The following is a 55,339-nucleotide window of genomic DNA, read 5'->3' on the forward strand; positions in this document are numbered from 1 at the left end:
CCAATGTGGACGAGCCGGGCAGTGGCGGCATCCGGCTTTCCGTTCCCCATATCAGGCTCGACCGTGCCATGCAGTTCCTGTTCGGAGACAAGCTCGCATGAAGGCTCCCACACCCACCGATTCGCAGGCCCGCCGTCCGGCGGCTTTCACGTTAGAGACAGAGGAGACGGCACGGCCGTCGTCCGCGCAGAAACGCGCGCCGCGCAGCTTCGATACCGAGATTTCATTGACGACTGACGAAGACGATCCGTTTCTGGCACCGGAGGAGATCGATGCCGCCGCCTTGCCGGTGGCCTCGCCGAAGAAAAACCGCTTCTCTTTCGGCAAGCTCGCGCTCGGCGCGCTTGGCGTCCTGTTCTCGCTCGCCTTCGGCCTCTGGGCGGATCAGCTTATCCGCAACCTGTTTTCCCGCTCCGACTGGCTGGGTTATACGGCGAGCATCGCCCTTGTCGTCGCGCTTTTCGCCGTTCTCGTCCTCGTCGGGCGTGAAGTCTTCGGTATCATGCGGCTCAATGCCGTGCAGTCGCTCAAGGCCGATGCGGAGACGGCGAGCCTCGACAAGAGCCCGAAACCTGCCCGCGCCGTCATCACCCGCCTGAATGCCGTCCTTTCCCATCGCGCCGAAACGGCCAAGGGCCGCGCAGCGCTGAAGGATACGGAAAACGATGTGATTGACGGCCCCCATCTCATCGAGCTTGCCGAGCGTGAATTGCTGGCGCCGCTCGACCGGCAGGCGCGCGCACTGATTCTCAACTCCTCCAAGCGCGTCTCCGTGGTCACCGCCGTCAGCCCCCGTGCGATCGTCGATCTCGCTTACGTGTTGTTCGAGGTGACGCGGCTGGTTCGGGCCATGGCGGAACTTTACGGCGGCCGTCCCGGTACGCTCGGCATGCTCCGGCTGCTGCGCGACGTCGTCGCCCATCTGGCCGTCACGGGTTCGATCGCCGTCGGCGATGGTCTCGCCCAGCAGGTTCTCGGACACGGCCTTGCCTCGAAGCTTTCCGCCCGCCTCGGCGAAGGCGTCATCAACGGCCTGATGACGGCGCGAATCGGTATTGCGGCGATGGACCTTTGCCGCCCGCTGCCGTTTCGTGCCGTGAAGCGGCCGGGGATCGGCGATTTCATGTCCGACCTGACACCCGATTTAAGCGGCGGAAAAAGCGGCGAAAAAGCCTGATTGGCAAGACATGGGCGGTTCAAAAGGTTACGAACAAAGCCGCGAATACGGGTGAAATAAACCAAGCATTAACCATTCCGCCGGTAGATTGCCGCCTATCGAACAGGCTTCTTCGCCGGGGAAAGTATCATGTATTCGCGCTTCTTTTCGCTTGTGGGCGGACTTGCCGCCATATTGTCCGTCAGCGGCGGTTTCGGACTGTCTGACGTCCATGCCGCATCGCGCGATCGCGACGACGTATTCTTCCGCTCCGTGGCCGGCGTCTGGAAAGGTCCGGGCGAAATCGTCGCGGGCAAATACAAGGGCACCAAATTCACCTGCGATCTGACGGGTGAGCCGCTCGATGACAAAAAGACCGGCATCAAGCTTGGCGGCACCTGCCGCGTCGGCGTCTTCAGCCAGCCCATGTCCGCCATCATCAGCCAGAAGGGCAGCAGCTACGAAGGCAAGTTCCTCGATGGCGCCGAAGGCAAGGGATTGGATATTACCTCCGGACAGGTCAGCGGCGACAAGGTCGTCGTCGGCATCAACCGCTCCAAGCTCAATGGCGCCATGGTTGCCCGCGTCTCGAGTGACAATTCGATGAACATCACCATTTCCGTCAAGGTCGCCGACCAGATGATCCCTGTCATCGGCGTGACACTGGCGCGCGACATCGACCAGCTCGCCGTCGGCTCGATCAAGCCCTAAGCACGATAATCCTCTCAGTCATTACCGAGCGGGAGTGTCCACCACTCCCGCTTTTCATTTGTGCGGACAATACCGCTTCTATCCGCCTGCTGAAGCCATTCCCGCACCGGCTTTCCCCTGACGTCGATATCCGGGGCGATCTCGGCGAGCGGCATCAGCACGAAAGCGCGCTCCGTCATACGCGGATGCGGCACTTCGATGCTTTCCGTTACGATAACCTCATTGCCATAGGTCAGCACGTCGATATCGATGGTACGCGGCCCCCAGCGCTCCGTGCGCACCCGCTTCATGCCCCTTTCAATATCGAGGCATAGTTGCAGCAGCGCGGGCGCCGTAAGCGAGGTTTCGACCAGCGCACAGCAATTGAAGAAATCAGCCTGATCCGTCTTGCCCCAGGGAGGCGTGCGATAAAGGCCGGAGACGGCCAACAGGCGGCAATTTTCATGCCTATCCAATTCGTGCAAGGCCTTGGCCATCGCGGCGGCGGGATCGCCGATATTGCCGCCGAGACCCAATGCGGCGACGGTCATCTTTTCAGGCACGGTGTTCAACACTCACCTGCGCATAGTCGAGGATGCCGGGAACGGGAGCGGACGGTTTACGCACCGTGATGCGCAACCAGACGATTTGCGGGTACCGGGCGCGCAGCGCCTTGGCGATGTCGTTCGCCAGAGCCTCGATGAGATAACGGCGCTGCCCCACGACGATTTTTTCAATGACGGCGAAGGCCACGCCGTAATCGACGGTATTTTCGATGTCGTCGGTTTCCAGTGCGTCACCCGCCTCGACCTCCATCTCGGCATCGACGAAAAAGCGCTGGCCCAGCACCTCCTCCTGCTCGAGAAGACCATGACGGGCGAAAAAGGAACAGTTTTTCAGGATGATGGTATAGCGGCTCATCGCATCGCCTCCATGGCAGGAATGTTTCGCCCGAAAGTCGCGCCTTTGTGGGGACACGGCGTTCCGGCACTCGTTGATCTACGCATCGGCCTTTGCCGGCGCTTTGGCAAGAACCGCATCGGCAATTGCCAGTGCATCGCGTGTGGCAGTGACATTGTGCACGCGAAAAATCGAAGCACCCGAAAGGCGCAGGATCGCTGTCGTCGCAGCCGTTCCGATATCGCGTTCGGGAGCCGCATCCCTGCCCGTCAGCGACCCGATGAAACGCTTGCGCGACGTGCCGGCCAGAACCGGCAGGCCGAAAGCGGCAAGCTCACCGAATCGCACCATAAGCTCGACATTTTCATCCTCGTCCTTGGCGAAACCGAAACCCGGATCGAGCACGACGGCGTCGCGGGCAACACCCGCGTCCTCGGCGATCTCCAGCGAACGATTAAGGAATTCGAACTGGTCCTCGATGACATCGGCCCGTTTTTGCCGGTCGCGGCCGGTATGCATGATGCAGACGCCGGCGCGCGCAGCGGCGATCACGCCCGCCATCTCCGCATCCTTCTGCAGGCCGAAGACGTCGTTGACGATATGCGCGCCCGCTTCGATCGCAAGCCGCGCTGTCGACGCACGATAGGTATCGACGGAAATCAGAACCTCGCTCTCGCGGCGCAGCCTCTCGATGACGGGCAATACCCGATCCTGCTCCTGCGCCTCTGTCACCTCCGCCGCACCCGGCCTCGTGGATTCGCCGCCGATATCGATGATATCTGCCCCTTCTTCCACGCAGGTCAGTGCATGGGAAAAAGCCTCATCGACGGCGAGAAAACGGCCGCCATCGGAAAATGAATCGGGCGTGGCATTGACGATGGCCATAATACGGCCACGCCCATCAAGTTTCAGGGAGCGGCCATGGGCCGCTTGCCACACGTTGCTGCCGGCTGTTATCACGTAACACGCGCCTTTCGGGAATAACGGAATGTTATGCCAATTCTTATAGGTTCCGCTCCGCCTATGCAGCAAACGTTTTTCAAGTTCAACCGGAAGGCCGGGTCATGACCAAATCATCACGTGCTCTTTGCGCCGCCCTTGCGGGCGCGCTGGCACTTTCTTCGGCTGGGCCGGCTTTTTCCGAAACCATCGTCCGCAAGACCTATTCCTATTTTTCGATCACCGGCAAAACCGCCGCCGATCTCGACCAGCAGCTCTCAAAGCATGGCCCGCTGACGCGCAATACCGGCGCGCGCCATCCCGGCGCGACCGAGATCAAATTCGGCGGCGAGCTCACCTATGTGGAAAAAAACGGCCAGTGCAGCGTGGGAACGGCCAAGGTTCTTTTGAACACCCGTATCCTTCTGTCGCGATGGAAAAACCGCCGCCGCACCACCGCGGAGCTGGCCTTCATCTGGGATACGCTGCTTGCCGATATCAAACGCCATGAGGAACGACACGCGGAAATCGCCCGCACCCATGCCCGTTCGCTCGAAAGACAGCTGGCAGCCCTTCGTCCGCAGAAAAGTTGCGAAACGCTTCAGGAAATGGTCGGCAAGATCACCCAGTCGGTGATGGATGAGCACGACAGGGACCAGATGCGTTTCGATGTTGTGGAATCGAAAAATTTCGATGCCCGCATGACCCGGCTTTTGAAAAATCGGCTCGAACAGGGGCAAAATCGGCGGTAAACCGCCTTCGCCGCATTTTCCGCTAGAGACGCAACGCAACGGAAACATGACGTTACGTCATGTCCGATCTCACCCGTGACTTCTCGTCATGGTGCCGCCGCCGAGACTCATTGTAGCTTGTTCATACGGTTTTTAACGGTTGTGGCCCGCAGCGGGTCCGGCGCTCAAAACCCTCTCCGGTTCTCCCGGTGCGCACTTGAGGGCTCGCAGGTGTTTCCTCCCTCGCCTGCATGCTGCGTACCCGCCTCGCCCCGCTCTCCTCTACCTGGTGAGCGGGGCTTTTTCTGCGACCGGCAATGTGAAGAGCTTTCAGCCCTGGCGTTCGGGAACGTGAACGACAAGACCGTCAAGCTCGTCATTCATCTTGATCTGACAGGAGAGACGCGAGGTGGGACGCACGTCGAAGGCGAAATCCAGCATGTCCTCTTCCATCGGCTCCGGCCCGCCGACACGCTCCGCCCAGGCGTCATCGACATAGACATGACAGGTTGCACAGGCACAGGCGCCGCCACATTCCGCGTCGATGCCGGGAATGGAGTTGCGCACCGCGTTCTCCATGACGGTGGAACCGTTGCTCACATCGAGTTCATGGGGCGTGCCGTCAAAGGCGACGATGGTCAGTTTTGTCATGCCGGAATCCAAAATGGTGATCTAAGAACTGTTCTAAACACATAGAAAGGCCGGTTCGCCTTGGCAACCCGCTTCAAGGGCGCACAGGCTGAACCGGCCTTGTTAAATGGCAAATTTGATGAACTCCGCCTCAGCGGCAGAGCTTGAGGATGAAGTTTTCCGCCTCGACGATGGTTGCCGCGAGTTTCGCAATCGCGGCGCTGTCCTTGCCTTGGTCCTCTACCGCAGCTGCGGCGGCGGAAACGGCTGGGGCGCCGACGGCCTGCGCAGCACCTTTCAGGCGGTGGGCGGTTGCCCTCACGGCCTTGTCGTCGGCCTCGGCAATTTCATGCAATGCGGCGCGGGCGTTGCGGCTGAACAGTTGCAGCACTTCGATTTCCAGATCCTTGTCACCCATCGTCTGACGGGCAAGATGATCGAAATCGATCGGCTTTTTCGTAACGGCCGGCGCACCGCCGCAATTATCCGGAGCTTCGAAAGCAATACTGACCGCTGCCATGGCTGGAATTCCTTGTCTCGCCGTTTCTTGTTTCGTGTCACATCTGTGTCGTATTTACGCATCCAAACCGGTGCTATCGGCTTAAATTACGGCGTGACGCGGGCGAAAATCTTCTGCTATGGTTAATTTATGTTAAACTTATGCGAAACAAGGCGTTCAGAGCGAAACTCAGGTTTAAAAACTGTTAAAAAGCCGACACTTCGCCGCTGCCGTAAATCCGCATTAATTGTTTCGAACACCTAAATGTGTCACTACGGTACTGCTGCTAAGACGAGGCTTAAGCGCAAGCTTTGTTATTACGGCACAGTGATGTAATTTCGCCCGAAAGCTGGACCACCAGCAATTCGGGATTTGGTAAATGGCGGAATTGCTCCCTTTAACGGGATAATGTTCCGCCGGCATGATGGCGGCAGTCCGCTTGCAGGTTGCAAGTGGTCGAACGGCATGAAGCCGGGCGTATGTGTAACGAGGCGTAACCGCATGGCGAATAACAAGATCAGCGACTCTGTCGACGAGACTGCATTTCAGGCGTTGGAAGACGCCCTGCAGCTCGGTGCTTTCGAGGAAAAGCCGGAATCGCGGAAAACCGCAGCGCCAAAGCCGCCGGAGGCCAGATTGAAGGAAGCAAGCAGACAGACCCCTGCTCCCGAGGCCGCGCGCGCGCCTGCCGAACAGGCGCCGAAATCGCCCAATCTGGAAGCGGCCAATGACGGCTCCAAGCGCAGCCCGGCGATGATCCTGAAATCGCTCGAAGGTGGCTCCATCGGCGGCGCACTCAGAAATGCGACGATCATGTCGGTGATCTGGGCGCTGGGCGGTCTCGGTGTGGCACACCTGCTTTACGGCAATGCGCTCTGGAATATAGCCTCGCTGGCCGACCTCACCGCAATTCCCGGCCTGATGGCGATCGTCGTCGGCATCCTCGTTCCCGTCATGCTGTTTTTCGCCTTCGCGATCATGATGGCGCGTGCCCGCGATCTGCGCAACGCCGCCCGCTCGATGGCCGAAGTCGCTCTTCGCCTTGCCGAGCCCGAAACCGTTGCCTCTGACCGCATCATGTCCGTCGGCCAGGCGGTTCGCCGCGAAGTCTCGGCCATGAATGACGGTATCGAGCGCACCATTGCACGTGCGACGGAACTGGAAACGCTGGTTCATTCGGAAGTCAACGCGCTTGAGCGCAGCTATGCCGACAATGAACTGCGCGTACGCAGCCTTGTGCAGGAACTGACCGCCGAGCGCGACGCCATCGTCAACCATGCCGAGCGCATCCGCTCGTCCATCGTTGGCGCGCAGGAACAGATCAAGGAAGAGCTTTCCATCGTCGGCGAAGAGCTTTCGATGCGGCTTGCCACGACAGGCGAAGCCTTCGCCTCGATGATCGATACACGCTCCGCCGCCCTGCTTGAAAAATCGCGCGCTTCCACCGAAGCCATGGGCAGCCTGATCGCCGCCAAGACCGAAAACCTGCTTCAGGCACTGAATTCGTCAGGCTCGACCCTGTCGAACGAATTTGACATGCGCCTGCACAATCTTGCCTCGACGCTGGATGAGCGCGGCGAAGTGCTGCTCGAAAGGTTCGCAATCCATGCTTCGACGCTGGATAGCGGTGCTGAAAGCCTCAACAGCGCGCTTGAGGAGCGCACCCGCCAGCTCAACGAAACGCTGTCCACGCGCACGCTGGAACTCAACCGCAATATCGATCGCGGTCAGCAGATCATCGGTGGTTCGCTGGATACCGTGCTCGACAAGCTTTCGACGACGCTTGAGGAAAAGGGTCTCTCCTTCCGCCAGAGCCTGCAGAGCACGGCTGATGATGCGATCATGGACCTCGATCTGCGTTCCGGCCTCTACGAGGAGCGGCTGCAGGCAACGGTTGGCCAGGTCAATACCGCCTTCGACGAACATGTGGCGGAATTTGCCAGTGCTTTCGACCAGCGCGCCGGCAGCCTCGACAGCAAGTTGATGGAAAGCCTCGCCCGCATCAACGAAACCGTTGCCGGCGGCTCCGAAGCGCTCGACACCATGCTGAACAGCGGTCTTGAGCGCATCGGCAATACCATGACCGATCAGTCCCTAGCGCTCGCAACCGCGCTGGGCACCGGCCAGGAAATGCTTGAAAGCGCGCTGGAAACCCGTACCCGCGAGTTCAGCGACGCGATTGGCCAGCGCACTGCCGAAATCACCAATGCCTTCGCCAATTCGCACGAGAAGATCGACAACGTGCTGGCGGAACGCAGCAACGCCCTGTTCGGCGCGCTTTCGGCCAGCCAGGACCGTTTCGACGAAGCACTCGCCAGCCGTTCGCTTGCCATTACCGGCTCTGTCTCCGGCACGGCTGAACGCCTTGCCGCGATGCTGGACGAACGTGCAGCCGCGATCAACAGCGTTGTTGCCGATGTCGAGCGCCGTCTGTCGGAAACCCTCGAAACCCGGGCTGCCGCCATCACCGGCGCTGTTTCCGGCATTGAGGACCGCATTTCCGACACGCTGGAAAGCCGCACCGCCGCCCTGCACGATGTCGTCTCCGGTGCGGAAAACCGCATCGCCGAAACGCTGGATGGCCGCACCGCAGCTCTTTCCAGCGCGATTTCCGGCGTTGAGGAACGCATCGCCGACACCATGGACAGCCGTACCTTGTCGCTGGACATGACATTCGCCAATGTCGAGGAGCGACTTTCCGAAACGCTCGACAACCGCACGTCCGCCCTCACCGGCATCGTGGCAAGCGCGGAAGAAAAGATCACAGGTGCGCTCGACAGCCGCACGGTGACTTTCGGCAACGTGGTTGCCGGTGCTGAAACCCGGATCGCGGAAACGCTCGACGGCCGCACCGCAGCCCTCAACGCCGTGGTCTCCGGTGCCGAAGAACGCATCGCGGATGCACTCGACAGCCGTACCATGGCGCTCGACATGGCATTTTCCGGCGCCGAGGAAAAAATCACGGAAGCTCTCGACACGCGCACCGCAGCCCTTGGCGAGCTGGTGGCCGGCGCCGAGACCCGTATTGCCGGCGCACTCGACAGCCGCACGGATTCCCTGAAGACCGTCGTTGCCGGCGCTGAAGAGCGGATCACCGACGTGCTCGACAGCCGCACCATGGCGCTCGACCTGAGCTTCTCCGGCGTTGAGGAAAAGATCGCCGATATTCTCGACGGTCGCACCGCCGCCCTGCACAGCGCCGTTTCGGGTGTCGAGGACCGTATTGCCGGCGCGCTGGACAGCCGTACCGCGGCCCTTTCCGGCATTGTCTCCGGCGCGGAAGAACGCATCGCGGACGCGCTCGACAGCCGTACAATGGCGCTCGACATGACGATTTCAGGCGTCGAGGACCGGATTGCCGAGGCGATGGATGCGAGAGCTTCGTCGCTTTCGCTGGCTGCGGCCGGCGTTGGCCAGCGGCTGGAAGCCACCGCTTTCACGCTTGAGAACGCGCTTGCCAGCGGCCACGAGCGGCTGGAAACCATGCTCGGCTCGCAGGCGGAACGCATTGCCGGCTCGCTGAAGCGCAATAGCGGCCTGATCGAACAGAGCGTCTCGGGCGCTGCCAACCGTATTGAAAGCGTCGTGGAAGACGGCAGCAGCCGCTTTGCGCAGACGGTCGAAGAAGGCGTTTCGCGTCTCGAAAGCAATCTGTCGCAATCTCACGAGGATATCCGCACCGCGCTCGACCAGCGCCACGCGGATATGGCAGCGACGCTCAGCTCCGCCACCACCCAGATGGGGGACATGCTCTCCGAGCAGGCGATGATGATCGGCACCACTGTCGCCTCCAGCGCCAGCATGCTGGAACTGTCGCTCGAAACCCAGCAGGAAACGTTGCAGAAGGCGATTGACGGCAGTGCCGTAACGCTGGAAGAGCGCCTTCGCAACAGCGCCGGCGACATCGCCGTCAAGATCGGTGAAGCCGCCCGTGAAATCGGCGGGGCGACGGATGCCCTGTCATCGCGCATCGAAACCTCGATCGGCAATGTCACCACCCGTCTCGACGAGACCGGCGCCCGTATCGAAACGTCGCTCGACACGTTGCAGGCACGCGTCGGCGGTGATCTGGCCAATGTGAATACGTCAATCGAAGATGCCGGCCGCCGTTTCGCCGAAGCGCTGGAAGACAAGACTGCAATCTTTGCCCGCACCAGCGACGAAGCTGCCGAGCGTATCACCGGCATTCTGGACGAACAGACAACACGCGTCTCCGACACATTTGAAAGCCGTACAAGCCGTCTGGCCGAAACATTCGATACCGGCACGGCGCGTATTGACGAACGTCTCGGCACCATGGACCGGGCACTGACGATCGGCCTCGAAAACGTCAACCGTACCATTGAAGGCAAGGCGAGCGATCTCGCAGTCAGCCTGCGCGGCGCTGTCGTCTCTGCCACCCAGAGCATCGGCGATGAAGCGGCTCGCTCGTCTGCCCTGCTCTCCAAGTCCGGCTCGGAATTTGCCGACCAGGTTCAGGCGCAGAACGAGGCCTTCACCAAGGCCATCGAGGAACGCTCCGGCGAGATCGTCAACCGCATTTCGGATGCGCAGACGCGTCTTTCCGGCCAGGCCGCAGCCGTCGCCCAGACCTTCTCCGAAGCCGGCAACATCATCGTCAACAAGGTGGCCGAAGCTGAAGCCGTCGTTCGCTCTCAGGTGGGCGTCATTTCCGAAACGCTGACGGGTGTCGAATCGGCCCTCGACGCGCGCGGCGAAGCCATCCGCTCGGCGCTGGATAACCGCACCCGCGAACTCAACTCGATGCTGGCCAGCCGTTCTGCCGAACTGTCGCGCCTGATCGAGGAAAAAGCCAAGCCTGTCGTCGATGAATACGCCACCATTGGCCGCGAAGCTGCCGAAAAGATCGTTTCTGCTGCCCAGCAGAGTGCAGAACTTCTGTCGCAGAGCAACAGCGGCATGGTCGGCATGGTGGAACAGGCGATCAGCGATTACGCCAATGCCGGCACGGATGCGGCAAGCAAGCTTGTCGCCGCCACCCGCCAGAGCACCGACATGCTGTCGCAGACCCATACCGCCATGGCGGATGCCGTCGAACAGGGTATCGACAAATATGCCCGCTCCAGCAGCGATGCCGCCAACAAGCTGGTCGCCGCCACCCGCCAGAGCACGGATATGCTGTCGCAGACCCATAACAGCATGGCCGAAATCGTCGAAAAGTCGGCTTCCAACTTCAACTCCGCCGTCGAGCGCGCCGCACAGGAATTCGGCACGGCCGACGAAGCGTTGAACGCCTCTGCGACCCGCTTCTCCGATAGCGCTTCGCAGGCCGCCGACATGGTGTCCAGCTCCAGCCGTCTGCTGGAAGGAAAGATCGACCGCCTGTCGAATATTTCCGGCCAGACACTGGCGCAGGTTGCCGGCATCGTCGGACGTTTCGAGGAACATTCGAAGGTGCTGAGCCAGGCGTCCGAACTGCTCAACGCGGCACAATCGAGCCTCGTCGGCACGCTGGAGGAGCGTCAGGACGCGCTGCGCAGCCTGTCCGTCGGCCTCGTCAAGCGCTCCGAGGAAATCGAAAGCGCCATGCGCAACGTCGTCGGCGTCGTAGAAACCACGCTCAACGAAGCCGAGGAGCGTTCGCAGAATGTTGCCGGCAATCTGCGCGACAATCTGCAGGCGTCCTTTACCGATATCGGCCGCTCGCTGGATGAAACCGAACAGCGCGCCCGCTCGGCGGCACAGACCATGCGGGGCGCCCTGCTCTCCGCCGGTCAGGATGCCAGCCGCTCGATCGAAAGCACGCTGTCCGACGCGCAGAAATATTCCGACGAGCTGGTCAACCGCCTGCGCGGCGGTGTCGAATCCTCGCTTTCGGAAGTCGACAATCTCTTGGGCAGCGCCTCGGAAAAATCCAACGCCGCCGCCGCCAACCTCAAGGAAACGCTGCGTCAGGCCGTCGAGGAGGCCGTCAGCCGCTTTGCCGGCGCGACCGACGAGATCCGCCGCTCCAGCCATGACATCCGCCGCGAGCTGGATGCGACCCGTGCCGAACTGAAGCGTGGCGCATTCGACCTGCCGGAAGAAGCCAAGGAAAGTGCTGCCGCCATGCGCCGCGCCGTTTCCGAGCAGATCAAGGCGCTGCAGGATATTTCCCAGCTCGTCGGCCGTTCGGCCCACCAGATGGAAGTGTCCGAACCCGTCGCCCGCGCCATTGCCGCAACCCAGCCGGCCGCCGAGCGCCGTGTCGAGACACGTCCGCAGCCGGCAGCCACCGCTCCGGTTCAGCAACAGCGCCCGACACAGCCGCAGCCTGCCCCCGCACCAGCTGCGCTGCGCGGCTCCCTGCCGCTTGAGAACCGCCAGGTCGAAAACCGGCAAACCGAAAACCGTCAGGCACCTGCACCCGCTCAACCGGTTGCGACCCACCCTGCCGGGCGTCGTGAAGAAGGCGGTGGCTGGATCAGCGATCTGCTGCGCGGCGCCTCGCGTGACGGTCAGGACGCCTCTGCAGCTTCCGCTCCCCGCGCCAGCGCCGAACAGCAGCCGACCCGTGCGGCCGACACCCGCAACCCGCGGCACATGGTCGAATCGCTGAACTCGCTCTCAGTCGATATCGCCCGTGCCATCGACCACGATGCCTCGGTGGAACTGTGGCGCCGTTACCAGCGCGGCGAACGCGACGTCTTCACCCGTCGCCTCTACACGCTGAAGGGCCAGACGACGTTTGACGAGATCAAGCGCAAATACGAGCGGGAAGCCGAATTCCGCACCGCCGTGGATCGCTACATCACCGATTTCGAAAAGCTGCTGGCCGACGTGGCCCGCACCGACCGCGACCGAAGCGTTACGCAGTCCTACCTCACCTCCGATACCGGCAAGGTCTATACGATGCTTGCCCATGCGGCTGGCCGGTTCAATTGATCTGGCTGACGCAGGCAAAATAAAACCCCGGTCGAGAGACCGGGGTTTTTCTTTGGTTTTCTCGCTGTCCCGTCGTTCTTCAACGACGTGAACTTACCAGCTTACCAGGTCAAATCTCAAACGTACCCGATGCAACACGCACCGCATGGCCGCCGATGCGGGCGCGGGCGATTTCGCCATCCTTGATGTCCATGCGCAGGTGGATGTGGGACGGTCGTTCCATTTCCACGCCCTGCTCAATGAGGAGCGGATAGTGGCCGTCGGTCAGGCCGTCGAAATGGTGGATGGCGCCGGAAAGGGCCGCAGCCGCCGAACCGGTGGCCGGATCTTCCGAAATGCCCATGTCTGGAGAGAACATGCGGGCATGGAACTTCGCCGCGTGGTTGACGCCGCCGCGACAGTAGATATAGGCCGCCGTCAGCAGCCCTTCCACCAGCGGTGCGGTGCGCAGCCATAGATTGGCGTCGAAATCCATGTCGCGCACGGCGGCGATATTGTGCAGGGGCACAGCCAGGAACGGCACGCCCGCCGTCCAGATTGACGGCACATGATTTTCAAAACCGAGATGGCCTTCGCTAACGCCCAGCGCGTCGGCAAGTGCGGTATGATCGAGCGGCAGCTCGACACGGGACGATTTGCGCGGCAGGTCGAATTCGGCGAAGCTGACAGCGCCGGGGCGCATCTTTACCGCACAACGGACAGGGCCCACCTTCTCTTCGAGCACGCAGACCATATCGACATCATCATCACCATCCTTGCGATTGCGCTCGGCGATGGCGACAGCAGCACCAACGGTCGGGTGTCCCGCAAAAGGCAATTCTCCTGAAGGCGTGAAGATACGTAGCGAGGCCGCATGTGCCGGATTACCCGAGCGGTTGACGAAGACGGTCTCGGAAAGGTTCATTTCCCTGGCGATCGCCTGCATCGTGGCCTGATCGAGGTCATCGGCGTCATACATGACCGCCAGCGGGTTTCCCGCCATTCTGGTTTCGGTAAAGACATCATAGATATTGTAGTTCAGCACCAAATCCGTCTCCTGCCATTCATCCTACGGCCTGCTTTGCAGCAAACTGCATCAGGCCGCCCTGCATCGCAACCCTTGTCGGAGAGCGGAAATCAAGAAGCTGTGGAACGGTGTGGCGCAATGGCGCGGCGGGGGAACGCCTCCCTGCCCGAAAGGCCTTGTCGCCAACCGTCGTCTTCATGTACCAAGGATGGGTCTTGTGGCTTGTGATCGACCGTTTTTATCGACGTTTGAGGATTGCGAGCCGCTTCAACAGGTTACAGCATCGTTTGCAAGCCTTCTCAGGTCTGCGCCGTTGTCGAGGGAAGCGGATGTCGCATTCTAACTTTTCACTGTCCTTCGTCGCCTCCGCAACCGAGGAAGCGCAAACGGCGATGGAGGCGCTGAAGGGCGTTTACGGCAACACGCCGTTTGAAGAGGCGGAAGTCATCGTGGCGCTGGGCGGTGACGGCTTCATGCTGCAAATCCTCAACGAAACAATGAATTCCGGCAAGCGCGTCTATGGCATGAACCGGGGATCGGTCGGCTTCCTGATGAATGATTATCGGGTGGAGGGTCTGCTCGAGCGTATTGCAGTGGCAACCGGCAATGATTTTCATCCGCTGCGCATGACAACGACGGATTCGGATGGCGATGAGTTCACCGCCCTTGCCATGAACGAGGTCAGCCTGTTCCGCCAATCCCATCAGGCCGCGAAGCTTCGTGTCGAGGTGGATGGCAAGGTGCGGCTGGAAGAGCTGATCTGTGATGGCATGATGGTGGCGACGCCGGCAGGGTCCACCGCCTACAATTTCTCCGCCCATGGGCCGATTCTGCCGCTGGAATCACCACTGCTGGCGCTCACCCCCGTCAGCGCGTTTCGTCCGCGGCGCTGGCGCGGCGCGCTTTTGCCAAATAAGGTGACGGTCGACATTCACGTTCTGGAACGGGATAAACGCCCGGTGAATGCGGTGGCTGACCATACGGAGGTGAAATCCGTTCGTCATGTTCGGATCGCACAATCGCAGGACAGGACGGCGAGGATTCTCTCGGATCCGGACCGTTCGTGGTCAGACCGGGTTCTTGCCGAACAGTTCAACAATTGACGCTAACTATTCATAACGGCCATGCAACTTAGAAAATCGATCCTCGCTGCCCTCATTCTCGCCAACGCCGTGCTTCCCGCACGGGCGCAGACAGCGGCGATCGATACGCTACCTGTTTCCGCGATCTTCGTTGTCAGCAGCGGCATGTGGGAAGATCGAAACCTGGAGCCGCGGGAAGGCGCTGACGGCCAGTTGCGGCCACCGCCGGCATCGCCCACACGTGGCTATTACAAGGTGATTGCAATCCGCCAGGGCGACGGGACGGCCAAGATTTACCTGCAGCGCATCGCCTTTACGGCGGAGGGACCAAATCTCCTCGAAAATGTCGAGCTGGAGGAGTTCACCCAGATGAAATCATATGTCACGGATGTTCGTCCCGAAAGCTCGAACGGCGCATCGGATTCGCCCGGCCTGTTCGTCACCGTCTATCTGAAAACAGACCCTATGGCCAAGGAAGCCGAAAGCTGGACGATCCTCATCGATGAGCTTGGCGAGATGAAGATAGAAAAAGCCTCAAACTGACAGCTATATATCAAGCGCATGCGGCCCGGCCAGAACCGCGCCGAAATGATGTTTCCAGAGCCTTGCACCAAGTTCACCGCTGCGGTCGAGGCTGGAGCCGACCGTCAGCCACGGCAATAGCGTGGGGTGCAGCCCCGCATCGAACAGGGCAAAACCAGCTGCCAGTACGCAGGTGTCAGCCTGAATGCCGCAGACCAGCACCCTTTCAGGCTTCAAGGAAAAGAGATGGTCCATCGCCGCCTTCGGCGGTGCATAACCGTGCTTGATGAATATTCGATCCGCGGCGACGAGCGATTCATCGTCCCTGCCCGGTTTCCAGCCCAGTTGCCGCTCGAAAGGCGTAACGCTCTCATCATGTCGCTCGACGGTGGCTATGCTGGGCATCGTAGTTGCGAGTGAAGATATCTCCGCCACCAGCGCTGCCGGTGGATTGAAGCTCGGCTGAACGTCGACGATGTAGAGCACCTGTTTCACGCATATCCTCCAACGAAAAACCCCTCGCAATGGACCTGCGAGGGGCAATTTCTCGATTAACGCACCTGGCGCGTCTTAATCGATATCCGACACTTCCACGTCCGCGCCACCGCTGATGCGATGCGCGAGAGCAGCTTCCATGAATTCGTTCAGATCACCGTCCAGCACGTTGCCGGGCGCGGTGCTTTCAACGCCGGTTCGCAGATCCTTGACCAGCTGGTAAGGCTGCAGAACGTAGGAACGGATCTGGTGACCCCAGCCGATATCGGTCTTGGAGGCCGCCTGTGCGTTGGCCGCATCTTCCCGCTTCTGCAATTCCACTTCATAGAGGCGGGCGCGCAGCATGTCCCACGCCTTGGCGCGGTTCTTGTGCTGCGACCGTTCCTGCTGGCAGGCAACCGCAATACCGGTCGGGATGTGCGTGATGCGCACGGCCGAATCCGTCGTGTTGACGTGCTGGCCGCCAGCACCGGACGAGCGATAGGTATCGATACGGCAATCGCTTTCGTTGATGTCGATCTGGATCGAATCGTCGACCACCGGATAGACCCAGACGGAAGAGAACGATGTGTGGCGACGCGCATTGCTGTCATAGGGCGAGATGCGCACAAGGCGGTGCACGCCCGATTCCGTCTTCAGCCAGCCAAAAGCATTGTGGCCCTTGACGAGAATCGTCGCGGATTTGATGCCGGCCTCTTCGCCATCGTGAACTTCCAGCACCTCAACCTTGAAGCCTTCGCGGTCGGCCCAGCGGGTATACATGCGCAGCAGCATGTTCGCCCAATCCTGGCTTTCCGTACCGCCGGCGCCGGAATGCACTTCAAGATAAGTGTCATTGCCATCAGCTTCGCCCGACAGCATGGCTTCCACCTGACGGCGGTTCGCCTCGTTCTTCAGCGCCTTCAGGGAGTCTTCGGCGTCCTTGACGATCTCGTCGTCGCCTTCCATCTCGCCGAGTTCGATCAGCTCGATATTGTCCTTGAGCTGCTGCTCAAGCGCCTTGACGCCGCTGATGCTGTCATCCAGCTGCTGGCGCTCGCGCATCAGCTTCTGGGCCTCGGAGGCGTCGTTCCAGAGGGTCGGGTCCTCTGCCTTGTTGTTCAACCAGTCCAGTCGTCTTATCGCCTGGTCCCAGTCAAAGATGCCTCCTCAGCAGGCTTATGGCCTGCTTGATTTCGTCGACTACGTTCACGATTTCATTGCGCATTTCGCTGGTTCTTCGCCTTCATTGAAACTTGTTGCTCAAATAAATGCGGGGGGCGCGGATGTAAAGACCCGCGCCCCCCGATGATCCCGGAACTGGTGTCAATAAAGACCGCCGCCACCGCCGGTGATGGCCTGCTGCGCCTGCGGCGAGGTCTTCAGAATATCTTCCTGAGACATGTAGTTTTCCGCGCCGATGACCGAGAAGCTGTCGGCCGGGCCGGTGCCCGGCTTGAAGGCTTCCATGATGGTGTCCGGTTGCCCCTCCTCCGCCGCCATGCCTGTCTTGCGGTTGACGGCGACGAAGTTCATGCCGGCAGGCACGATGAACTTGCTCGGCTCCAGATGCTTGGCTGCATCGGCGATGAACTCACCGAAGATCGGTGCCGACAGCGAACCGCCCGTGCCGCCGCGACCGAGCGGTGCGGGTGAATCGAAGCCGATATAGAGGCCGGCAACCATGTCCGGCGTATAACCGACAAACCAGGCGTCCTTTTCATCATTGGTGGTGCCAGTCTTGCCGGCAACCGGCAGATCGACCTTGATCTTGCCTGCCGCCGTACCGCGCTGCACGACACCCTCCAGCATGGAGGTCGTCTGGTAAGCGGTCATCGGGTCGAGAACCTGTTCGCGATTATCGACGATGACGGGCTCGTCCTGGTTCTGCCAGCTGGTGGCATTGCAGCCCTCGCAGGCACGCTCCTCATGACGGAAGATCGTCTTGCCGTAACGGTCCTGAATGCGGTCGATCAGCGTCGGCTTGATCTGCTTGCCGCCATTGGCAATGACCGAATAGGCCGAGACCATACGCATGACTGTCGTTTCACCCGAACCGAGCGACATGGCCAGAAGCGGCGGCATCTTGTCATAGATGCCGAAGCGTTCGGCATATTCCGCCACCAGATTCATGCCCATGTCCTGTGCGAGACGCACGGTCATGAGGTTACGGGATTTTTCAATACCGAGACGCAAGGTCGAAGGACCGGCGGAACCCCCGCCGTAATTCTGCGGCTTCCAGACCTGACCGCCGGAAACCACCTCGATCGGCGCGTCGAGAATGACCGATGCCGGGGTATAACCATTGTCGAGGGCTGCCGCGTAGATGAACGGCTTGAAGGAGGAGCCCGGCTGGCGCATGGCCTGCGTGGAGCGGTTGAATTCCGACTGCGCGTAGGAGAAACCGCCCACCATGGCCAGAACACGGCCGGTATGCGGGTCCATCACCACCATGCCGCCCTGCACTTTCGGTGGCTGGCGCAGGCGATATTCATTGCCGGAATTGGAAAGCGGCTGCGCATAGATCACATCGCCTGCCGCCACGACACCCACCGGCGACTTGGCAGTCGCCTTTTTGCCGGTCGCATCGCGATAGGCCCAGCGCATGTTTTCAGCGGAGATATGGCCGCGCGTGCGCTTGTCGCCATCTTCGGTTTCCGTGTCCGGCTGCACACCGATATCGATGCCATCGGCCGCAACGGCGAGGACCACGGCGACCTTCCATTCGGGAACGTCGCGCAGGCCCTTGACCTTGGCGAGCGCCGCCGTCCAGTCGCCGGCCGTCTCGATCTTTTCGACAGGTCCGCGGAAACCGCGACGCTCGTCATATTGCACCAGACCATCCTGAAGCGCCTTGCGCGCCTCCGCCTGTATCTGCGGATCGAAAGAGGTGCGGACCGAAAGCCCGCCTTCGAGAAGCGCTTCCTCACCGTATTTCTCGACGATCTGGCGGCGAACTTCCTCGGCGAAATAGTCGGATGCGAAGATATGCGCGCCGCCGCGGCGCAGATTGACGCCAAGCGGCTGCTTTTTCGCATCCGTGGCATCCGCAACGGTGATGTAGCCGTTTTCGGCCATACGGTCGATTACCCAGTCGCGGCGCTCCAGAGCCGCCTTTTCGCGACGGATGGGATGGTAATTGGCCGGACCCTTCGGCAGCGAAGCAAGATAGGCGGTCTCAGCAATCGTCAGTTCCGTCACCGATTTATTGAAATAGGTGAGTGCCGCACCGGCAATGCCGTAGGAATTCAGGCCAAAGAAAATCTCGTTGAGATAAAGCTCGAGAATCTTGTCCTTGGAATAGGTCTGCTCGATGCGGAAGGAGAGAATGGCTTCCTTGAGCTTGCGGTCGATGGTCTGGTCGTTGGTCAGCAGGAAGTTCTTCGCCACCTGCTGGGTGATGGTGGAGGCGCCGACAGGACGACGGCCGGAGCCGAAATTCTGGATATTGACGAGAATGGCGCGGCCAAGACCGAAGATATCCACACCCGGGTGATTGTAGAAATTCTTGTCTTCCGCCGAAAGGAAGGCCGCCTTCACCCGGTCGGGGATGGCCTGGATCGGCAGGAACAGGCGTTTTTCATGGGCGTATTCCGCCATCAACGCACCGTTGCCGGCATGCACGCGGGTCGTTACCGGCGGCTCATAGGTGCTCAGAACTGCGTAATCCGGCAGGTCCTTCGTCACGCCGTGCAAATAAATCGCACCGACGACGGCGGCGCACAGGAAGAGCACGCTGGCCAAGCCGAAAAAATATCCAATCAGTCTGATCATACCAAGCTACCGATAATTCGAATCGTAACCATCAACGCCCGACGATATACGGGCGCATCCTTGCATATCGCGTGCCGTTTTGCACACCATACCTTCGATGACAAGCCGGATACGGCAGCATTCGCTGATATGTTACCGGGCCAACTGCCGCATATCGCGCTTCTGCCGCTGTGCGGATCGCCACCGAATCCGCTTCCGAGTAACGCGGGGAATGTGAGTAAAATAGGGCTTGCGGCTGTTAATCCTCCGCAACGCCCAAGAATTGAACAGCTTTTTGGCTGCAATCGGCACGGCGGCAACAGTGTTGTCGCGGCGGCGCCCGGTGTTTCAACCGCCGTTTGCCATGGCCTTGGCGCGGTATCGCCCCACTGCCGTCGCCAGCCTATCGCCAACCTTATTGCGCCATTCGGTATCGAGAAGCAGCTTTTCATCTTCCGGATTGGAGAGGAAACCCAGTTCCAGCAGCACCGATGGCACATCATGGGCGCGCAGCACCATGAAACCGGCGTAACGATGTGGATTATTGATGAGGCCGACCTGCCCCTCGAAGGAGGAGACGATGTTTTCCGCCAGTGTCACCGAAAAGGCCTGGGTTTCACGACGGGTGAAATCAAGCAGAATATCGGCGACTTCCGGCGGCTCGGTGGAGACAGCCACACCGGCGATCTGATCGGACTTGTTTTCACGCTCCGCCAGCTCCTGCGCCTGCCGGTCCGAGGCCCGGTCGGACAATGTATAAACGGTCGCGCCTCGAATGCCCTTCTGCTTCAGGGTGTCGGCGTGGACTGAAATGAACAGGTTGGCATTGTTCTGCCGGGCGATTGTCACCCGTTCGGACAAGGCAAGAAACGTATCGGAATCACGGGTCAGGAACGCCTTGATGCCCGGTTCGCGGTTCAGCCGTTCCACGAGTTCCCTGGCAAAGGTCAATGTGATGACCTTCTCTTCCGTGCCGGTCGCCCCACCTGTCGCACCGGCATCGATGCCGCCATGGCCGGCATCGACCGCGATAACGAATTCCGCCTGCCGCGCCGTCTTGTCGCCGGGTGTGATGGTCGCGGTGGTAACCGGTGCCGGCGTCTGCCATTGCTGGGTCTTCACCAGCTCGGCGAATTTGGCCTTGGTGGTGATTTCCGTATCCAGCACGAAACGGAAAGCTGCGCCATCCTCGCCCTTTTTCGTTTCGGCCACCGCCACCTGCACCGGTTTTTTCGCGGTCAGCACGATACGGGCGCTGTTCTGGCCCATACTGCCAAAGCGGATATCCGAAAAAAGGCCTGTCGGTTTAAGGTCGGATGCCGGAAAGGCGAAATTCACCGCCGGAAAATCGACGACGATGCGGGCCGGCGAATCGAGATAGTGAACATCGAATTCCGGCTCTTCGGCGAAATCGAGAACGATGCGGGTGCGCGCCTCGTCGCCAATGATGCGCGCCTGACTGGCGATAAGCGGTTCAAGCGCAAATGCCTGCGGAACGCCACAGAGGACGGTGACGGCCGAAAGGAAGACCGGGACGACGAGGGCACGCGCAAGCCGCGCGATTCGCACGCCAAGCGGCCCTGCCCCACCTGATATCTCTGCGCTGCGCGTGAAATTCATGGTCTTCAAGAAATTCCGTATTTCAGTCATTTTCGATAAATGGAGCGGAAAAGCACCGGGAACGGCACTGTTTCGACCACGCCGGACGTTTGTTTGCGCGTTTGCGCCCCACAATCGCAGGCCTTGGTGAACCAATTGTTAACCCGGAAATTCCACCAACAATATGGCATATTTAGCCACCCTATTGCTATTATGACAGAGAAAACATACAACAAGGATGAGGGTTAAAAGTGTTGACGGGATAGATGCCCGCCGGCTGCCAATCGAAAAAGACGCTGGCGCTGCAAAACGGGCAATCATCTGCCGTCGTTACATTTATCCTGAAACTGGATCAATTCCGGCCGTGGCCGGAGACCTACCCGGTGGCCCTACCACCGCTGCTCTGAGGAGAGCAAATTCATCGGACCCCAAGGGGTCTATATATTATTGTCGTTCCGCCTGGCCAATGATGTCGCAGCAGTTTTCACATGAACCGGATACCAGGAGCAGGCCAAGCGCCTCGCCGTCGGTCCGGATGCTGCCAGTTTACAGAGGCCCGGCTGGAGACTTCATTTCCGGCACATCCTTGCACTCATATGAAAGGCCCGTCCGTATGGCGGGCCTGTTCTCGTATAAAACAAGGCTGCGCCGAGGAGCACAGCTTACATGGCAGACAAAATGCTTATCGACGCCTCCCACGAAGAGGAGACACGCGTAGTCGTTGTCCGTGGGAACCGGATCGAAGAATTCGATTTCGAATCGGAGCACAAGAAACAGATCCGCGGCAATATCTACCTTGCCAAGGTGACGAGGGTTGAACCCTCGCTTCAGGCGGCCTTCGTCGATTACGGTGGAAATCGCCACGGCTTTCTCGCCTTTGCGGAAATCCATCCGGACTATTACCAGATTCCGCTTGCCGACCGTCAGGCTCTGCTGAGGGCCGAAGCCGAGGATCATCGCCGCAGCGACGACTTCGAATCGGCAGATGCACCCGAGCCCGGTGCACCGGCAATCGACCTTTCGCAGGTTGATCAGCCCGATGTCGGCATCGTCGCCGCAAGCGAAACCACCGAAGTCGTTGTGACGGAAGAGGCTGCGCCAGCGACTGCAGCCGAGGAAGTCTCCGAAGAGACTGCGGTTGCAGCCGTCGAAACCGTTGCGGAAGAAGCGCCGGCCGAGGAAGAAAAGCCGAAGAAGCGCGTTCGCCGCCCCCGCGCCAAGAAGAAGACAGCTGAAGAAATCGCGGCCGAAGCCGCTGATGCCTCTTCCGAGGACGACGGTAGCACCGGCGGCGAGATGGCCGCGATGGTCGATGCCGATACGATTTCCGAAGAAGTCGAAGGCCTTCGTCGCGGCAATGACGATGATGATGACGACGATGATGACGATCATCACGAAAAGGAAGTGATCGAATCCGTCGGCGCCGAAGACGCCATGGAAGAGGTTCCCGATCGCGTTGCCCGCAAGCCGCGCAAGCAGTATCGCATCCAGGAAGTCATCAAGCGCCGCCAGATCCTTCTGGTGCAGGTCGCCAAGGAAGAACGCGGCAACAAGGGTGCCGCACTCACCACCTATCTGTCGCTTGCCGGCCGTTATTCCGTGCTGATGCCGAATACGGCGCGTGGCGGCGGTATTTCCCGCAAGATCACCCAGCCGACCGACCGCAAGCGCCTGAAGGAAATCGCGCGCGATCTGGAGGTTCCGCAGGGCATGGGCGTCATTCTGCGCACCGCAGGCGCCAACCGTACCCGCGTCGAGATCAAGCGCGACTTCGAATATCTGATGCGCCTGTGGGAAAATGTCCGCACGCTGACGCTGAACTCCACGGCCCCCTGCCTCGTTTACGAGGAAGGCTCGCTCATCAAGCGTTCGATCCGCGATCTCTATAACAAGGATATCGGCGAGATCATCGTTTCCGGCGAAGAAGGCTATCGTGAAGCAAAAGACTTCATGAAGATGCTGATGCCGAGCCACGCCAAGGTGGTTCAGCCTTACCGCGACATTCACCCGATCTTCTCGCGCTCCGGCATCGAAGCCCAGCTCGACCGGATGCTGCAGCCGCAGGTTACACTGAAATCCGGCGGTTACCTCATCATCAACCAGACGGAAGCGCTGGTTTCCATCGACGTCAACTCCGGCCGTTCGACCCGCGAGCATTCCATCGAGGAAACCGCGCTGACGACGAACCTGGAGGCGGCCGAAGAAGTTGCGCGCCAGCTTCGCCTGCGCGACCTTGCCGGTCTTGTCGTCATCGACTTCATCGACATGGAAGAAAAGCGCAACAACCGCGCTGTCGAAAAGAAGCTCAAGGATTGCCTGAAGAACGATCGCGCCCGCATCCAGGTCGGCCGCATCTCGCATTTCGGCCTGCTGGAAATGTCGCGCCAGCGCATCCGCGCTTCGGTGCTGGAATCGACCACGCAGGTCTGCCAGCATTGCGGCGGCACGGGCCATGTGCGTTCGGAATCCTCCATCGCGCTGCATGTTCTGCGCGGCGTCGAGGAATATCTGCTGCGCAACACCACGCACAACATCACCGTGCGCTGCACGCCGGAAACGGCACTTTACCTGCTCAACCACAAGCGCGGCACGATCGTCGATTATGAAGGCCGCTTTGGCGTGTCGATCATCATCGACGCCGATTCCAGCGTCGGTGCACAGCATTTCGCCATCGATCGCGGTGAAGCCGTCGAAAATCCGGTGAAGATCGAAAGCCTCATCCAGATGCTTCCGAACTTCGTGGAAGAGGAAGACGATTTCGTCGCCGAGGTGGAAGAGGACGAGGAAGAGGAAGAAATCGTCAAGGCGCAGGCTGGCGAACCGCGTCAGCAGCAGCAGGGCGAAAACGGTGAAGATGGCAAGCGCAAGCGCAAGCGTCGCCGCCGTCGTCGTGGCAAGGGCGGACAGAACGACCAGAACGGCGCTCTTGATGCACAGGCCGGCGACGACGCCGATGATGCTGAAGGTGACGACGACAGCGCCGAAGCCGATGACACCGATGGTGATGCCGACGAAAACGGCGTGAACGAAGCCGCAAACTCCGACGAAGACAGCAAGCGCAAGCGCCGCCGCCGCGGCAAGCGTGGCGGCCGCCGCAACCGTGACGAGGCTCTCGATGCTGCAGGCGCGGAAGCCGGCGACGAAGGCGAGACGGAAGGTGAAGGCGAAGAGGTTTCCGCCGCAGTGCCCGTAACCGAAGAGCCTGCCGCCGCCGACGTGGTGGAAGGCGTGGTTGCCGACGTTGTGGCTGAAGAAGCGCCGAAGAAGCCGCGCCGCACCCGCAAGGCGAAAGCCAAGACCGAAACCGAAGACGCGCCGAAGGCTGAAACCGTCGAAACGGTCGAGCCGGTGATCATCGAGCCGGTAGTCGTTGAAGCGACCGTCGTCGATGTCGCCATCGAAGAAGTCGGCGAAGCTTCGGCCGATCTGGCGCCTGAAGCAGACGCACCGGCGACGGAAGAAAAGACCCGCGCGAACCGGGGCAGCAATGTCTCCAGTTCGGAACCGGTGGTGACCTCTTCGGGTTCGTCCGCAAACAATCCCGACGGCGATGAGCCGAAGCCGCGCAAGGGCGGCTGGTGGCAGCGCAAAGGCTTCTTCTGATAGAAGCGATATTTAGATGAAAACGCCCGCGACGTTGTCGCGGGCGTTTTGTTTTGGAGAAATCGTCTTCCTGCATCGTCATCACCCTTGAGGCAAGGATGTCCGGCTTAACGGTTTTGATGCGCGCGCTGCCCTAAAGATCATTTCGAACGACGCAGATTTTCTCGGCGTCATCCTTGGACCTGTCCCAAGGATCTAAACACGCCAATACAATCAGTCGGTTGCAGATCCTCGGGACAAGCCCGAGGATGACGTCGAATGCCGAGCATATCTTCAATCGACGACAACGCCGGTGGCTTATCGCCCGCACTTTCGTTTCAGGCGAAGATTCACGTGCTTACCTGAACCCTCACACAGACCGCGTCAGTCCACCATCGACGCGGATATTCTGACCGGTTATGTACCCTGCCCCCTCAGATGCGAGGAACGCCACGGTGGCGGCGATCTCCTCGCTTTTCCCATAACGCTGCATCGGCACGCCCTGACGGCGTTCTTCCGTGGCAGGCAGGCTGTCGATCCAGCCGGGCAGGACGTTGTTCATGCGCACATTGTCGGCCGCATAGGTATCGGAAAAAATCTTGGTGTAGGAGGCAAGGCCGGCGCGGAAGACGGCCGATGTCGGGAACATGCTGCTCGGCTCGAAGGCCCAGGCGGTGGAGATGTTGACGATCGCGCCCGCCTTCTGCTTCACCATGACCGGAGCGATAATCCGTGTCGGGCGGATGACGTTCAGCAGATAGACGTCGAGACCCGTATGCCATTGCTCGTCGGTAATATCGAGGATGGAGGCGCGCGGGCCATGCCCGGCGCTGTTGACCAACACATCGATACGGCCGAATTTTTCGAGCGTCAGATCCGTGAGGCGCTGGAGATCGTCATTGGACTGGTTGGAGCCGGTGACGCCGATGCCGCCCAGTTCCTGCGCCAGCGCTTCCCCCTTGCCCGAAGACGACAGGATCGCGAGCTTGTAGCCGTCCGCGGCCAGACGTTTCGCCACGGCGGCACCCATGCCGCTGCCACCCGCCGTTACAACAGCCACTTTTTCTGCCGACATCGTTTTCTCCATTTCCAATCCGGTGAACCGCCGCGTGGCGATCCTTCTCCATGCTTGAACCGCCTCATCTATAGCGGGTTTCGGAAACAAGTTCGAACCAGAAAGCCTTGGGTCCGCGTGAAGAAAAACTGATGCTGGCGGCGTGTCAGCGCGGCACTTCCACATCCGCCGAATGAACGTATCTGCTGTCCGGCGGAGCCTCCTCCCTCTCCCGCAGACCGTAGTCCCGCATCACATAGGCGATACGCAGGCGGTAATTGGAAAAGACGCCGGAGCGTCCCATGGCCTGCGCTGCGCGATGCGGCGCGGTGTTGCGCCATGCCTTCACCGCTTCCTCATCCCGGAAGAACGACAACGAGAGCATCTTGTCAGGATTGCTGATGCTCTGAAACCGCTCAACCGACACGAAGCCATCAATGGTTTCCAGTTCAGAGCGCAGGCTGGCGGCGATATCGAGATAATGCTGTTTCTCGCCCTCGGACGGAAAGACCTCGAAGATGACGGCGATCATCATTCACCTCCGGCATGGGGAGCGGAGGCAAGCCGCAGGAAAAGCCTGTCCTCACGGCGGATGAATTGCTCGCGGCGGGCGAATTCATAATTCTCGCGCCCAGCCGGATCGGCGGCGAGCCGCGCCCTGTAGGCCTCGTATGCGGCGAGGTTTTCAATATTGTAGACACCGTAAGCGATCGTGCTCGATCCCTCCTTCGGCGCGTAATAACCGATGAGATCGGCCCCGCAGCGCGGTATCACCTCTCCCCAGCTGCGGGCATATCGGTCGAAGGCGTCGACCTTGAAAGGGTCGATCTCGTAACGAATGAAACAGGTCAGCATCGTCTTTCTCCTCATGTTTCTACCCCTCCTGTTTAAGCCATTGCCTCACGTCAATGCTTCGGCTATCATCGAACTATGAAAGACGGACCCCTGATCGCCAATGTCGCCGCCCTGATCGGTGACCCTGCCCGCGCCAACATCTTGACGGCGCTGATGGATGGACGCGCGCTGACGGCAAGCGAGCTTGCCGAGGCCGCCGGTGTCACCCTGCAGACCGCCAGCGGGCACCTGTCGAAACTCTCCGATGCCCAACTGCTGAAGGCGGAAAAACAGGGGCGTCATCGTTATTTCCGTCTTTCCGACGAGGATGTGGCGCAGGTTCTGGAAGCATTGATGGGACTTGCCCAGCGCACCGGCGCGGTGCGTGTCCGCACCGGACCGAAGGACAAGGCGCTGCGGGAAGCGCGCATCTGTTACGATCATCTGGCCGGGGAAAGCGGCGTGGCGCTGCTTGCGGCCATCACCGCGAACGGGTTCGTGACGCAGGGTGACGATCCCGTGCTGACGGATAGCGGACGCGACTTTTTCTCCAGCTTCGGCATCGATCTTTCGCCGCTCGAAAAAGCACGCCGCCCGGTCTGCCTGCATTGCCTGGACTGGAGCGAGCGCCGGCATCACCTCGGCGGCGGGCTTGGCGCATCGCTGCTCGACGCCATGCGTGAGCGCGACTGGCTGCGGCGCGGAAATGGCCGCGTGCTGACCTTCACGACAAAGGGTGAAAAGGCGTTCAACAGCACCTTCGGCTGCACGCCCGCCTGATCCCGTGTGAGCTGACTTATTTCAGCCAGCCGGCGATACGCCCCACGGCCTCGGCGATGTCAGACACCGAGCCCGCATAGGAAATGCGCAGTGCGCGGTGGCCCTCCTCCGGGTCGAAATCCATGCCTGGCGTCGCCGCCACGTCGATTTCCGCCAGCATGCGCCTGGCAAAATCCATACTGTCATTGGAAAAGCGGCTGGTATCGACATAGGCGTAAAACGCCCCATCCATGGGCGACGCCAGCGGCAGGCCTATTTCCGGAAGGCGCGCCATCAGGAAATCGCGGTTGGTGCGATAGCTTTCCCTGTAGACATCCAGTTCCTCCGCCGCCGAAAAGGCTGCGGTCGCCGCAAGCTGCGAAAGTTCCGGCGGTGAGATATATAGGCTCTGGGCCAGACATTCGACCGGGCGGACCAGATTTTCGGGCAGCACCATCCAGCCGATGCGCCAGCCGGTCATGCAATAATATTTGGAGAAGGAGTTGATGATCACCGCATTGTCGGTGATTTCGAGCGCGCTCGTCTCTTCGCCGACAAAGGTAAGGCCGTGGTAGATCTCGTCGGAGATGAAAGCCATGTCACGGCTTTCGCAATAGCTGGCGAGCCGTTTCAGCGCGTCGCGGCCGGTGACGGTGCCGGTCGGATTGGCCGGGCTTGCCAGAAGCACGCCTTTCAGCTTGCAGCCGGCTTTGGCTTCCGCCCGCTCCAGACTGGCGGGCGTCAGCGTATAGCCGGTTTCGGCCGTAACCGGCACTTCGACCACATTCAGGCCGAGTGCCTTCAGAATATTGCGATAGGCCGGATAACCGGGCCTTGCGATCGCGACATGATCACCCGCATCGAAGAGGCTGAGGAAGGCGAGATTGAAGGCGGCGGAAGAACCTGTCGTTACGGCGATGCGGGCCGGATCGATAGCCACCTGATGGCGCAGCCGGTAATGGCCGGCAATCGCTTCCCGCAATTCACGCAGGCCCAGCGCGTCGGTATAACCGATGCGCCCGTGCTTCAGCGCGGCCTCAGCCGCTTCAAGCGACGCCTTCGGCGCTGGATGGGAGGGCTGTCCGACAGCCATGGAAATGACGGGGCGCCCCGCCTGCCTGCGCCGGTTCGCTTCCGCCAGGATGTCCATGGCGTGAAAGGGTTCGACTGCGCTCCGCTTCGACATCGTAATCAAGGGCATGCTCTTTCCTGAACCGTATTTCGCAGACTTGCCGCAGAATCACAATCTTCACAATCATGCGACCATAATGCGGACAACTATTTTTGCCGTATGGCATTTGGCTTAAAGTAAGGTAATTGCCATCATGATATTCATGAAGCACTGACCGCACAGTAATGAGGACCGATATGGCGCATCTTCTCCGTTCAACCCTTCTCGCCAGCGTGACGGCCCTTTCGACGGTTTTCGCGTCTCTGCCCGCTCATGCTCTGGATGCCGAGCAGAAAAAGGAAATGGGCGAATTCATCAAGCAATATCTGATCGAGAACCCTGAGATCATGCTTGAGGTTCAGGACGCGCTTGAACGCAAGCAATATGCGGCCCGTAACGCCAAGGCGGCAGAAGCCGTTGCCGACAACAAGAAGACCATCTTCGAATCGAACTACGATCTGGCGCTCGGCAATCCGGATGGCGATGTGACGCTGGTCGAGTTCTTCGACTATAATTGCGGTTACTGCAAACGCGCCATGGGCGATATGGACGCAATTTTGAAGGGCGACAAGAAGGTGCGCGTCGTCCTCAAGGAATTTCCCATCCTCGGGCCGGAATCGGTTGCCGCCCATCGCGTTTCCAACGCCGTGAAATTGCTTGCTCCGGCCAAGTACCCCGAATTCCAGCGCACCCTGCTTGGTGGTCGCGGGCGCGCGAACGAGGACAGCGCCATGGAAGTCGCCACCGCGCTCGGCCTCAAGGAAGCCGACATCCGCAAGTCGATGGCGGAAAACCCCAATGACGCGCAGGTGCAGGAAACGTACAAGCTGGCAACCAGCCTCGGCATTACCGGAACACCGTCCTATATCGTCGGCGACGAGGCGGTTTTCGGTGCTGTTGGTGCGGACCCGCTGAAGGAAAAAATCGCCAATATGCGCAGCTGTGGAAAAGCCACCTGCTCGTGATTTTTAGAGCGGTGGGCGATAAATCGGAATCGGTCCCGCCGCTCCAAGTTTTTGTTCGAACATCGGATTGTCTGAAAACCGCAAGACACTTTTCGGTCGGATGCTTAAAAAAGCCCCTGCATTCCCTGTGAGATGCCGGGCAAGCCGGCGCTTTCCGGCTTGCGGGGGCTTTTCCTTGGCGGCTGCGCAGTCTATAGCTGTCGCTGATTTTCTTATGGAAACTTGAATGAGCAATATCATCATCGTCATCAACGGCCCCAATCTCAACATGCTGGGAAAAAGGGAACCGGGTATCTATGGTGGCAAGACGCTGAAGGACATCGAGAATGATTGCCTTCAAGCCGGTGCCGATCTCGGTTTCGCAGTGGAATTCCGCCAGTCCAACCACGAAGGCGTGCTTGTGGACTGGTTGCACGAGGCGGGTGAGCGGGCGGCAGGCGTCGTCATCAATCCCGGCGCTTACAGCCACACCTCTATCGCGTTGCATGACGCTATTCGTGCGATTTCCACGCCTGTCGTGGAAGTGCATATTTCCAACATCCACGCCCGCGAAGAGTTCCGTCACAAATCGATGGTATCACCTGCAGCGAAGGGCATGGTCTGCGGTTTTGGACCATACGGATATATCATGGCGCTTCACGCGCTGAAAAACATCACGGCATAAAAAGAAACAAAGAATAGGGTTTGTCATGTCTGAAAAGAAACAGGGTATCGACAAGGAACTGATCCGCGAGCTCGCGAATATCCTCAACGACACCGACCTTTCGGAAATCGAAGTGGAGCAGGACGACCTGCGCATCCGCGTTTCCCGCGCTGCGCCGCCCGCCCCGGTTTACGCGGCGCCCGCCCCTTACGCCGTGCCGGCAGCTGCTCCCGCCGCGGCACCGACAATCGCCGCGCCGGCAGCACCTGCGGCCTCCGCAGCACCGGCCCGCAACCCGGCCAACACCGTTTCCTCGCCGATGGTCGGCACTGTCTACCTGTCGCCTGCTCCGGGCGCCCGTCCCTTCATCGAAGTGGGCGCGACCGTCAAGGAAGGCCAGACCATCCTCATCGTCGAAGCCATGAAGACCATGAACCAGATTCCGGCTCCCAAGTCCGGCAAGGTCGTGGAAATCGTCGTCAACGACGCACAGCCCGTGGAGTATGGCGAAGCCCTCGTGGTCATCGAATAAAGGCGGTTCAGCATGGTTTCGAAGATCCTCATAGCCAACCGTGGCGAGATCGCGCTGCGTGTCCTGCGTGCCGCAAAAGAGCTTGGCATTCCGACTGTCGCCGTGCACTCCACGGCAGACGCGGATGCGATGCATGTGCGCCTTGCCGACGAAAGCGTGTGCATCGGCCCGCCGCCCTCGCGTGACAGCTACCTCAACATCCACCAGATCGTTGCGGCCTGCGAAATCACCGGTGCGGACGCCGTTCATCCCGGTTACGGCTTCCTGTCGGAAAATGCCAAGTTCGCCGATATTCTCGACGCGCACGGCATCACCTTCATCGGGCCGACCGCCGAACATATCCGCATCATGGGCGACAAGATCACCGCCAAGCAGACGGCGCAGGAACTCGGTATTCCCGTGGTTCCCGGCTCCGACGGTGAAGTGAAGCCTGAAAACGCGCTCGAAATCGCCCGGACGATCGGTTTCCCGGTCCTCATCAAGGCGACGGCGGGCGGCGGTGGTCGCGGCATGAAGGTGGCGAAGACCGAAGCCGATCTGGAAGAGGCGGTTGCGACTGCCCGTTCCGAAGCGGCAGCCGCCTTCGGCAACGATGCCGTCTACATGGAAAAATACCTCGGCAAGCCGCGCCATATCGAAGTGCAGGTTTTCGGCGATGGTGAAGGCAATGCCGTTCACCTTGGGGAGCGCGATTGCTCGTTGCAGCGCCGCCACCAGAAAGTGCTGGAAGAAGCCAATTCACCGGCACTGACAGTCGAACAGCGCATGAAGATCGGCGAGATTTGCGCCGACGCCATGCGCAAGCTGAAATATCGCGGCGCCGGCACCATTGAGTTCCTGTATGAAAATGGCGAGTTCTATTTCATCGAAATGAACACCCGTCTGCAGGTGGAGCACCCGGTAACGGAAGCGATCACCGGCATGGATCTCGTGCAGGAGCAGATCAGGGTCGCTTCGGGCCAGGGCCTGTCGGTCACGCAGGCGGATATCGAATTCCATGGCCATGCCATCGAATGCCGTATCAATGCCGAAGATCCGCGCACCTTCGTTCCCTCTCCGGGCACGCTGACCTATTTCCACACGCCGGGCGGCCTTGGTGTGCGCGTCGATTCGGGCGCATATCAGGGCTACAAGATCCCGCCCTATTACGACAGCATGATCGGCAAGCTGATCGTTCACGGTCGTGACCGTGACGAATGCATCCGTCGTCTGCGTCGGGCGCTGGACGAATTCGTCGTCGATGGCATCAAGACCACGCTGCCGCTTTTCCAGGATCTTCTCCAGAATGAGGATATTCTGAACGGCGATTACGATATTCACTGGCTGGAAAAATATCTGGCCGGTGACGCGTCTCACTAAGACGATATGGCTGGGCGGCGCAGCAGAAATAACGGCATAACAGTCGATATTCTGCTGCGCGCCTATTCCGCCGGCCTGTTTCCCATGGCCGATTCGGCTGATGATCCGGAGCTTTTCTGGGTCGAGCCGGAGATACGCGGCATCATCCCGCTCGATGATTTTCACGTTTCCAAAAGCCTTGCCAAGGCGATGCGCAAGAAGCCGTTCGACATACGCTTCAACACCGCCTTCGAAGCTGTCATGGCTGGCTGCGCTGCGGCGGCGGCGGACAGGCCGAGCACCTGGATCAACGCCACCATTCGCAAGCTCTACACCGAACTGCACCAGATCGGCCATGCCCACAGCGTCGAGGCTTGGGAAGGCAAGGAACTTGTCGGCGGGCTTTACGGCGTCTCACTCGGGGCGGCCTTCTTCGGCGAAAGCATGTTTTCCCGTCGCACCAACGCCTCGAAGATTTGCCTCGTGCATCTGGTGGAGCGGTTGAAGGCAAGCGGCTTTGTGCTACTCGACACACAATTCACCACCGAACACCTCAAGACATTCGGGGCCATCGATGTGCCGAAGCAGGACTATGCAAAAATGCTAGACCTTGCCGTCAACCGGCCCAACCTGCAATTCTGAAGACTTTACGTACAGTTATTTGCTTGCCGTTGAGGGAGCCGGAACTTCCGAGTCCTGCTTGCAGCCCGTCAGCCAGACGTCATAGATCGGGTGCTCAACGGCGTTGAGGCCTGGGCTGTCGGCGAACATCCAGCCGGTGAAAATCCGCTTGATCTTGCGGTCGAGCGTGATTTCATCGACCTCGACAAAAGCGTCGATCTTCTGGGTTTCCGTCTGGTCGCGGGAATAACAGACCTTTGGCGTCACCTGAAGCGCGCCGAATTGCACCGTCTCGTCGATATAAACATCAAAGGATGTGATGCGGCCGGTGATCTTGTCGATGCCGGAAAACACCGCAACGCGGTTTTCCAGACGGGCGGCGGAGACGGGTGAAATGAGGATGGCAGCAGAGACCGCAGCAAACAGCGACACTGTCAGCGCACGCAAAGAACGATCCCGCGTGATTTTCCTCATACGATATGTCTCCAAATATTTGCCTGTGTCGAGACGCCGACCGGATCAACGCGTAAGGGCGGAATGTGGCAAAAACCGGTGAGGCCGAATATCAGCGCGGTGTTTTGCACAACACCGCGCATCACAATGGCTCAGTTGCCGGGTGTCCAGGCGTCGTAGTCGCCGGTCACGCGCGGCCGCTCGCCGGCAACAGCCAGCGACCCTTGAGGGCGATAGGCCTTGGACGTGCCGGTGTGGTTCGGCTGGTGCGGCTTCTGCCAGTCGCGCGCGACGTAGCTTTCCTGACTTGGCGGCACGTCGGTGCGGTAATGCATCCAGCCATGCCAGCCCGGCGGAATGGCCGAGGCTTCCGCGTAACCATTATAGATTACCCAGCGGCGCGGCATGCCCCAGGAGGTGGTGCCGCCTTCGTAATAGGTATTGCCCAACTCATCCTGTCCGACTTTCTTGCCAAAACGCCAGGTGTGAAACCGCGTTCCGATCGTCTGGCCGTTCCACCAGGTGAAGATTTGCGTCAGGAGAGTCTTCATTATCCGTTCCTCGGGCTTGAATGCGCTGCAGCGATTTTAAATCGCACGGCACAAGACATGCTTATGCCGCCCCTCACGGCAATTGTCCAGCATTTCGAGATATATCCGCGCTATTTCAGCTTCATCCTGAAGCCTAAATGCCGCTTCTCAAAACCCAGCCGCTCATAGAAGCGATGCGCATCCAACCGGGCCATGTTGGAGGTGAGCTGCGCGGCGTTCAGGCCCTGACGTCGGGCTTCCTCAAGGCAATAATTGATCATCACCGCGCCGATGCCCCGTCCGCGCATGTCAGACCGTGTCTGTACCGCCTCGATCACCATGGACTTCGCCCCTCGCCCGACAAGCTTGGTGAGGATGGCCGTCTGGAAGGTGCCGACCACCTCGCCATCCAGCTCCGCCACATAGAGCGTTTCGCTCGGCGATGCGGCAATGGCACGGAAGGCCGCGAGATAGTCGGGCCGCGCCGATTCGTCAGCGGTGTCGCCGTGGCCGCCGATCTCGTCGGCGGCAAAAATGGCGGCGAGCGCCGGGAGATCGTCTTCGCGCGCCGTGCGGATGATCAGCTTCTGCAATGTCTCATTCATCGTTTCAGGCTCTTTTCCATAACGATGCCGGGCAGCCCCTCGATGCCCGCCATGCGCTCGATTCGGTCCACCTCGACAAATCCGACGCCTTCATAAAAGGCGATTGCGACAGTATTTTTAGGCTCGACTTCCAGCCGCATGATTTCCGCATCCGGAAAACAGGTTTCGAGTTCGGCGAAAAGATCGCGGCCAACACCCTGACGCTGAAGGTCGGGCGCCACATAGAGCTGGTGCAGCAGGGCCGTCTTCGCCATCTTGGTGGACATGGAGCCATAGGCCATGCCGCCGATCCGCTTGCCGTCATCCGCCACCAGAAACTCGCCGCCCTTTTTCTCGACCCGGTCCTTCATGGCCTGCGGTGAGTGCCATGCGGCAATCAGTTCGTTCACCTTGTCAGCGCCGTAAATCACGTCGTAGGTCGCGTGCCAGGTCGTCGCGAGCAGGGTGCGAACCGGCTCAATGTCACGCAGGCTTGCCGTGCGGATGAAAAACATGATTTGGCTCCGTCTTGAAACAGAAATGCCGGGCGTTGATCCCGGCAGAAGTGATGTCAAATTTCGATACTCAGCGTCATCCTCGGCCCCCGAGCCGAGGATCCATGCATCCGCAGGCCGTGGATGGTCGGGTCAAGCTCGACCATGACGCCGTGCAAGAGGCATGCTTCCTTGTCACTCTTCCTCGATACCGAGCTTGGCCTTCACCAGCGCCTGCACCGCCTGCGGGTTGGCCTTGCCGCCCGTCGCCTTCATGACCTGACCGACGAACCAGCCGGCGAGCGTCGGCTTCGCCTTGACCTTCTCGACCTGATCCGGGTTGGCGGCGATGATATCATCCACGGCCTTTTCGATGGCGCCGGTATCGGTCACCTGCTTCATGCCGCGGGCCTCTACGATTTCAGCCGGATTGCCGCCCTCGTTCCAGACGATTTCGAACAGATCCTTGGCGATCTTGCCGGAAATGGTTTCGGCCTTGATAAGATCGATGATGCCGCCAAGCTGCTCCGGCGAAATCGGCGTCGTCTCGATATCCTTGCCAAACTTGTTGAGCGCGCCGAGAAGGTCGTTGATGACCCAGTTGGCGGCGGCTTTCGGATCGCGGCCGGCAGCGACAGCCTCGTAATAATCGGCAATCGCCTTTTCCGAAACGAGGATCGAGGCGTCATAGACCGACAGGCCAAGATCGGCCACGAAACGCGCCTTCTTGTCGTCGGGCAGTTCCGGCAGATCGACCTTCAGCGCTTCGACGAAAGCATCGTCGAATTCGAGCGGCAGCAGGTCCGGATCGGGGAAGTAACGATAGTCATGCGCATCTTCCTTGGAGCGCATGGACCGCGTTTCGCCCTTGCCGGGGTCGAACAGGCGGGTTTCCTGATCGATGGCACCACCATCTTCCAGAATGGCGATCTGGCGGCGCGCCTCATATTCGATGGCCTGGCCGACGAAGCGGATAGAGTTGACGTTCTTGATCTCGCAGCGCGTGCCGAAACCTTCGCCCGGACGGCGCACGGAGACGTTGACGTCGGCGCGCATCGAGCCTTCATCCATGTTGCCGTCACAGGTGCCGAGATAACGCACGATGGAGCGCAGCTTGGTGAGATAGGCCTTCGCCTCATCCGAGGATCGCATATCGGGCTTGGAGACGATTTCCATCAGCGCCACGCCAGAACGGTTCAGGTCCACGAAGGACATGGTCGGGTGCTGGTCGTGCATGGACTTGCCTGCGTCCTGCTCCAGATGCAGGCGCTCGATGCCGATCTCGATATCCTCGAAATTGCCCTGACGGTCCGGCCCCAGCGAAATGGTGATGATGCCTTCGCCGACAATCGGGTCCTTGAACTGCGAAATCTGGTAGCCCTGCGGCAAGTCCGGATAGAAATAGTTCTTGCGGTCGAAGATCGAACGGTTGTTGATCTTCGCCTTCAGGCCAAGACCGGTACGCACCGCCTGTTTGACGCATTCCTCGTTGATGACGGGGAGCATGCCGGGCATGGCGGCGTCCACCAGCGACACGTTGGCGTTCGGCGCATTGCCGAAGGTGGTGGAGGCACCGGAAAACAGCTTGGAATTGGAGAGAACCTGCGCATGGACTTCGAGGCCGATCACGATTTCCCAATCGCCGGTGGCGCCGGGAATGAAGCGTTTCGGGTCGGGGGTGCGCACGTCTACAAGGGTCATCTGAAGCTCACGATATACGGGTTCTTTGGCTTTGGTGGGTAGAACATATGGCGCGCGGGCGCAAGACATCTTGCGTCCTCTGACGCCACGCGCCGGATTTTCGGCCTCGCCGGACACGGGTTTTTTACGCTTCTCGAATTCAATTCAGGCCATGACGACAATCGCCCTCGGTTTCCTGATCTATATCGCCTTCAATTTTTTCGTTTTTCTCGTCTACTGGTGGGACAAGGAGGCGGCGAGAAATGGCGGCTGGCGCATTCGCGAGAGCACATTGTTGTGGCTCGCCTTCCTGGGCGGCAGCATCGGTGCGATTTCGGCTCAGCACCTCCTGCGGCATAAAACGCGCAAGGAACCGTTCCGCAGCATCCTGCCAGCGATCATGATCGTGCACGCCGGCCTCATCACATCCGTGATCATCATGCCGAACTGGCCGATGCGGCTGATAACCCTTGCTCAGAACTCCGTGCCGTAAACACCGTTCTCGATCTCGACAAGCTGCTTTTGCAGACCGACCGACTGCACATCGCGATCGAGCTTCGGCGCGTAGGAAACGGAGAGCCAGCGGACGCTATAGCCATGGTGGCGGAAAAAAGCGACGGCCGGTTCGTTCTGGGCATGGGTTTCAAGCCGGATGGTTTCGAAGCCCTTATCCACTATCAGCCGTTCAATATCAGCCAGCAGGAGACTGCCGACCCGCCGGCGCTGAAAATCCGGATCGATCCAGAAATCTGAAATCGTCTCGTCAAAATGTTCCCGCGCCGCCCATCCGGCAACCGAGCCACCGGACTCCGCTACCCGGATGGCCAGCCATGAGGAGCGGGTGAAATTGGAAAAGGCACTTGCCGCGTTGTCATAAAGCGTCGCGGTGATGCCGAGTGCGGCGGTTGCCTGCCGCCAGGCCCTGAGGCCGATGGCAGCCAAGGCCTCCGCTTCCTGCTCAAGCGCATTGCGAATGACGATCAAGCCGCGCCCTCCATGGCCGCAAGAAGTAAAGCACCGGCCGCGTGATTCGGCCAGCGCAGCTTTAAGGGCGGTGTCCATCTGCACAACCGTAAAAATGGCAACGGATGCGAACAACACGCCGGAATTGACCGCCATGGCCTGGCCCGCTAACGAAAAAGCGCAAGTCAGGAGTTTTTATGTTCGCTCAATCGGAGTCCCGGTAACGGCCCTGCCCGCAAGTTTCTTGCGCGCCGGGCCATGCTGAAACCGAGCCGGATGCCTTAACGGCACCCGGGTTTGCTTTCACGCGTCTATATGACGCCGACCGGACTTCCAAAAATGGACATTTCCCGCGCCGAACAGCGCATTCTTCACCTGCTCGCCCAGGGCGGCAGAATTGAACTCGTTCGAGACGATACCCGCAAAATCGAAAAAATTGCGCTCTATACGCGCGACGGCTGGATTTTCAGCGGCCTCGATCTCCTCACCTTCCGCAAACTGAAACGGAAGAGAGCAATCGCCTCTTCCGGCGGCAAACCTTACCGCATCACCACGCGCGGGCTGGAACTCGTGCGGGGTGAGCTGGATAATCGATAAAAAGAGACGGGCGGCGGCAATGCTGTCGCCCGGCATTTCGCCGAGAAGCAGTTGCGGCCGCAAAAGCGGGTTATGGCGAGAGCCTGCGCTCTAGCTTTACCTTCTCGAGTTCGACTTTCATGATGTCGGACCATTCCATGCCGCGCCAGACGATCTCAAATCCGCAACGCTCGTAGAGACCGATGGCGGCGCTGTTTCTGGCATGGGTGTCGATGGTGGCAAGCAGCAGGCCCTGTGTGCGCATCCTGTCCAGAAAATAAAGGATCAGGGCCTTGCCAATCCCCTTGCCTTGCCAGTTCGGGTCCACCCAGAGATCGGAAATGTGATGCGGTACAGCATCACATGCGCCCCAGCCGGCAACAACGCCTTCCACTTCAGCGACGACAACATCACCCGTCGGTGACTTGGCGAAGCTTTCGAATTCGCCCCTCACCCGCTCAATGACATCAGGATCGAGATAGCTACCATCGAAGGCCTCACCGGAACGCCATGCGGCAAAACCGACAAAGCCGACCGCATCGCGGTCGGCTTTGTTCATTTCTCTGAGTTTGAGGCCTCTCACCACCACTTGGCGGGGGTGAACTTGCCTGCGGCCTGCTCGATGGCATGTGCAGTCTTGAACAGCGTCTCTTCTTCGAAAGGCTTGCCGATGAGCTGCAGGCCGAGCGGCAGGCCCTTGCCGTCAAGGCCGGCCGGAACCGAAAGGCCCGGAAGTCCGGCCATGTTGACGGTGATGGTGAAGACGTCTTGCAGATACATCTTCACCGGATCGGACGCGAGTTCCTCGTCACCCACAGCGAAGGCGGAAGATGGTGTGATCGGCGCCAGAATGGCGTCGACACCCTCATGGAAGACATTTTCGAAATCGCGCTTGATGAGGGTGCGGACCTTCTGCGCCTTCAGGTAATAGGCGTCGTAATATCCGGCCGACAGCACGTAGGTGCCGACCATGATGCGGCGCTGCACTTCCTTGCCGAAACCGGCCGCGCGGCTCTTTTCGTACATGTCGGCAATGTCCTTGCCGTCGACACGCAGGCCGTAACGCACGCCGTCATAACGGGCAAGGTTGGACGAGGCCTCTGCCGGCGCGACGATGTAATAGGCGGGAAGCGCGTATTTGGTGTGCGGCAGCGAGATATCGACCACCTCGGCACCGGCATCGCGAAGCCACTCGACGCCCTTGGCCCAGAGCTTTTCGATCTCTTCCGGCATGCCGTCGACGCGATACTCCTTCGGAATACCGATCTTCAGGCCCTTGAGCGACTGGCCAATGGCCTTTTCGTAGTCCGGCACCGGCAGGTCGACGGAGGTCGTGTCCTTCGCATCCACACTTGCCATGGTCTTCAACAGGATTGCGGCGTCACGCACGTCACGGGCGATCGGGCCTGCCTGATCAAGCGAGGAAGCATAAGCGACGATGCCGAAGCGCGAGCAGCGGCCATAGGTCGGCTTGATACCGACGGTGCCGGTGAAGGCCGCCGGCTGGCGAATGGAGCCGCCGGTGTCAGTCGCGGTGGCGCCGGCGCAGAGATGCGCGGCAACGGCTGCTGCCGAACCGCCGGAGGAGCCGCCTGGCACCAGCTTCTGGTCGGAGCCATTGGCGCGCCACGGGTTGATGGCCGGGCCGTACCAGGAGCTTTCATTGGACGAGCCCATGGCGAATTCGTCCATGTTGAGCTTGCCGAGCATGACAGCGCCCTGATCCCAGAGGTTCTGGGTGACGGTAGATTCGTATTTCGGCTTGAAGCCGTCGAGAACATGCGAACACGCCTGCGTGTGCACGTCGCGGGTGGCGAAAAGGTCCTTCACACCAAGCGGAACGCCTTCCAGCTCGCCAGCCTTGCCGGCGGCGATGCGTTCATCAGAGGCTTTCGCCATCTCGCGCGCCTTTTCAGGCGTCAAGGCGACATAGGCGTTCAGCGCGCCGTTGGCCGCATCGATGGCGGAAAGATAGGCGTCGGTCAGCTCCAAGGCGGAAAATTCTTTGCCCTTCAGCTTTTCGCTGGCTTCGGCAATGGTAAGGCTCGTCAGGTCGGTCATGGTCGGCAACGGCTTTCGAAAATCTCGGAAAAATCAGGCGGCAAACGGCGGTCGCTTATTCGACCACTTTCGGGACCATGAAGAAGTCCCGGTCGGTCGCAGGCGCATTGGCGACGATGTCTTCCGCCTTGTTGCCGTCGGTCACCACGTCGGCGCGCTTCTTCATGTCCACCGGGGTCACTGACGTCATCGGCTCGACGCCATCGACATTCACTTCCGAAAGTTGCTCCACGAAACCGAGTATGCCGTTCAGCTGCCCGAGCATATTCTGTGCTTCTTCTTCGTTGACAGCGATACGGGCAAGGCGCGCAACGCGCTTTACGGTGGCGAGATCGACGGACATGGTTCTACTCCGGTCAGAATTTTCCTACCCGCTATAATCACCATGTCCGCCATTCGCAACGGTAGAAAACATGTCGCGTCAAACTGTGTGGCGGTTTTGCAATCGCGACATGTGCAGGCAAAATGTCAGAAAGACAGCGTATCACCTGCCTTAGGCGTGTGAACACGGGCTTCAGAGCCTTCCATGCCGGCCACGAATTTCTCCGGCGTCTGGTCGATGATCGGGAAGGAACCGTAGTGGCAGGGAAGCACGTTCTGGAACTTGAAGAAGCGCTGGCAGGCAAGTGCAGCCACCGCCCCGCCCATGGTGAAGCGGTCACCGATCGGCACCAGGCCGATATCCGGCTGGTGCAGTTCATTGATGAGTTTCATGTCGGAGAAGATATCGGTGTCACCCATGTGATAGACGGCCGGGCCGTCTTCGAAATGCAGCATCAGGCCATTGGCGTTGCCGAGCGAATGGGAGACGCCATCTTCGGTGATCTGGGCGGAGGAATGCAGCGCATTGGTGAAGGTGACCGAGAAACCATCGAAATGCACCGTGCCGCCGGTATTGCCCATATCGACCTTCGCGACACCCTTTGCGGAAAGCCAGGCGGCAAGATCAGCATTCGCCAGCACAGTCGCGCCCGTCTCACGGGCAAGCTGCACGGTATCGCCGACATGGTCGCCATGGCCGTGGGTCAGGAGAATATGAGTGATGCCTTCGGCCGCCGTCTTCCCATCCTGCCCGGCAAAACCGGGATTGCCGGTGAAGAACGGATCGATGAGGATCTTCGCGCTACCGTTTTCGAGGCGGAAGGCGGAATGGCCGAGCCAGGTGATTTTCATGGGAACTTCTCCTTTGTATTGCCGGTGTAGTATGACATAGAGCATTTCCAGTAAAAGTGCGTAGCGGTTTTACGTCTGGAAAATGCGTAAAATCAAAGGTCTAGAGCGGGTCTCACGTTTCCGTTGAAAACGGACGTTCTCTGGAAACAGCCTGAAGAACCGCACTACCGATATTTCAGAGAGGCGACAATGGCCGCAGATAATGACGATTACGTGTATGACGAGGCAACCGGCGAATGGCGGCCGGCTTCAGAACTGGCAGCAGAGGCGGCGCGCGCCAATGAAGTGCGCGATGCGGCGGGCAATGTGCTTGAAGATGGCGATTCCGTAACCCTGATCAAGGATTTGAAGGTCAAGGGCACCAGCACTGTCATCAAGCAGGGCACCGTCATCAAGTCCATCCGTCTCACCGGAAATCCGGAAGAGATCGATTGCAGGCATGATGCGGTCAAGGGTCTGGTGCTGCGCACTGAATTCGTCCGCAAACGATAAAGGCAGCACACGACATGGCGATACTCACCATCGAGGAACTGGCGGAAACCCTTCAGCCCACACAGGCGATTGCCGGCCTCGACCTTGGCACGAAGACCATCGGGCTTGCCATGTCGGACCTGTCGCGGCGTTTCGCAACGCCGCGTCCCGTCATCAAACGGGTGAAATTCACACGGGATGCCGAAGTGCTGCTGGCCTTCGCCGAAAAGGAGAAGGTAACCGCCTTCATCATCGGGTTGCCGATGAACATGGACGGTTCGGCCGGCCCCCGCGTGCAGGCAACACGCGCCTTTGTGCGCACCATGGGTGAAAAAACGGCCCTGCCCTTTATTTTCTGGGATGAGCGACTTTCAACGGTCGCGGCCGAGCGTGCACTTCTGGAGATGGATGTCTCACGCGCCAAGCGGGCCGAACGCATCGATTCGGCCGCCGCAAGCTTCATCCTTCAAGGCGCGCTGGACAGGCTTTCGGCACTCGCCCGCGCGGTCGACTGACGGCCCATCCACCAGGCAGCAATCTGCTTCCTCTTGCGGAAAGCGAGGATGGCAAACACGATCAGGCTGTCCACCACAATGGCGCGCGCCACCAACGGCGGCAGGCTTTCCGGCGGCAGGCCGAGAATATTGCCGTAAATCTGGAATACCAGATCATGGGTCTCACGCGTCAGCATGTAAAAGCCGAAGCTCATGTCGTAATAGGAAAGCCAGTACCAGCTGCCCAGCAATGCGACGGGGCCTGCCCAGAGGATCAGAAACCACTTCATGCCGCCTGCCCCCGCGCAAAAACCGTATCGGGAACGCCGGCAAGCACCGCCCAGCGCACCGCTGCCATCAGGCAGAGGTTCAGCGCCGGCGCGTCGATATCCAACGGCAGCATCACAAAAAACGTCGTCATGACGCCCAAAGCTGTCCAGCGGCTCACTTGCGGCTCCCTTATGCGCAGTCATTGCGCATGGTTAACATTTCGTTAACTCACACTGGACCCGCAGCTATGACGACGCAAATGAAAGCTGTCATTATGGTTAACGACGAACGGCCGGCATGTGGAAAACGTGTATCTGCGTGAACGGTCAGACGCCGTGGCGGTTGCCGGTCCGGCAAGAACATGGCTGATTTTTCTTTAATGCCGCGCTTGCGCCGGGATTGCGGTCTCCCCCACCCCGGCAGCGGTTTCAGCCGTAAACGCCACGCACCAGCCTTTTGACGGCCGTGGTGATCTTCTCCCAGTCCCGCTCGGATTTCAGCGGTACACCGGCGAACTGGCCGCTGGTGGCAGCGGAAATGACGAGGTGCTGGATGGCGGCGAACAGCACGGCATTAACGGCGGCGGTATCCACACCCTTCGGAGCCGCCAGTGAACCACGCATGCGTTCCAGCCATTTGCCCAGCGACTTGGCGCGGGCTTCGGCCAGCTGACGGACCTGCGGCGAGCCATCCGACACTTCCCAGGCGATGATCTTGCAGACGAGCGGGTCGCTGCGCAGCGCATCCATGAAATAAAGCGCAAGCTTCTCCATGAGGTCGCCATAGGTCAGAAGGAACATCCCACCGGTGTCTTCTGGGATACGATCTTTCACCCAGGAACCGAGATCCTCGCCGATCGCCTCGATCAAACCGTCAAGGCCGCCGAAATAACGATAGATCAGCTGCTTGTCGCAGCCGGCGCGGCGGGCAACCGCATTGATGCCAAAGCCCTGAAAGCCTTCCTCTGCAAGCAGCGACCGCGCGGCGTTGAAGATCGCCTTCTCAGTCGCAGCGCGATCCTTGATGCGCTTTTCCGGTCTGTCGGCTGAAATCGCCTCTGCGGTCGCCAGCATGGTTGTCTTCCCGTTTTCTGAAAGGCCTTCCTCAACGGGTTAACAAAGCATGAAGGGAAGAACAATGTGGCACCGCGGATGGGAAGCAGGTTCCTGTGGATGACGTCAACCATACTCACCCCCTGCGTCCATACACGGCAAAGACTTCCTACGTCCTGTCAATCGTCAATTGGGTTATCGCCATAGTCGGCCGGAAGATGGCGCTCGACCTCCATCGAATCATGGAGTACGCGGCCGACCCCAATCAGACCGGGTTTCAGCATACGGTAGAGTAAAAAATGTCTCGGATTTCGAACAAGACCGGTCTCGTTCCTAGCCCGTTCCCGGCTATAACGCAGGTGGTAGCTGCGCACATTCCCGATCAACTCGGGGCGAGTATTCGTTCCCGGACGAAGCGGATCGAGTGCAACGTCACGCAGGGCAGTCACAAGTAATTTCTCATAACGTAATCTTGCAGCCGGTCCGAAAGTCTCGTGTGTCCAAACGAGAATTTCCAATATATCCGACTGCGCCGCCTCGGACAGACGATACATCGTCAATCGCTGTCTGGCTTGGCGAAACGGGCTTGCGCTTTACGTCCCAAAGCGGAAATGAAGTCATCAAGCCCATCATCTGCAACGTCCACAAAACGTCCCTCGGCAATATCGGTGAAGCCGTGTTGCGCGGCCGCCCTCAACGCTTCAAGCTTGACCGTCTCAAGGCGCTCGCGACGCTCTATCATCCGCAGGCCTTCCCGTAGCACCTCACTCGCATTCTGATAGCGGCCAGATTTGACGAGCCCGTCTATGATCTCTTCGTGATGCTGTGTCAGGACGACGTTACGCGTTGGCATAGGAACCTCCAGCGGACTTCATTTGCGCCTAGCAATAACACCAATTGGCATAATCTGCCAATATCACTCCAGTGCCATGCCAAACCAGACACTACCAGGCGTTTCGTGGCTCTCCAGACGTTTGAAGCCGCGTGTTTCCCAGAAGCGCATGCCCGCATGGTTGCGTTCGCTGGCTCCGAGGTGGATGCCGTAAACGTTGTTCTGTCTGGCCATATCAAGCCAGCGGGACAGAAGCCGGGTGCCGCCGCCCTTGCCTTGCGTGCGCGGCAAGAGGTTCATGTGGATATGGGCCGGAAACGGATCGGTAAGCCAGGTTGGCGTACGGCGCGGATGGTGGATGAAATGGGCGCGGCGCTCGTCGGCGTCCCATGTCTGCTGGTCGCCGCCGGGATCGGGGTAAAGGGTGCGCAGATGTGGCCACCATTCCCGCTCCAGCCGCTCTTCGTGCAAGGCCGTATCGAGAGCGCCGACGATGTAGCCGCAGACGCCCTCCTCGTCCTCGGCCACGAAAACGGCATCGGGCCAAAGATGCAGATACGGCACGGAATAGATATGCCCGACCATGCGGCCATCATTATAAAGCGGCGTGGCATCCTGCCCGGCATCACCGGTGGCAAGGCTTATGGCGTAAAGCGCGCCTTCGTCCTCAGTTCGGGCGGAGCGAAAGGTCAGCATTGGCAGCCGCCTTCCCTTACCGCGCATCGACACGCGAAAGTGTCACGACAGATCAGAACACGCCTGACGCCATTGCTATTTTTCAAATCCGAGACCCCTCCCGCCGGGACTGCTAAACCTTCATCCGCATACGTCGATCAGGAAGCAGGCGGATAAAGGAGATCAATTATATAGTTCGGATCGAAGCGGGAATCGAGCATGCCGTAAGTGTGCCGCCAGCCACCCGCAAGACGGGTTTCGAGGAAGGCATCGGCGATCTTGCCGGCACCCAGGCGGCAAAGCTCGGCGGCAGCGGCCGCAAGCGCAAACTGCTCCACCAAGAGGCGGGCCGCTCCTTCGTCGCGTTCGGCAAGGGCGATCGCCGCGCGCAGCACGTCGGTGGTCTTCTTGCCGGCTGGCCCGAGGTCCCGTTCCAACGTCTGGAAGACGAGATCGAACAGGTCCTTGCCACGCTGGAGAACCCGCAGCACATCCAGCGCCATGACGTTGCCGGAGCCTTCCCAGATGGCGTTGACCGGCGCTTCACGATAGTGGCGGGCAATCGGCCGTTCTTCGACATAGCCATTGCCGCCGAGGCACTCCATCGCCTCATAGATGAGGGCGGGCGCAATCTTGCAGCACCAGTATTTCACGATCGGCGTCATCACCCGCGCATAAGCGGCTTCAGCCGGATTGTTGCGGGCCGCATCGAAGGCCGTCGCCAGCCGGAAGGAAAGTGCTGTCGCGGCAGCTACATCCAGCGCCATGTCGGCGAGAACGCGGGTCATGATCGGCTGGCTGACCAGCATCTTGCCGAAGACCGAGCGTCCGCGGGCGAAATGCACGGCTTCAGCGAGCGAGGCACGCATCATGCCTGATGATGCCAGCGCGCAATCGAGACGCGTCAGCGTCACCATGTCGAGAATGGTGCGGATACCGCTTCCGGGATCGCCCAGCAGATAACCGAAGGCATCGGTGAACTCGACTTCGGCTGACGCATTGGAGCGATTGCCGAGTTTGTCCTTGAGGCGCTGGAAATGCAGACCGTTCTTTGAACCGTCCTCCAGATAACGCGGCACGAGGAAGCAACCCATACCGTCGCCCATCTGGGCCAGCATGACGAAACCGTCGCTCATCGGCGCGGAGAGGAACCACTTATGGCCGGACAGGCGGTAGATGCCCTCGCCCACCCGCTCGGCCGTGGTGCGGTTGGCGCGAACATCCGTGCCGCCCTGCTTTTCCGTCATGCCCATGCCGATGGTGACGGCGGTTTTCTGCAGGGCCGGTTTTTGCGCGGAATCATATTTGCGCGACAGGATTTTCGGCATCCACTCCTTCTGCACCCGCGGCGATGTCATGATGGCGGCGACGGAAGCGCTGGTCATGGTCAGCGGGCAGAGATGCCCTGCCTCGAGCTGAGACGTCAGGTAGAATTTCGTCGCGCGGGCCTTGTGTTCATTGCCGCGCGTATCGGGAGAATTTTCCCAGACGCTTGAATGCAGGCCTGACGACATGGAACGGCGCATCAGCGCGTGCCAGGCAGGATGAAACTCCACCTGGTCGAGACGTTCGCCGCGCGGGCCGTGGGTGTGCAGCTGCGGCACGCCCTGATTGGCCATGCGCGCCAGTTCCTGCGCCTCATGCGAGGTGACGTAGCGGCCGAGCTGGTCGAACTCGTCCCTCAGGTTACGTGACAGACCAGAGGTGAGGTCGACGATCAGCGGATCGGAACGATAGGCATTGATGCCGGACCAGAGGCTTGGCTGGTTCAGTTCGGCGAGCGATTCTTCTGTCCGGGAATTCTGGGTCATCCGCTGCTTCTAGCTGTTTTGTACTGGAATTGCATAGTGGGGTGATATTGCATAATTCCACCCACAGGAAGCGATTGAGACGATTAAACCCCCGCTTTCAGCATTTTTCAGGCGTAACCTGATTTAGTTATCCGACCTAGAGAATGCCAAACACGTTTCCGGCAAGACCGAGCAATAGCAGGAAGCCGGAGGCGGTGCCGCGCAGCCGAAAGTTTTCGGCTGAGTCTCCGATGACGAGCAGGCGCTCTTGAGGAAACACGGCATTCTCCGACGCCGGGTCACGACGGAACCACTGTTTGCGCAGTTCCCTCGTCTGTCGAGACTGGGGAAACATTGCCGTGTTTTCATTTCCGGGGTTGCGGGCGCTTGCCCCGTGACCATGCAGTCTCTATAGAGCGCAAGACCGAATTCCGCGGCGCTCCTGAGGCGTGTTTACGGCGAATGGCAGCGCACGGATCAGCATTCGGGCGTTCCGGGCATTTTCACGGGAAAATGCGACGCCCGTCAGGAGGCAAACCGCATGGTCTTCTTCCCCCATCGCCATCTCCTTGGCATCAAGGGGCTTTCCCATCAGGATATCACCCTGCTTCTCGACAAGGCCGACGAGGCGGTGAAAATCAGCCGCCAGCGCGAGAAAAAGACCTCGACGCTCCGCGGCCTGACACAGATCAACCTGTTCTTCGAAGCCTCGACGCGCACGCAATCCTCCTTCGAGCTGGCCGGAAAGCGCCTTGGCGCGGACGTGATGAACATGTCGGTCGGCAATTCCTCGGTGAAGAAGGGCGAAACGCTGATCGATACGGCGATGACGCTGAACGCCATGCGCCCGGACGTGCTGGTGGTGCGCCACTCTTCCGCCGGTGCCGCAGCCCTTCTCGCGCAGAAGGTTGCCTGCTCCGTGGTCAACGCCGGCGACGGCCAACATGAGCACCCGACGCAGGCGCTGCTGGATGCGCTGACCATCCGCCGCGCCAAGGGCGAACTATCAGGCATCACGGTGGCGATCTGCGGTGATGTGCTGCATTCGCGCGTTGCGCGCTCCAACATCATCCTGCTCAACCAGATGGGCGCGCGCGTTCGCGTCGTCGCCCCCGCCACGCTTCTTCCCTCCGGCATTCGCGACATGAGCGTGGAAGTCTTCCACGACATGAAGGAAGGGCTGAAGAATGCCGATGTGGTGATGATGCTGCGCCTGCAGCGCGAGCGCATGTCCGGTTCCTTCGTGCCTTCGGTGCGCGAATATTTCCATTATTACGGTCTGGATGCAGAAAAGCTGAAGGCGGCGAAGGAAGATGCGTTGGTCATGCATCCCGGCCCGATGAACCGTGGCGTGGAAATCGCCTCCGAAGTGGCCGACGGTCCGCAGAGCGTGATTGAAAGTCAGGTGGAAATGGGGGTTGCCGTGCGCATGGCCGTGATGGAAACCCTGCTTGTCTCGCAAAATCAGGGTGAGCGCGTATGAGTGCCGTGACCGTTCTCAAAAACCTCCGCATTGTCGATCCCTCCCGTGATCTCGACGAGACCGGCAGCGTGATCATCGGTGCGGACGGCACCATTCTGGCGGCAGGCAAGGACGCTCACAATCAGGGCGCTCCCGAAGGGGCGACGGTTCGTGACTGCAAGGGTCTGCTGGCCGTTCCCGGTCTGGTGGATGCCCGCGTCTTCGTCGGCGAACCCGGAGGCGAGCATCGCGAAACGATCGAGTCCGCCTCACGCGCGGCAGCGGCCGGCGGCGTTACCAGCATCATCGTCATGCCGGATACAGACCCTGTTATCGATGATATCGCGCTGGTCGAATATGTGAAGAAGACGGCGCGCGACAAGGCGCTCGTCAATGTCCATCCGGCAGCGGCCTTGACCAAGGGCCTCAACGGCGAGGAAATGACCGAATTCGGCATGCTGAAGGAAGCCGGTGCGGTTGCCTTCACCAATGGTCGCAAGGCGCTTTCCGATACGCTGGTGCTGCGCCGCGCCATGACCTATGCGCGCGAACTGGGTGCTGTCATCGCGCTTGAGACCCGTGACAAATATATCGGCGGCGGTGACATGAATGAGGGGCTTTTCGCGAGCTGGCTCGGTCTTTCGGGCGTCCCCAAGGAAGCCGAGATCATTCCGCTGGAGCGCGACCTGCGCATTGCCGGACTGACGCAGGCGATCTACCACGCCGCCAAGATTTCCGTGCCGGAATCGGCAGAGGCGATCCGCCTTGCCCGGCAGCGGGGCGTCAAAGCCACCTGCGGCATCTCGATCAATCACCTGACGCTCAACGAGAACGATATCGGCGAATACCGCACCTTCTTCAAGCTTTCCCCGCCGCTGCGCGCCGAAGACGACCGCAAGGCCATGGTGGACGCGCTGAAGGACGGCACCATCGATATCATCGTCTCCTCCCACGACCCGCAGGATGTCGACACCAAGCGCCTGCCGTTTTCGGATGCGGCAAGCGGCGCGGTGGGGCTGGAAACCATGCTGGCGGCGGCGCTGCGTCTCCACCACAGCGGCGAGGTTCCGCTGATGCGGCTGATCGATGCGCTTTCCACCCGCCCGGCGAAGATATTCGGACTCGACGCCGGAACGCTTAAAGTCGGTGCGAAAGCCGATATCACCCTGATCGATATTGACGAGCCATGGCTGGTTGCGCGCGACCAGCTGGTGTCGAAATCCAAGAATACGCCGTTCGAAGATGCCCGTTTCAGCGGCCGCGCTGTCGCCACTTATGTGGCTGGCAAAGCCGTTCATTCCTTGGCATAAGATCACCAACAGAGATCACGCTGACGGCGCGACAGAGGGGACGTTTGAATGAGTGCTTTGACTGACTGGCAGACGGCGCCTGCCCTGCTCGCGCTTGCGGCGCTGATCGGCTATCTGCTCGGTTCCATCCCCTTCGGTCTCATTCTCACCCGCATGGCGGGGCTGGGCGACGTGCGCAAGATCGGTTCGGGCAATATCGGCGCGACCAACGTGCTGCGCACCGGTAACAAGAAGCTCGCCGCCGCAACCCTGCTGCTCGATGCGCTGAAGGGCACGGCGGCAGTGCTGGTTGCCAATGCGCTGTGGGGTTACGAAGCCTCGCTGGTGGCCGGTTTCTTCGCCTTTCTTGGCCATCTGTTTCCGGTGTGGCTCGGCTTCAAGGGCGGCAAGGGCGTGGCCGTCTATATCGGCGTGCTTCTGGGCGCCGCACCGCTGATGATGCTGGCCTTCGCGCTGGTCTGGCTCGCGACCGCCTTCATCACCCGCTACTCCTCACTGTCGGCGCTGCTGGCCATGCTGATCATTCCTGTAGCGCTCTGGGTGCTTGGACCTGAAAAGACGGCGCTACTGGTAACGCTGCTGAGCGTGATTTCATGGTGGAAACACCGCGAGAATATCGCGCGCCTGCTGGCGGGCACCGAAAGCAGGATCGGTCAAAAGGGCTGAACCCCATCTTGAGGATACGCCATGCCGCATGAGGAAACGACACGGCAGGGCATAGAGCTTTCCGCGCGGCAGCGGGTTGCCTGGCTGCGGTTGATCCGCAGCGACAATATCGGCCCCGTTACCTTTCGCGAACTCATCAATCATTTCGGCAGCGCTGAAAAGGCGCTGGATGCCCTGCCCGAGCTTTCGCGGCGCGGCGGCTCCTCACGCAGCCCACGCATCGCCACGCAGGCAGAGGCGGAAGGCGAAATCGAAACGGCTGAAAGATTCGGCGCCCGGTTTGTCGGCATCGGCGAGCCGGATTACCCACCTGCCCTGCGACAGCTGGATGGCGCGCCGCCGCTGGTCGCCATGAAGGGATCGGCAACCGCCGCAACAAGAGCCTGCGTCGGCATCGTCGGCTCGCGCAACGCCTCCATCAACGGCGCGAAATTCGCCGCGATGCTGGCACGCGATTGCGGCCGGGCCGGTTATACGATCGCTTCTGGCCTTGCACGCGGCATCGATGCGGCAGCGCACCGGGCAAGCCTTGCAACCGGCACGGTGGCGATGCTGGCGGGTGGTCTCGACCGACCCTACCCGCAGGAAAATTTCGGGCTTTTGCAGGATATCTATGATCAAGGCGGCGCGACGATCAGCGAAATGCCCTTCGGATGGGAACCGCGCGCCCGGGATTTTCCCCGCCGCAACCGGCTGATTGCCGGCGTCTCGCTTGGCGTTGTCATCGTGGAGGCGGCAGAGCGTTCCGGTTCGCTGATTACAGCCCGGCTTGCCGGTGAAGCGGGTCGGCTGGTTTTCGCCGTACCCGGCTCCCCGCTCGACCCGCGCTGCGAAGGGACCAACCGGCTGATCAAGGAAGGCGCGATGTTGACCACGGGCGCGGAGGACATTCTCGAAGCACTGCGACCACTCATGGAGCCGCAATTGCCCTATGACCGAAAGATCGAGGAACCGCGATCGGAAGAAGAAATGTCACCACCCGGAGACGATGAGCGCAGCATCATTGCCGCCGCACTCGGCCCTTCGCCCGTCGAAACAGACGACATCATCCGCCACACGGGTTTTTCCGCCGCCACCGTTCATATGGTGCTTTTGGAACTCGATATCGCCGGCCGACTAAACCGGCATGCCGGGGGACGGGTTTCGCTCCTCGCGGATTGACAGCTTGCGCCGCCCGCTCTGGATATCGCCGACTTCGACATAGGCCATCTCGATCAGATAACACAGCATATCGGCGCCCTCACGGTTCGCGACCTGCCGCAGCTCCGCCAGCATCTGGCGAATGTATGCCAAGTTCTCTCTGGTCCCTTCGTTGTCGGCATTATTGTTTGTTGCGTTCGGGACCATATATTTATCCTGGGAATTTCGTCTGAAACGAAGAGCAATAAAGTAGACTCAAATGATGTTGGTCATCATAACCAATTTACCAAAGATTGCAATACAACAATAGATTATCCATAGGTTGCAAGAACCCGGAAGCGATAAAATCGGGCTTGCCTCTTGACCCGCGGGCATTACCTGTCCATGTCGAATTATAAAGAAGCCTTGTTGCGGCCTTCCTCCGTGATCCGGCTATGTTAACGGACCAGTTCCAGAGAAAAACAATATGAATGTCGTTGTCGTAGAATCTCCTGCCAAAGCCAAGACGATCAACAAGTATCTTGGTTCGGGCTACAAGGTTCTTGCATCCTTTGGCCACGTCAGAGACCTTCCTGCCAAGGACGGATCGGTGCTGCCCGATCAGGATTTTGAAATGTCCTGGGAGGTTGATAGCGCATCCGCCAAGCGCATGAAGGATATTGCCGACGCGGTAAAAGACTCTGACGGCCTCATTCTCGCAACCGACCCGGATCGCGAAGGTGAAGCCATTTCATGGCACGTTCTCGATCTTTTGAAGAAGAAGCGCGTTCTCGGCGACAAGCCGGTGAAGCGCGTGGTCTTCAACGCCATCACCAAAAAGGCGGTACTGGACGCCATGGCGAACCCGCGCGACATCGACGTGCCGCTGGTGGATGCCTATCTCGCCCGCCGTGCACTCGATTATCTCGTCGGCTTCAACCTGTCGCCGGTGCTGTGGCGCAAGCTGCCGGGCGCGCGCTCGGCCGGCCGCGTGCAGTCGGTTGCGCTGCGTCTCGTCTGCGACCGCGAGTCCGAGATCGAACGCTTCATCTCCGAGGAATACTGGAACATCAGCGCGCTTTTGAAGACACCGCGCGGTGACGAGTTCGAAGCCAAGCTGGTTTCGGCCGACGGCAAGCGGCTGCAAAGCCGCGGGATCAAGACCGGCGAAGATGCAAACCGGCTGAAGGTGCTGCTGGAAGGCGCGACCTATGTTGTCGACACGGTCGAGGCAAAGCCCGTCAAGCGTAATCCCGGCCCGCCCTTCACCACCTCGACGCTGCAGCAGGCCGCGTCTTCGCGCATGGGCTTTGGCGCCTCGAGGACGATGCAGGTGGCGCAGAAGCTTTATGAAGGTATCGACATCGGCGGCGAGACCGTTGGTCTGATCACCTATATGCGTACCGACGGTGTGCAGATGGCCCCGGAAGCAATCGATGCTGCCCGCAGCGCCATCGGCGAGCAGTTTGGCGACCGCTACGTGCCGGAAAAGGCGCGTTTCTACTCCACCAAGGCCAAGAACGCTCAGGAAGCGCACGAGGCGATCCGCCCGACCGATTTCAACCGCACGCCGGATCAGGTGAAACGTTATCTCGATGCCGATCAGCTGCGTCTTTACGACCTGATCTGGAAGCGCGGTATCGCCAGCCAAATGGCGTCCGCCGAAATCGAGCGGACCACTGTGGAAATTCTGGCGGACAAGAACGGGGAACAGGCCGGGCTTCGCGCTGTCGGATCGGTGATCCGTTTTGACGGTTTCATCGCCGCCTATACCGACCAGAAGGAAGATGGCGAGCAGAGCGACGACGGTGACGATGAAGGCCGTCTGCCGCAGATCAATGCGCGCGAAAATCTCGCCAAGCAGAAGATCAATGCCAGCCAGCACTTCACCGAGCCGCCACCGCGCTATTCGGAAGCCTCGCTCATCAAGAAGATGGAAGAACTCGGCATCGGCCGCCCCTCCACCTATGCGGCAACGCTGAAGACGCTGAGCGACCGTGAATATATCATCGTCGACAAGCGCAAGCTGATTCCGCATTCGCGCGGACGGCTGGTGACGGCTTTCCTCGAAAGCTTCTTTTCCAAATATGTCGAATATGACTTCACAGCCGCGCTGGAAGAAAAGCTCGACCGTATTTCCGCGGGCGAACTGGACTGGAAGCAGGTGCTGCGCGATTTCTGGAAGGATTTCTTCGCGCAGATCGAAGATACCAAGGAATTGCGCGTCACCAACGTGCTGGATGCGCTGAATGAGGTTCTGGCGCCGCTGGTCTTCCCCAAGCGCGAGGATGGTTCGGATCCGCGCATCTGTCAGGTTTGCGGCACCGGCAATCTTTCGCTGAAGCTCGGCAAATACGGCGCTTTCGTCGGTTGCTCCAACTATCCGGAATGCAACTACACCCGCCAGCTCACCTCCGACGGTTCGGAAGCCGAAGCTGCGGCCTCGAACGAGCCGAAGGCTCTCGGCGCCGATCCGATGACTGGTGAAGAGCTGACGTTGCGGTCGGGCCGTTTCGGACCCTATATCCAGCGCGGCGACGGCAAGGAGGCCAAGCGTTCCTCCCTGCCCAAGGGCTGGAAGCCGGAGGATATCGACCATGAAAAGGCGCTGGCGCTCATCAACCTGCCGCGCGATATTGGCAAACATCCGGAAACCGGCAAGATGATATCTGCCGGACTTGGCCGCTATGGGCCGTTCCTTTTGCATGACGGTTCCTATGCGAACCTCGAAAGCATCGAGGATGTGTTCTCGATCGGCCTCAACCGGGCCGTCACCGTCATTGCCGAAAAGCAGGCCAAGGGGCCGGGACGCGGCCGCAGCGGCACGCCGGCGGCGCTGAAGGAACTGGGCGACCATCCCGATGGCGGCGCGATCACTGTGCGCGACGGACGTTATGGCGCGTACGTCAACTGGGGCAAGGTCAACGCCACCATTCCGAAGGGTCAGGACCCGGTTTCGGTGACGCTGGACGAGGCACTGGTGCTCATCGCCGAGCGCATCGCCAAGACCGGCACCGGCGGCAAGCCTGCCAAGGGCAAGAAGCCTGCCGCCAAGAAGGCCGATGGCGATGCGGCGGCGAAGCCGAAAGCCACCAAGGCCAAGGCGGCAACAAAGAGCAAAGCGGCCGCCAAGCCGAAGGCAGCGGCCAAACCCAAGAAGGCAGCAGAGTGAGCAAGGCGCCGCGTCAGAGACAGGGTTCCGCCAGCGACGGTTTCGGACGCACCGGGCGCGGCAAACGGGTGAGTGAAGGTGAAGGCATCATCCATGGCGAGGTGCCTTCCCGCGAAGTGCTGCTGAAATTCATCGCGGACCATCCGCAGCAGGCTTCCAAGCGTGAGATCGCCAAGGCTTTCGGGCTGAAGGGTGAAAACCGTATTGTTCTGAAAGCGCTGCTGAAGGAACTTGAAGTCGATGGCATGGTGCACAAGAGCCGCAAGTCGCTGACGCGGCCGGGCGGTCTGCCACCTGTGACGGTTCTCGACATCACCACCCGCGACAAGGACGGCGAATTGATCGGCCGTCCGGCGGAATGGCCGGAGGATATGGGTGCTGCACCTGCCGTGCTGATCCGCCAGTCTTCGCAGGATCGCGGCAAGAAGGCCCCGGCAGCCGGTCTCGGTGACCGTATTCTGGCAAAAATCTTCCCCTCGAAAGACAGCGTCGGCCCGGCATATACGGCCCGCGTCGTAAAACTGATTGATCGTCGCCAGAACGCGCTGCTCGGCGTGTTCAAGCAGACGGAAGGCGGCGGCGGACGGCTGATGCCGATCGACCGGCGCGGCGAAGAAATGGTGATCGACCCTGATGGCGTCGGCGATGCCAGGGACGGCGACCTGATCGAGGTGGAAACCTCGCGCAACAGCGGCCGTTACGGCCTGACGCGGGCCAAGGTTCTCTCCGTCGTCGGCTCGGTCGCCTCGGAAAAGGCGATCTCGATGATCGCCATCCATTCCCATGGTATTCCGCATATTTTCCCGCCGAATGTGCTGGCTGAAGCGGATGCCGCCAAACCTGCGACCATGTCGCACCGCGAGGACTGGCGCGACCTGCCGCTCATCACCATCGATCCGGCCGACGCCAAGGACCATGACGATGCGGTCTATGCCGAACCGGACCCCTCGCCCGACAATCCGGATGGTGTCATCGTCACAGTCGCCATCGCCGATGTCTCCTGGTATGTGCGATCAGGCGCTCCGCTCGACCGCGAGGCGCTGAAGCGCGGCAACTCGGTCTATTTCCCTGATCGTGTCGTGCCGATGCTGCCGGAGCGTATCTCCAACGATCTCTGCTCGCTCAAGGAAGGCGTCGACCGTCCCGC

The 55,339-nt window shown here is 60.1% G+C and carries 57 protein-coding genes (2 of these 57 cut by a window edge); 24 read left to right on the forward strand and 33 right to left on the reverse strand.

Translation table 11 applies throughout. The features are described 5' to 3' along the window. The 3 genes from AKG12_RS08430 to AKG12_RS08440 form a co-directional block, all read left to right on the forward strand. Window positions 1–101, forward strand: partial view of a YcjX family GTP-binding protein gene (locus AKG12_RS08430; RefSeq protein WP_052818499.1) — the 3' portion only. 1,378 nt of this gene lie to the left of the window's left edge; the window shows 101 of its 1,479 coding nt (coding positions 1,379–1,479); its start codon lies off the left edge, out of view; it ends in the stop codon at window positions 99–101. Then, window positions 98–1,177: a YcjF family protein gene (locus tag AKG12_RS08435; protein WP_052818500.1), complete on the forward strand. Its 1,080-nt coding sequence runs from the start codon at window positions 98–100 to the stop codon at window positions 1,175–1,177. Before AKG12_RS08430 ends, AKG12_RS08435 begins: the two co-directional genes overlap by 4 nt. Before the next feature lie 129 nt (window positions 1,178–1,306). Further along, entirely contained in the window at window positions 1,307–1,867 is a 561-nt protein-coding gene (locus AKG12_RS08440; RefSeq protein ID WP_046800254.1) for a hypothetical protein, read from the forward strand. Window positions 1,868–1,881: 14 nt separating this feature from the next. On the opposite strand, the gene folK is transcribed toward AKG12_RS08440, so the two are convergent. The 3 genes from folK to folP form a co-directional block, all read right to left on the reverse strand. Further along, entirely contained in the window at window positions 1,882–2,397 is a 516-nt protein-coding gene (gene folK / locus AKG12_RS08445; protein WP_197283312.1) for a 2-amino-4-hydroxy-6-hydroxymethyldihydropteridine diphosphokinase, read from the reverse strand. Between the two features lie 4 nt (window positions 2,398–2,401). Beyond that, window positions 2,402–2,767, reverse strand: coding sequence for a dihydroneopterin aldolase (gene folB, locus AKG12_RS08450; protein ID WP_003502532.1), 366 nt, complete (start codon window positions 2,765–2,767; stop codon window positions 2,402–2,404). Window positions 2,768–2,845: 78 nt separating this feature from the next. Then, entirely contained in the window at window positions 2,846–3,706 is an 861-nt protein-coding gene (gene folP, locus AKG12_RS08455; RefSeq protein WP_502688807.1) for a dihydropteroate synthase, read from the reverse strand. 104 nt (window positions 3,707–3,810) lie between these two features. Between folP and AKG12_RS08460 the strand changes: the two genes are divergently transcribed. Further along, window positions 3,811–4,437, forward strand: a complete 627-nt coding sequence (locus tag AKG12_RS08460; RefSeq protein ID WP_052818502.1) for a DUF922 domain-containing Zn-dependent protease — start codon at window positions 3,811–3,813, stop codon at window positions 4,435–4,437. A gap of 309 nt (window positions 4,438–4,746) precedes the next feature. Here the strand turns inward: AKG12_RS08460 and AKG12_RS08465 are convergent, their stop codons facing one another. Together AKG12_RS08465 and AKG12_RS08470 are read right to left on the reverse strand one after the other, a co-directional pair. Next, complete coding sequence (locus AKG12_RS08465) at window positions 4,747–5,067, reverse strand: 2Fe-2S iron-sulfur cluster-binding protein (protein ID WP_003502527.1); 321 nt, start codon at window positions 5,065–5,067, stop codon at window positions 4,747–4,749. 130 nt (window positions 5,068–5,197) lie between these two features. After that, window positions 5,198–5,566 carry an Hpt domain-containing protein gene (locus tag AKG12_RS08470; protein ID WP_046800257.1) on the reverse strand — a complete coding sequence of 123 codons (369 nt, stop codon included), beginning with the start codon at window positions 5,564–5,566 and terminating at the stop codon, window positions 5,198–5,200. Between the two features lie 480 nt (window positions 5,567–6,046). Between AKG12_RS08470 and AKG12_RS08475 the strand changes: the two genes are divergently transcribed. After that, the gene (locus AKG12_RS08475) at window positions 6,047–12,430 is read left to right on the forward strand and encodes an apolipoprotein A-IV repeat region-like domain-containing protein (RefSeq protein ID WP_052818503.1); all 6,384 of its coding nucleotides are present in this window, start codon (window positions 6,047–6,049) and stop codon (window positions 12,428–12,430) included. A 109-nt stretch (window positions 12,431–12,539) separates the two neighbouring features. Here the strand turns inward: AKG12_RS08475 and AKG12_RS08480 are convergent, their stop codons facing one another. Then, on the reverse strand, window positions 12,540–13,457 hold the full coding sequence (locus AKG12_RS08480) for a PhzF family phenazine biosynthesis protein (RefSeq protein WP_052818504.1): 918 nt from the start codon (window positions 13,455–13,457) through the stop codon (window positions 12,540–12,542). A gap of 308 nt (window positions 13,458–13,765) precedes the next feature. Between AKG12_RS08480 and AKG12_RS08485 the strand changes: the two genes are divergently transcribed. Beyond that, entirely contained in the window at window positions 13,766–14,539 is a 774-nt protein-coding gene (locus AKG12_RS08485) for an NAD kinase (protein ID WP_046800261.1), read from the forward strand. Window positions 14,540–14,560: 21 nt separating this feature from the next. Further along, window positions 14,561–15,061, forward strand: coding sequence for a hypothetical protein (locus tag AKG12_RS08490; protein WP_052818505.1), 501 nt, complete (start codon window positions 14,561–14,563; stop codon window positions 15,059–15,061). A gap of 3 nt (window positions 15,062–15,064) precedes the next feature. On the opposite strand, the gene AKG12_RS08495 is transcribed toward AKG12_RS08490, so the two are convergent. The 4 genes from AKG12_RS08495 to AKG12_RS08510 all read right to left on the reverse strand — a co-directional run bounded on the left by AKG12_RS08495 (window position 15,065) and on the right by AKG12_RS08510 (window position 20,887). Beyond that, a complete protein-coding gene (locus tag AKG12_RS08495; protein WP_052818506.1) occupies window positions 15,065–15,535 on the reverse strand; it encodes a cysteine hydrolase family protein in 471 nt (156 codons plus the stop codon). A 75-nt stretch (window positions 15,536–15,610) separates the two neighbouring features. Then, window positions 15,611–16,742 (reverse strand): peptide chain release factor 2 gene (gene prfB / locus AKG12_RS08500; RefSeq protein ID WP_137002499.1). Its coding sequence is split into 2 segments (ribosomal slippage): window positions 15,611–16,672 and window positions 16,674–16,742, totalling 1,131 coding nucleotides; the frame shifts between segments, so codons are not numbered across the junction. A 98-nt stretch (window positions 16,743–16,840) separates the two neighbouring features. Next, the gene (locus AKG12_RS08505) at window positions 16,841–19,288 is read right to left on the reverse strand and encodes a penicillin-binding protein 1A (RefSeq protein ID WP_052818507.1); all 2,448 of its coding nucleotides are present in this window, start codon (window positions 19,286–19,288) and stop codon (window positions 16,841–16,843) included. Window positions 19,289–19,615: 327 nt separating this feature from the next. Beyond that, on the reverse strand, window positions 19,616–20,887 hold the full coding sequence (locus AKG12_RS08510) for an N-acetylmuramoyl-L-alanine amidase (RefSeq protein WP_052818508.1): 1,272 nt from the start codon (window positions 20,885–20,887) through the stop codon (window positions 19,616–19,618). A gap of 645 nt (window positions 20,888–21,532) precedes the next feature. Here AKG12_RS08510 and AKG12_RS08520 point away from each other — a divergent pair. Further along, a complete protein-coding gene (locus AKG12_RS08520; protein WP_052818509.1) occupies window positions 21,533–24,469 on the forward strand; it encodes an Rne/Rng family ribonuclease in 2,937 nt (978 codons plus the stop codon). Window positions 24,470–24,818: 349 nt separating this feature from the next. Here the strand turns inward: AKG12_RS08520 and AKG12_RS08525 are convergent, their stop codons facing one another. From AKG12_RS08525 to AKG12_RS08535, 3 genes are all read right to left on the reverse strand, one after another. Further along, complete coding sequence (locus tag AKG12_RS08525) at window positions 24,819–25,523, reverse strand: SDR family oxidoreductase (protein ID WP_052818603.1); 705 nt, start codon at window positions 25,521–25,523, stop codon at window positions 24,819–24,821. A gap of 145 nt (window positions 25,524–25,668) precedes the next feature. Beyond that, entirely contained in the window at window positions 25,669–26,034 is a 366-nt protein-coding gene (locus AKG12_RS08530) for an antibiotic biosynthesis monooxygenase family protein (RefSeq protein ID WP_052818510.1), read from the reverse strand. After that, on the reverse strand, window positions 26,034–26,357 hold the full coding sequence (locus AKG12_RS08535) for an NIPSNAP family protein (RefSeq protein ID WP_052818511.1): 324 nt from the start codon (window positions 26,355–26,357) through the stop codon (window positions 26,034–26,036). Before AKG12_RS08535 ends, AKG12_RS08530 begins: the two co-directional genes overlap by 1 nt. A gap of 75 nt (window positions 26,358–26,432) precedes the next feature. Between AKG12_RS08535 and AKG12_RS08540 the strand changes: the two genes are divergently transcribed. Further along, a complete protein-coding gene (locus AKG12_RS08540; RefSeq protein WP_046800270.1) occupies window positions 26,433–27,116 on the forward strand; it encodes an ArsR/SmtB family transcription factor in 684 nt (227 codons plus the stop codon). 16 nt (window positions 27,117–27,132) lie between these two features. Here the strand turns inward: AKG12_RS08540 and AKG12_RS08545 are convergent, their stop codons facing one another. Next, window positions 27,133–28,290, reverse strand: a complete 1,158-nt coding sequence (locus tag AKG12_RS08545; RefSeq protein ID WP_052818604.1) for a pyridoxal phosphate-dependent aminotransferase — start codon at window positions 28,288–28,290, stop codon at window positions 27,133–27,135. A 173-nt stretch (window positions 28,291–28,463) separates the two neighbouring features. Between AKG12_RS08545 and AKG12_RS08550 the strand changes: the two genes are divergently transcribed. From AKG12_RS08550 to aat, 5 genes are all read left to right on the forward strand, one after another. Next, window positions 28,464–29,231 (forward strand): DsbA family protein, encoded by a 768-nt coding sequence (locus AKG12_RS08550; RefSeq protein WP_052818512.1) that lies wholly within the window; start codon window positions 28,464–28,466, stop codon window positions 29,229–29,231. Window positions 29,232–29,457: 226 nt separating this feature from the next. Beyond that, window positions 29,458–29,895 (forward strand): type II 3-dehydroquinate dehydratase, encoded by a 438-nt coding sequence (gene aroQ / locus AKG12_RS08555; RefSeq protein ID WP_020012378.1) that lies wholly within the window; start codon window positions 29,458–29,460, stop codon window positions 29,893–29,895. A gap of 25 nt (window positions 29,896–29,920) precedes the next feature. Continuing rightward, window positions 29,921–30,406, forward strand: coding sequence for an acetyl-CoA carboxylase biotin carboxyl carrier protein (gene accB / locus AKG12_RS08560; protein ID WP_046800272.1), 486 nt, complete (start codon window positions 29,921–29,923; stop codon window positions 30,404–30,406). 12 nt (window positions 30,407–30,418) lie between these two features. Then, complete coding sequence (gene accC / locus AKG12_RS08565; RefSeq protein ID WP_006312619.1) at window positions 30,419–31,765, forward strand: acetyl-CoA carboxylase biotin carboxylase subunit; 1,347 nt, start codon at window positions 30,419–30,421, stop codon at window positions 31,763–31,765. A gap of 6 nt (window positions 31,766–31,771) precedes the next feature. Then, window positions 31,772–32,386, forward strand: a complete 615-nt coding sequence (gene aat, locus AKG12_RS08570) for a leucyl/phenylalanyl-tRNA--protein transferase (protein ID WP_052818513.1) — start codon at window positions 31,772–31,774, stop codon at window positions 32,384–32,386. Between the two features lie 15 nt (window positions 32,387–32,401). On the opposite strand, the gene AKG12_RS08575 is transcribed toward aat, so the two are convergent. The 5 genes from AKG12_RS08575 to gatB all read right to left on the reverse strand — a co-directional run bounded on the left by AKG12_RS08575 (window position 32,402) and on the right by gatB (window position 36,127). After that, window positions 32,402–32,839 carry a DUF2155 domain-containing protein gene (locus AKG12_RS08575; protein ID WP_046800274.1) on the reverse strand — a complete coding sequence of 146 codons (438 nt, stop codon included), beginning with the start codon at window positions 32,837–32,839 and terminating at the stop codon, window positions 32,402–32,404. A gap of 131 nt (window positions 32,840–32,970) precedes the next feature. Beyond that, window positions 32,971–33,369 carry an NADH:ubiquinone oxidoreductase subunit NDUFA12 gene (locus AKG12_RS08580; RefSeq protein ID WP_046800275.1) on the reverse strand — a complete coding sequence of 133 codons (399 nt, stop codon included), beginning with the start codon at window positions 33,367–33,369 and terminating at the stop codon, window positions 32,971–32,973. Window positions 33,370–33,479: 110 nt separating this feature from the next. After that, complete coding sequence (locus tag AKG12_RS08585; RefSeq protein WP_052818514.1) at window positions 33,480–33,953, reverse strand: GNAT family N-acetyltransferase; 474 nt, start codon at window positions 33,951–33,953, stop codon at window positions 33,480–33,482. Beyond that, window positions 33,950–34,447 carry a GNAT family N-acetyltransferase gene (locus AKG12_RS08590; protein ID WP_046800277.1) on the reverse strand — a complete coding sequence of 166 codons (498 nt, stop codon included), beginning with the start codon at window positions 34,445–34,447 and terminating at the stop codon, window positions 33,950–33,952. Before AKG12_RS08590 ends, AKG12_RS08585 begins: the two co-directional genes overlap by 4 nt. A gap of 174 nt (window positions 34,448–34,621) precedes the next feature. Then, a complete protein-coding gene (gene gatB, locus AKG12_RS08595) occupies window positions 34,622–36,127 on the reverse strand; it encodes an Asp-tRNA(Asn)/Glu-tRNA(Gln) amidotransferase subunit GatB (protein ID WP_052818605.1) in 1,506 nt (501 codons plus the stop codon). Window positions 36,128–36,278: 151 nt separating this feature from the next. On the opposite strand from gatB, the gene AKG12_RS08600 reads away from it, so the two are divergent. Beyond that, window positions 36,279–36,599: a DUF1294 domain-containing protein gene (locus AKG12_RS08600; protein WP_052818606.1), complete on the forward strand. Its 321-nt coding sequence runs from the start codon at window positions 36,279–36,281 to the stop codon at window positions 36,597–36,599. On the opposite strand, the gene AKG12_RS08605 is transcribed toward AKG12_RS08600, so the two are convergent. Further along, window positions 36,581–37,090, reverse strand: coding sequence for a GNAT family N-acetyltransferase (locus AKG12_RS08605; protein ID WP_052818607.1), 510 nt, complete (start codon window positions 37,088–37,090; stop codon window positions 36,581–36,583). The genes AKG12_RS08600 and AKG12_RS08605 overlap by 19 nt on opposite strands. 318 nt (window positions 37,091–37,408) lie before the next feature. Here AKG12_RS08605 and AKG12_RS08610 point away from each other — a divergent pair, with 318 nt between their 5' ends. Continuing rightward, window positions 37,409–37,666, forward strand: a complete 258-nt coding sequence (locus tag AKG12_RS08610; protein WP_046800374.1) for a YjhX family toxin — start codon at window positions 37,409–37,411, stop codon at window positions 37,664–37,666. Between the two features lie 70 nt (window positions 37,667–37,736). Here AKG12_RS08610 and AKG12_RS08615 read toward each other — a convergent pair whose 3' ends face one another. From AKG12_RS08615 to AKG12_RS08630, 4 genes are all read right to left on the reverse strand, one after another. After that, entirely contained in the window at window positions 37,737–38,204 is a 468-nt protein-coding gene (locus tag AKG12_RS08615) for a GNAT family N-acetyltransferase (RefSeq protein WP_052818515.1), read from the reverse strand. 20 nt (window positions 38,205–38,224) lie between these two features. Next, entirely contained in the window at window positions 38,225–39,706 is a 1,482-nt protein-coding gene (gatA, locus tag AKG12_RS08620) for an Asp-tRNA(Asn)/Glu-tRNA(Gln) amidotransferase subunit GatA (RefSeq protein WP_052818516.1), read from the reverse strand. 55 nt (window positions 39,707–39,761) lie between these two features. Beyond that, on the reverse strand, window positions 39,762–40,049 hold the full coding sequence (gatC, locus tag AKG12_RS08625) for an Asp-tRNA(Asn)/Glu-tRNA(Gln) amidotransferase subunit GatC (protein ID WP_045015982.1): 288 nt from the start codon (window positions 40,047–40,049) through the stop codon (window positions 39,762–39,764). A gap of 125 nt (window positions 40,050–40,174) precedes the next feature. Next, window positions 40,175–40,879: a metal-dependent hydrolase gene (locus tag AKG12_RS08630; RefSeq protein WP_052818517.1), complete on the reverse strand. Its 705-nt coding sequence runs from the start codon at window positions 40,877–40,879 to the stop codon at window positions 40,175–40,177. Between the two features lie 189 nt (window positions 40,880–41,068). Between AKG12_RS08630 and AKG12_RS08635 the strand changes: the two genes are divergently transcribed. Then, window positions 41,069–41,371 (forward strand): alkylphosphonate utilization protein, encoded by a 303-nt coding sequence (locus AKG12_RS08635; protein WP_052818518.1) that lies wholly within the window; start codon window positions 41,069–41,071, stop codon window positions 41,369–41,371. Between the two features lie 14 nt (window positions 41,372–41,385). Continuing rightward, a complete protein-coding gene (gene ruvX, locus AKG12_RS08640; RefSeq protein WP_052818519.1) occupies window positions 41,386–41,865 on the forward strand; it encodes a Holliday junction resolvase RuvX in 480 nt (159 codons plus the stop codon). On the opposite strand, the gene AKG12_RS08645 is transcribed toward ruvX, so the two are convergent. The 8 genes from AKG12_RS08645 to AKG12_RS30990 all read right to left on the reverse strand — a co-directional run bounded on the left by AKG12_RS08645 (window position 41,817) and on the right by AKG12_RS30990 (window position 46,743). Beyond that, a complete protein-coding gene (locus AKG12_RS08645) occupies window positions 41,817–42,134 on the reverse strand; it encodes a DUF6105 family protein (RefSeq protein WP_052818520.1) in 318 nt (105 codons plus the stop codon). The two genes, ruvX and AKG12_RS08645, sit on opposite strands and share 49 nt — an antisense overlap. Next, on the reverse strand, window positions 42,131–42,292 hold the full coding sequence (locus AKG12_RS30200; RefSeq protein ID WP_156316037.1) for a hypothetical protein: 162 nt from the start codon (window positions 42,290–42,292) through the stop codon (window positions 42,131–42,133). The genes AKG12_RS08645 and AKG12_RS30200 overlap by 4 nt, the downstream gene beginning before the upstream one ends. Before the next feature lie 250 nt (window positions 42,293–42,542). Beyond that, window positions 42,543–43,187 carry a TetR/AcrR family transcriptional regulator gene (locus AKG12_RS08650; RefSeq protein WP_046800284.1) on the reverse strand — a complete coding sequence of 215 codons (645 nt, stop codon included), beginning with the start codon at window positions 43,185–43,187 and terminating at the stop codon, window positions 42,543–42,545. A gap of 158 nt (window positions 43,188–43,345) precedes the next feature. Continuing rightward, window positions 43,346–43,726, reverse strand: coding sequence for a type II toxin-antitoxin system RelE/ParE family toxin (locus tag AKG12_RS08655; protein ID WP_052818521.1), 381 nt, complete (start codon window positions 43,724–43,726; stop codon window positions 43,346–43,348). After that, window positions 43,723–44,019 (reverse strand): type II toxin-antitoxin system ParD family antitoxin, encoded by a 297-nt coding sequence (locus tag AKG12_RS08660; protein WP_052818522.1) that lies wholly within the window; start codon window positions 44,017–44,019, stop codon window positions 43,723–43,725. The genes AKG12_RS08655 and AKG12_RS08660 overlap by 4 nt, the downstream gene beginning before the upstream one ends. Window positions 44,020–44,082: 63 nt before the next feature. Further along, complete coding sequence (locus tag AKG12_RS08665; RefSeq protein WP_052818523.1) at window positions 44,083–44,694, reverse strand: GNAT family N-acetyltransferase; 612 nt, start codon at window positions 44,692–44,694, stop codon at window positions 44,083–44,085. A gap of 137 nt (window positions 44,695–44,831) precedes the next feature. Then, the gene (locus AKG12_RS08670; RefSeq protein WP_046800287.1) at window positions 44,832–46,484 is read right to left on the reverse strand and encodes an acyl-CoA dehydrogenase family protein; all 1,653 of its coding nucleotides are present in this window, start codon (window positions 46,482–46,484) and stop codon (window positions 44,832–44,834) included. A 136-nt stretch (window positions 46,485–46,620) separates the two neighbouring features. Then, complete coding sequence (locus tag AKG12_RS30990; protein WP_263647295.1) at window positions 46,621–46,743, reverse strand: hypothetical protein; 123 nt, start codon at window positions 46,741–46,743, stop codon at window positions 46,621–46,623. Window positions 46,744–47,004: 261 nt separating this feature from the next. On the opposite strand from AKG12_RS30990, the gene AKG12_RS08680 reads away from it, so the two are divergent. The 4 genes from AKG12_RS08680 to dprA are packed head-to-tail and all read left to right on the forward strand — an operon-like array spanning window position 47,005 to window position 51,062. Continuing rightward, window positions 47,005–47,946, forward strand: coding sequence for an aspartate carbamoyltransferase catalytic subunit (locus AKG12_RS08680; protein ID WP_003502441.1), 942 nt, complete (start codon window positions 47,005–47,007; stop codon window positions 47,944–47,946). Next, the gene (locus tag AKG12_RS08685; RefSeq protein ID WP_052818524.1) at window positions 47,943–49,235 is read left to right on the forward strand and encodes a dihydroorotase; all 1,293 of its coding nucleotides are present in this window, start codon (window positions 47,943–47,945) and stop codon (window positions 49,233–49,235) included. The genes AKG12_RS08680 and AKG12_RS08685 overlap by 4 nt, the downstream gene beginning before the upstream one ends. Before the next feature lie 48 nt (window positions 49,236–49,283). After that, window positions 49,284–49,901: a glycerol-3-phosphate 1-O-acyltransferase PlsY gene (plsY, locus tag AKG12_RS08690; protein ID WP_052818525.1), complete on the forward strand. Its 618-nt coding sequence runs from the start codon at window positions 49,284–49,286 to the stop codon at window positions 49,899–49,901. A gap of 21 nt (window positions 49,902–49,922) precedes the next feature. Next, the gene (gene dprA, locus AKG12_RS08695) at window positions 49,923–51,062 is read left to right on the forward strand and encodes a DNA-processing protein DprA (protein ID WP_052818526.1); all 1,140 of its coding nucleotides are present in this window, start codon (window positions 49,923–49,925) and stop codon (window positions 51,060–51,062) included. On the opposite strand, the gene AKG12_RS08700 is transcribed toward dprA, so the two are convergent. After that, window positions 51,018–51,248, reverse strand: a complete 231-nt coding sequence (locus tag AKG12_RS08700) for a hypothetical protein (protein ID WP_046800292.1) — start codon at window positions 51,246–51,248, stop codon at window positions 51,018–51,020. The genes dprA and AKG12_RS08700 overlap by 45 nt on opposite strands. 259 nt (window positions 51,249–51,507) lie before the next feature. Here AKG12_RS08700 and topA point away from each other — a divergent pair, with 259 nt between their 5' ends. Together topA and rnr are read left to right on the forward strand one after the other, a co-directional pair. Beyond that, window positions 51,508–54,192 (forward strand): type I DNA topoisomerase, encoded by a 2,685-nt coding sequence (gene topA / locus AKG12_RS08705; RefSeq protein WP_052818527.1) that lies wholly within the window; start codon window positions 51,508–51,510, stop codon window positions 54,190–54,192. Next, a protein-coding gene (rnr, locus tag AKG12_RS08710; RefSeq protein WP_046800294.1) for a ribonuclease R crosses the window boundary here: on the forward strand, window positions 54,189–55,339 show its start. It continues 1,204 nt past the right edge of the window; only the first 1,151 of its 2,355 coding nucleotides appear in the window; its start codon is at window positions 54,189–54,191; its stop codon lies off the right edge, out of view. Before topA ends, rnr begins: the two co-directional genes overlap by 4 nt.

It is taken from the genome of Agrobacterium sp. SUL3 (assembly GCF_001263295.1).
GTDB classification, from domain to species: domain Bacteria; phylum Pseudomonadota; class Alphaproteobacteria; order Rhizobiales; family Rhizobiaceae; genus Agrobacterium; species Agrobacterium tomkonis.

What these genes read in the sequence shown, in the direction of transcription:
- AKG12_RS08575 (WP_046800274.1), bottom strand. Translation starts at nt 32,839, where the DNA reads ATGAGGAAAATCACGCGGGATCGTTCTTTGCGTGCGCTGACAGTGTCG.
- accB (WP_046800272.1), top strand. Translation starts at nt 29,921, where the DNA reads ATGTCTGAAAAGAAACAGGGTATCGACAAGGAACTGATCCGCGAGCTC.
- aroQ (WP_020012378.1), top strand. Translation starts at nt 29,458, where the DNA reads ATGAGCAATATCATCATCGTCATCAACGGCCCCAATCTCAACATGCTG.
- AKG12_RS08635 (WP_052818518.1), top strand. Translation starts at nt 41,069, where the DNA reads ATGGCCGCAGATAATGACGATTACGTGTATGACGAGGCAACCGGCGAA.
- AKG12_RS08550 (WP_052818512.1), top strand. Translation starts at nt 28,464, where the DNA reads ATGGCGCATCTTCTCCGTTCAACCCTTCTCGCCAGCGTGACGGCCCTT.
- AKG12_RS08525 (WP_052818603.1), bottom strand. Translation starts at nt 25,523, where the DNA reads ATGTCGGCAGAAAAAGTGGCTGTTGTAACGGCGGGTGGCAGCGGCATG.
- AKG12_RS08650 (WP_046800284.1), bottom strand. Translation starts at nt 43,187, where the DNA reads ATGCTGGCGACCGCAGAGGCGATTTCAGCCGACAGACCGGAAAAGCGC.
- AKG12_RS08535 (WP_052818511.1), bottom strand. Translation starts at nt 26,357, where the DNA reads ATGCTGACCTGTTTCATTCGTTACGAGATCGACCCTTTCAAGGTCGAC.
- folK (WP_197283312.1), bottom strand. Translation starts at nt 2,397, where the DNA reads ATGACCGTCGCCGCATTGGGTCTCGGCGGCAATATCGGCGATCCCGCC.
- topA (WP_052818527.1), top strand. Translation starts at nt 51,508, where the DNA reads ATGAATGTCGTTGTCGTAGAATCTCCTGCCAAAGCCAAGACGATCAAC.
- AKG12_RS08615 (WP_052818515.1), bottom strand. Translation starts at nt 38,204, where the DNA reads ATGAACAAAGCCGACCGCGATGCGGTCGGCTTTGTCGGTTTTGCCGCA.
- accC (WP_006312619.1), top strand. Translation starts at nt 30,419, where the DNA reads ATGGTTTCGAAGATCCTCATAGCCAACCGTGGCGAGATCGCGCTGCGT.
- AKG12_RS08680 (WP_003502441.1), top strand. Translation starts at nt 47,005, where the DNA reads ATGGTCTTCTTCCCCCATCGCCATCTCCTTGGCATCAAGGGGCTTTCC.
- AKG12_RS08530 (WP_052818510.1), bottom strand. Translation starts at nt 26,034, where the DNA reads ATGATCGCCGTCATCTTCGAGGTCTTTCCGTCCGAGGGCGAGAAACAG.
- AKG12_RS08630 (WP_052818517.1), bottom strand. Translation starts at nt 40,879, where the DNA reads ATGAAAATCACCTGGCTCGGCCATTCCGCCTTCCGCCTCGAAAACGGT.
- AKG12_RS08700 (WP_046800292.1), bottom strand. Translation starts at nt 51,248, where the DNA reads ATGGTCCCGAACGCAACAAACAATAATGCCGACAACGAAGGGACCAGA.
- AKG12_RS08610 (WP_046800374.1), top strand. Translation starts at nt 37,409, where the DNA reads ATGGACATTTCCCGCGCCGAACAGCGCATTCTTCACCTGCTCGCCCAG.
- AKG12_RS08475 (WP_052818503.1), top strand. Translation starts at nt 6,047, where the DNA reads ATGGCGAATAACAAGATCAGCGACTCTGTCGACGAGACTGCATTTCAG.
- gatB (WP_052818605.1), bottom strand. Translation starts at nt 36,127, where the DNA reads ATGACCCTTGTAGACGTGCGCACCCCCGACCCGAAACGCTTCATTCCC.
- AKG12_RS08590 (WP_046800277.1), bottom strand. Translation starts at nt 34,447, where the DNA reads ATGTTTTTCATCCGCACGGCAAGCCTGCGTGACATTGAGCCGGTTCGC.
- AKG12_RS08490 (WP_052818505.1), top strand. Translation starts at nt 14,561, where the DNA reads ATGCAACTTAGAAAATCGATCCTCGCTGCCCTCATTCTCGCCAACGCC.
- ruvX (WP_052818519.1), top strand. Translation starts at nt 41,386, where the DNA reads ATGGCGATACTCACCATCGAGGAACTGGCGGAAACCCTTCAGCCCACA.
- plsY (WP_052818525.1), top strand. Translation starts at nt 49,284, where the DNA reads ATGAGTGCTTTGACTGACTGGCAGACGGCGCCTGCCCTGCTCGCGCTT.
- AKG12_RS08510 (WP_052818508.1), bottom strand. Translation starts at nt 20,887, where the DNA reads ATGAATTTCACGCGCAGCGCAGAGATATCAGGTGGGGCAGGGCCGCTT.
- aat (WP_052818513.1), top strand. Translation starts at nt 31,772, where the DNA reads ATGGCTGGGCGGCGCAGCAGAAATAACGGCATAACAGTCGATATTCTG.
- AKG12_RS08505 (WP_052818507.1), bottom strand. Translation starts at nt 19,288, where the DNA reads ATGATCAGACTGATTGGATATTTTTTCGGCTTGGCCAGCGTGCTCTTC.
- AKG12_RS08520 (WP_052818509.1), top strand. Translation starts at nt 21,533, where the DNA reads ATGGCAGACAAAATGCTTATCGACGCCTCCCACGAAGAGGAGACACGC.
- AKG12_RS08600 (WP_052818606.1), top strand. Translation starts at nt 36,279, where the DNA reads ATGACGACAATCGCCCTCGGTTTCCTGATCTATATCGCCTTCAATTTT.
- AKG12_RS08440 (WP_046800254.1), top strand. Translation starts at nt 1,307, where the DNA reads ATGTATTCGCGCTTCTTTTCGCTTGTGGGCGGACTTGCCGCCATATTG.
- AKG12_RS08580 (WP_046800275.1), bottom strand. Translation starts at nt 33,369, where the DNA reads ATGAAGACTCTCCTGACGCAAATCTTCACCTGGTGGAACGGCCAGACG.
- AKG12_RS08465 (WP_003502527.1), bottom strand. Translation starts at nt 5,067, where the DNA reads ATGACAAAACTGACCATCGTCGCCTTTGACGGCACGCCCCATGAACTC.
- gatA (WP_052818516.1), bottom strand. Translation starts at nt 39,706, where the DNA reads ATGACCGACCTGACGAGCCTTACCATTGCCGAAGCCAGCGAAAAGCTG.
- AKG12_RS08485 (WP_046800261.1), top strand. Translation starts at nt 13,766, where the DNA reads ATGTCGCATTCTAACTTTTCACTGTCCTTCGTCGCCTCCGCAACCGAG.
- AKG12_RS08670 (WP_046800287.1), bottom strand. Translation starts at nt 46,484, where the DNA reads ATGACCCAGAATTCCCGGACAGAAGAATCGCTCGCCGAACTGAACCAG.
- dprA (WP_052818526.1), top strand. Translation starts at nt 49,923, where the DNA reads ATGCCGCATGAGGAAACGACACGGCAGGGCATAGAGCTTTCCGCGCGG.
- AKG12_RS08665 (WP_052818523.1), bottom strand. Translation starts at nt 44,694, where the DNA reads ATGCTGACCTTTCGCTCCGCCCGAACTGAGGACGAAGGCGCGCTTTAC.
- AKG12_RS08685 (WP_052818524.1), top strand. Translation starts at nt 47,943, where the DNA reads ATGAGTGCCGTGACCGTTCTCAAAAACCTCCGCATTGTCGATCCCTCC.
- AKG12_RS08540 (WP_046800270.1), top strand. Translation starts at nt 26,433, where the DNA reads ATGAAAGACGGACCCCTGATCGCCAATGTCGCCGCCCTGATCGGTGAC.
- AKG12_RS08460 (WP_052818502.1), top strand. Translation starts at nt 3,811, where the DNA reads ATGACCAAATCATCACGTGCTCTTTGCGCCGCCCTTGCGGGCGCGCTG.
- AKG12_RS08435 (WP_052818500.1), top strand. Translation starts at nt 98, where the DNA reads ATGAAGGCTCCCACACCCACCGATTCGCAGGCCCGCCGTCCGGCGGCT.
- gatC (WP_045015982.1), bottom strand. Translation starts at nt 40,049, where the DNA reads ATGTCCGTCGATCTCGCCACCGTAAAGCGCGTTGCGCGCCTTGCCCGT.
- folB (WP_003502532.1), bottom strand. Translation starts at nt 2,767, where the DNA reads ATGAGCCGCTATACCATCATCCTGAAAAACTGTTCCTTTTTCGCCCGT.
- AKG12_RS08660 (WP_052818522.1), bottom strand. Translation starts at nt 44,019, where the DNA reads ATGCCAACGCGTAACGTCGTCCTGACACAGCATCACGAAGAGATCATA.
- AKG12_RS08645 (WP_052818520.1), bottom strand. Translation starts at nt 42,134, where the DNA reads ATGAAGTGGTTTCTGATCCTCTGGGCAGGCCCCGTCGCATTGCTGGGC.
- AKG12_RS08585 (WP_052818514.1), bottom strand. Translation starts at nt 33,953, where the DNA reads ATGAATGAGACATTGCAGAAGCTGATCATCCGCACGGCGCGCGAAGAC.
- AKG12_RS08470 (WP_046800257.1), bottom strand. Translation starts at nt 5,566, where the DNA reads ATGGCAGCGGTCAGTATTGCTTTCGAAGCTCCGGATAATTGCGGCGGT.